Below are 51,388 nucleotides of genomic sequence, written 5' to 3'. Positions count from 1 at the left end.
TGTTGGTTGTGGCGCCTCAGGAGTCCGACGAGATTCCCGAGTACCAGAAGCTGTGGCCCTGGCTGGGCGAGATGCTGGCGGAGAAGAAGCGCGCCACCACCAAGCAGTCGTGATGTCACGGTCGTGACATCCTGGGCGCCGGCCGCGCGACTCACCTCGCGGCCGGCGTTCGCGTGACTACGGGGCGGAAGGCACCTCGCCGGTGAGCACGCAGAGCAGGACGTCCGGGTCGCACTTCACGGGGAACAGCGGGTTGATGCCCGAGCCCCGCAGGCGCCCCACGTTGAAGTCCGCGTACGGGTCGCAGAGCGTGTCATCCGCCTTCCCCGTCTTGCTGTTGCGGCACGACACCACGGGCCAGATGCCCTTGGCGCTGTACTCCGCCGTGCAGCCGTTCTCCGTGTAGCGCAGCTCCGCGGTGAACTGCGTGCCGGGAATCTCCGGCGTGTTGTAGATGCGCAGGTTGGACCACGCATACTCGAAGCTCTGCGCGGGCAGCGCGGGAGGGCCGCCGTCCGGAAGCGTGCCGCCGTCCGCCAGCCCGGGGGCCGAGGAGGGCACCTGGAGCCGGGCCGTGCTCAGCGTGGGCACCTCGCAGAAGTGGTCCGCCCCGGGCTCCGCGGTGCTCAGCGGGCCCACCGAGTAGAGCGTGTGCGCCGCGTCGGGGTCCGGCCTGGAGGCGTAGTCCTCGGAGAGCTTGCCCATGCGCGCGCTGCGCACGCCCACGGTGTCCGGGGCGCTCGGGTCCTGGCTGAAGAACTTCTGCATGCCCACGGCTTCTGGCTTGAGGTGCGCGCAGGCGAGGTCCGGGTTCTGCCCCGGCTTGAGCGTGTACGAGGTGGTGAACGAGCCGGTGGCGCCGTCGATGACGGCGCGGGCCACCACGCACTGCGGCTCGGGCGCGTCCGTGTTGCAAGCCACCACCGCGATGGCCGCCGCCGCGACGCCCGCGCTCAGTCCCAACAATCGAAGTTTCATGTGGAGTCGTGTCCTTGCGGGAGCCGAGGCTAGAAGCTCAACTTCGCGCTCAGTCGGATGACGCGCGGCGCCTGGTACTCGTTGGGGCGCTTGAAGTTGGGGTTGATGTCGGACGTGCCGATGGGCGCGTTGGTGGACGTGGAGATGACCTTGCACGCGCCCTGGGTCTCCTCGTGCGCGCAGGCGGTGAGGTCCTCGGGCTTGCCGCCCTGCTCAATGGCATACACGCGCGTGAACGTGAAGGTCTGGTCCACGCTGGTGTACTGCTGGAAGTTGAAGAGGTTGAAGACCTCGAGCGAGGCGGACAGCACGTAGGGCCCGGAGAGTCGCCGGGCCACGCCCACCACCGCGTCGATGTCATGCACCCAGGGCAGCCGGCCCGCGCTGCCACGCGGGAGGATGAACGTCTCCGAGCCGCTGCGGCGCGGGTGCGCGCCCAGGTAGTTGAGCGGCGCGCCCGAGCGCGTCCGGTAGTAGGCGCCCAGGTTGAATTGGGTGTTGCGGTCCAACTCGAACTCGCGGCCCGCCATGACCTTGATGGAGTGTGTGCGGTCTCCGGGCAGCGGGCCCTCGCGGTTGTACGTGAGGGAGAGCAGGTCGAAGTCGCGCGTCAGGTTGGGAGACAGCTGGCCCGTGTCCGCGCGGAACAGGCCCGAGTAGTTCCCGCGCAGCGTGGACCACGTGTAGCTGGCCTGGGCCAGCCATCCGCCCGTGAAGGCCTTGTTGTAGTAGAGGCTCACCGCGTCGTAGTCGCGGCGCGCCACCGGGAAGTCCGAGGAGAAGCCCTTGCCCGGGTTGCCAATGAAGAACGTGTTGCCGTCGTCGCGGCTCATGTCCTCGATGACGTTGTTGAGCGAGCGGCGCGTATAGGACAGGCCCACGCGGCCGAGCAGCACCTCGTACTCCGCGCCGATGACGAACTCGTCCACCGACTGCGGCTTGATGTTCGGGTCGACGGGCACGCGGTCCCCGCCCTGCGCATCCCAGTACTGGTTGGGGCTCTCGCGGTTGCCCAAGGGCTGGCCGCTGCGGGTGGGCACGCACGTGGTGAGCCGGCCCGTGGCGTCGCTCGGGTTGCAGGGCGGCGCGTCGTAGGTTGCGGACAGGAGCTGCTGCTGCGGGAAGGACAGGTCCGCCATGTCCAGCGGGACGTTCTCGTAGAAGCGGGCGTAGTTGACGAAGACCTTGCTGCGCCCCTGCTGGGTGAAGTCGTAGATGAGGCCCACGCGCGGCGACCACTGGTTGGGCAGGTACAGGCCCACCTTGTCATCCAGGCCCCAGATGGTCTGCGCGTCGTAGCGAACGCCTGCGTTGACGGTGACCTTGTCGAGCACGGACCAGCTGTCTTGCACGAAGCCGCCCACCGTCACGGACGTGGAGGTGCCCTCCTTCTCCGCGAGGAACACCGGCTGGTCCGGCCCCTCCAGATAGCCGTACTGGTTGAGGCTGAAGAAGCACGAGCCATCCGTGCACTCCTGCCAGGGCGTGAGGCCGGTGCGCGCGCGCTTGTTGTAGAAGCTCAGCCGCTCCATGTCGAAGCCGGCCTTGATGACGTGGTGGCCCAGGCCCTCCACGAGCCCCGTGGCCAGCACCTTGCCCTGCACGCGGTCCAACCGCTGGGTGCTGATGGTGCCGGGGCCGCCCGTCGTGTAGCTCGTGACGGGGCAGCGCAGCCGGCGCTCCTCGGGCGTGGTGCCGCAGGCGTCCGCGTCGGGCAGCTCCTCGAACTCGTCGATGGTGTGGTAGCCGGGGTTCTTCGTGCGCCGCCAGGAGATGTTGGGCGTGGCGGACAGGCCCTGCCCGCTGGAGATGCCCGAGCCATCCGACGGGAGGATGGAGTCGCTCTGGTGGTGCCAGCCGAACGTCGCGTCCACCAGCAGCTTCTTGTCGAAGAACGAAGAGGCGTCCTTGGCCACCAGGTCCAGCGCGCCATTGTTGCGCTGCGTGGCGATGGAGCCATACGCGCCCTGCACGTACGCGGTGCAGGACAGGCCCAGGCACACCTCGGGCGCGCCGTCCGCGCTGAAGGAGTACTTGCCCTGTCCACCGGAGGCGCGCGGCGCGCCGAACACGGAGAGCGACACGTTGTGGTTGGGATTGAAGAGGTACGTCAGCTTGGCCACGTACTGGAGGCTGCGCTCGTCCGCGAAGCGCGACGTCTTGGTGCCCTCGATGGGCGTGGCCAGCGAGTAGCCCGTCTCCAGGTCCTTGCGCTTGGCGTCCTTCTTCGCGCAGCCCTGGTCATCCGGCCCCTCGCAGATGTCATACGCGTTGAGCTGCCGGTCCACGCGGATGCGATTGAAGGACGGCGAGGCGCCCACGTAGAACCAGAGCCGGTCCTTGATGATGGGACCGCCCAGGTCGAAGCCGAGGCTGCCCAGGTTCACGGGCGTGCCCTGCGCGGAGATGACGCTGCCTTCCTGGCGGATTTCCGCCGTGGACGCCTGGAGCGCGCCTGGGGCGAAGTAGGTGAAGACGGAGCCGTGGAACTCGTTGGAGCCGGACTTCGTGACGACGTTGAGCACGCCGCCCGTGGAGCGCCCGTACTCCGGCAGGTAGCCGCCGGTGATGACGTTGACCTCTTGCACGAAGTCCACCGACAGCGGCGTGCCCAGCGTGCCCACGCCCGGGTTGTTCACCGACAAGCCATCCACCACGTACTGGCTCTCCGGGGACGTGCTGCCGCTGACGCTGACGCCGTAGCGGTCCGACTGCGCCCCCGGGGCCAGCTCCGCCAGCGACTCGAAGGAGCGCGAGGCCGCGCCCTTGGTGCCGGGCCGGATGACGGCCACGTTGCGCAGGAACTGCTGGTCCACGCTCACGCCTGAGCTGCTGGAGCCCACGTCCACCGTCGGCGGTGCGCCCACCACCACGCGTTCCTCGGTGATGGAGGAGGGGAGCAGCTCCACGTTGAAGCGGATGGTGCGGTCCAGCCGCAGCACCAGCCCGTCGCGGGAGTAGGGCTGGAAGCCGTCTCGCTCCACGCGCACGGTGTACGTGCCGGGCGGAAGCTGCGGCACGCGGTACAGACCGCTGGCGTCGGTGACGACATCCCGCGCTCCCTGGAGTTGGGGCGACGTCACCGTCACCACCGCGTCCGCCAGCGGCGCGTGGCCACCGTCCGCGCTGACCACGGTTCCGATGATGACCGAGGCGCCCTGGGCCAACGCCCCGACACCCCATAGCAAGACCGCGAGACACAGCCCGCGGGCGAGACCTGCACGTTTGGACAAAGCCAACCCTCCCTCGAACCAGCGGGGTCAACTCTGTCTCAAGACGTGAAAAGTCGAAAAGAGGTAATCAGCGAGATTTCTCCGCGAAGGGTCAGAAGCCGCGGAGGGCGCCTCCGTCGCAGGCGATGGACTGGCCGTTGATGTACGCGGCGGGCTCGGAGGCGAGGAAGGCGACCAGGGCGCCGAACTCCTCGGGGCGACCCAGGCGGCGCGCAGGAATCTGAGGGGCGACCTTCTCGTCGGTGAGGCCCAGGTCCTTCATGCGGTCCGTGGCGTGGTAGCCCGGCAGCGCCGCGTTGACGGTGATGCCGTGCGGGCCCACCTCGTTGCTGACGGTCTTCACCAAACCGAGGAGGCCGGCGCGCAGGCCGTTGGAGATGGTGAGGTTGGGCAGCGCCTCGCGGGCGGCGGTGGAGGTGACGAGCACGATGCGCCCCCAGCCCTGGGCCTTCATGCCGGGCAGGGCCTCCTGGATGCTGTCCACCGCGGTCATCCACAGGCTCTGGAAGCCCGCCTGCCATTGGGTGTCGGTGATGGACTCGATGCCGCCGGGGGGCGGGCCACCCGAGTTGATGACGAGGATGTCCACGCCACCCAGCTTCGCCACCACTTCGCGCACCAGCGCGCGGGCGGCTCCGGGCTGGGACAGGTCGCACGGGACGGCGAGCGCGGCGCCCATCGCCTCGGCCGTGGCCTGGAGCCGGTCTCCTCCGCGCGCGCAGAGGGCCACGGTGGCGCCTTCCTTCACCAGCGCGGTGGCGCACGCGCGCCCCAGGCCGGCCGAGGCTCCCATCACCAGCGCCCGTCTACCCTTCAGTCCGAAATCCATCCGCGTTCTCCTTCATGAAGGGCACCATCCGGGCTCGGATGAGCTGGCCGGCGCGCGTGAGGTCCACGTCCTCGGGGCGATTCAGGTCTCGCGCCAGCTCGGACACGATGCCGCTGGCGAGCGCGCCCAGCTCATAGGCGAGCCGGTACGGCACGCGGCTGAAGCTCACCAGTGAGTAGCGACTGAGGAACTCTCCTGGGAAGGCGTTGAGCAGCACCTTCTCCACGCCCTTCTCCAGGAGGAAGCGCGGATCCGCCGTGCTGTCGCGCATCTCGATGAAGTTCTCCACCGCCATGTCCGCGATGGCGTCCGCGTTCGTCTTGCGCAGCCGCTCGAACTCCGCGAAGGCGCTGTCCCACGAGGCGTGCCGGTCCAGACACGCCTCCAGCACGGTGCAGTCCTCGAAGCCGCAGTTCATCCCCTGGCCGTAGAAGGGGACGATGGCGTGGGCCGCGTCACCCAAGAGGAGCGTGCTTCCACCCGCGCGCCACTGCGGCGACTTCACCGTCACCATGTACCCGGTGGGCCGGGCGAAGAACGCCTCCACCAGGTCGGGGATGAGCGCACGCGCGTCCGCGAACTGCTCCTGGAAGAACGCCTCCAGCCGCTCGGGCGTGTCGAGCGAGGCGAAGCTCACCGGCCCCTGCCATGGGAGGAACAGCGTGCACGTGAAGCTGCCGTCCTCGTTGGGCAGCGCGATGAGCATGTACGTGCCCCGCGGCCAGATGTGCAGCGCGTGCTTCTCCATCTGGAAGCGCCCGCCCGCGAGCGCGGGAATGGTCAGCTCCTTGTAGCCGTGGCCGAGCTGCTCCTGTGACACCTGCGCGTCGGTCCACGAAGCAAGGGCCTGACGCAGCACCGAGCCCGAGCCGTCCGTCCCGAAGAGGACGCCCGGGCGCACGTCGCGCGACGTGCCCGTGCCCTCGTCGAGCACGGTGATTTCGCCCGCCTTCAGGTTCACGCCGCTCACGCGCTGGCGGAAGCGGATGTTCACCCGGCCCGTCTCCTCGGCGCGCGTCATGAGGAACTGGTTGAGCCAGCCGCGCGACAGCGAGTTGATGTGCTGCGAGTCGTCCTTGCCGTAAGGCTGGAAGGTCAGCTCGCCCCGGGGCGAATGAATCATTCGCCCGCGCATGGGGATGGCGTGCTGGAGCGCTTCGTCCTCCAGACCCACCCGCCGCAGCGCGTACAGGCCGCGCGTGGAGATGGCGAGGTTGATGGAGCGGCCCGCCTCCACCGTCTCGCGGCGCATGTCCGCGCGGCGCTCCAGCACTTCCACAGGGTGGCCGCGCCGAGCGAGGTTGATGGCGAGCAGCGAGCCCACCAGCCCCGCGCCCGCGATGGTGACCGCTTCCTTGGGCTCAGCCACGGGCGTGGCCCTCCAGCGTCTTCACGAAGCGGTGGACGTCCAGGAACGAGTTGTAGAGCGCGGTGGGCGCGGCGCGGATGATGTCCGGCTCGCGGAAGTCGCAGATGACGCCCGCGTCGCCCAGCCGCTGGAGCAGCTGCTTCGGCTCGCCCCGGAAGCGCAGCGAGAGCTGGGCGCCGCGCTGTGCGGGGTCTCTCGGCGTGGTGATGCGCACGAAGCCCTCCGGCAGTTGGTCGAGGAGGAACTCCAGGTAGCCCGTGAGCTTCTGACTCCGAGCGTGCAGCGCGGCCATGGTGGCGCGGTCGAACAGCTCCACCGAGGCGCGCAGCGCGGCGAGCTGGAAGATGGGCGGATTGGAGAGCTGCCAGCCCTCCGCGCCGGGGAGCGGGTCGAACGTGGGACCCATCTGGAAGCGGGTGGCCTTGTTGTGGCCCCACCAGCCCTCGAAGCGCGGGAGCTGGGGCGAGCGCGCGTGGCGCTCGTGGACGAACACGCCTCCCAGGCTGCCCGGGCCGCCGTTGAGGTACTTGTAGGAACACCACACCGCGAAGTCCGGCCCGGTGTCATGCAGCGCGAGCTTCAGGTTGCCCGCGCCGTGCGCGAGGTCGAAGCCCACCTGACAGCCCTGCGCGTGCGCCGCGCGGGTGATGGCGGCCAAGTCGAAGGATTGTCCGGTGAGGTAGTTCACGCTGCCCAGCATCACCAGCGCGATCTCCTTCCCGTGTCGCGCCAGCGTCTCCAGGATGTCCTCGGTGCGCAGCGTGGCCTCGCCGTCGCGCGGCTGGAGGAGCATCACGGCCTGCGTGGGGTCCATGCCGTGGAAGCGCGCTTGAGACGCGACGGCGTACTGGTCCGACGGGAACGCGCCCGCCTCGATGAGAATCTTGTAGCGCTCGCGCGTGGGTCGGTAGAACGACACCATCATCAGGTGCAGGTTCACCGACAAGGTGTTCATCACCACGACTTCTTGCGGCTGCGCGCCCACGATGCGCGCGACCTGCTCGGTGAGAAGCTCATGGTAGGGCAGCCACGGATGGCGCCCGTGCACGTGGCCCTCCACGCCCAGCCGCGCCCAGTCCTCCAGCTCCTCCTGGATGTACTGGCGCGCGCGCTTCGGCTGGAGCCCGAGCGAGTTGCCCGCCAGATAGACGGACGGCTCGCCCGAGGGGCTGGGCGGGAAGAGGAACTCGTCGCGGAAGGAGGCGAGCGCGTCCTCGGCGTCCATGCGCCGGGCGAAGGACTCGGTGTTCTCGTAGCGATGCGAAGTCATGGTGCGAAGTCCTCGCGCGAGCGTCCCAGCCACGCCAGGGCGTTCTTCCAGAGCAGGCCCTCGCGCGCGGCGGGCGACAGCTCGGTCAGCGATTCAATCAGGGTCCCGGGCCGCTCTTCGCCCAAGGGGAAGGGATAGTCACTGCCCAGCGCCACCTTGTCGGGGCCGAACAGCTTCACGATGCCGCGCAGCGTGTCCGCGTCGTGCACCAGCGAGTCCACCCAGAAGCGGCCCAGGTACTCGCGCGGCGGCACGGGGTTGTCCACCGCGACGAGGTCCGGCCGCGCCTCGAAGCCGTGCTGGATGCGGCCCAGCGTCCCGGGGAACGAGCCGCCGCCGTGCGCGAACGCCAACCGCAGCTTGGGCAGTCGCTCCATCACGCCGCCGAAGATGAGCGAGCAGATGGCCAGCGACACCTCGGCGGGCATGCCCACCAGCCAGGGCAGCCAATACTTCTGCATCTTCGCCTCGCCCATCATGTCCCAGGGGTGAACGAAGATGGACGCGCCCAGCTCGCTCGCCGCTTGGAAGAACGGGAAGAGGGCCGGGTCGCTCAGGTTCATGTCGTTGACGTGGCTGCCAATCTGCACGCCCACGAAGCCCAGCTCGCGCACGCAGCGCTCCAGCTCGCGCACCGCGCGCTCGGGAGACTGGAGCGGCACGGTGCCCAAGCCCACGAAGCGCTTGGGGTGCGCGCGCACCACCGAGGCCAGGTGGTCATTGAGGAAGCGCGCCAGGTCCTCGCCGTGCTCGGGCTTGGTCCAGTAGCTGAACATCACCGGGATGGTGGAGAGCGCCTGCACGTGCACGCCGATGGCGTCGCACTCCTCGATGCGCTTCACCGGGTCCCAGCAGTTGCTCTCGATTTCGCGAAAGAACTTCCCGTCGTCGCGCAGCATCCGCGCGCGGCAGGGCTGGTGGTGCTCCAGCGTGATGAAGCCGCCATAGCCGTAGCGCTCGGCGAAGCGCGGCAGCTCCGCCGGGAGGATGTGCGTGTGGATGTCGATCTTCATTTCGCCGGCTTGTTCGCCTGGGTGACGCGCGTCCCGCACTGCTTGCAGGTGCAGTGCTCGGGGTTGCCGTAGAAGCGCTGAAAGACGGGCGGCAGCTGCGTCACCAGGTTGGTGACGTGGAGGTACTCTTCATAGAGCGTGGTGCCACACTGGGGGCAGCGCCACAGGAAGCCATCCAGCTCCTGCGGTTGCCGGCGCCGCTCCAGCACCAGCCCCACCGTGCCCGGCGGGCGCTGCGGCGAGTGCGGCACCTTGGGCGGCAACAGGAAGATGTCGCCCTCCTGGATGGGGATGTCTCGGACCTCGCCCTCGTCGATGACGCGCAGGGTGATGTCGCCCTCCAGTTGGTAGAAGAACTCCTCGCCCTCGTTGATGTGGAAGTCCGTGCGCGCGTTGGGGCCGCCCACCACGGTGACCATGAACTCGCGGTCCGCCCACACCTGCTGATTGCCCACGGGGGGCTTGAGCAGGTGGCGGTGCTCGTCGATCCACTTCTTGAAGTTGATGGGCGTCAGGCGTCCCATGTCATTCATCTCCGACGGTGGCGATGCACTTGAGCTCGATGGCGATGGGCGTGGGCAGCCGATTGATTTCGAGCGTGGTGCGGCAGGGCTGCGCGTCCTTGAAGTACTCGGCCCACAGGCGGTTGTAGGTGGGGAAGTCCTTCTTCATGTCGGTGAGGTACACCGTCACGTCCACCAGCCGGTCCCACGAGGAGCCCGCGTCCTCCAGGATGTAGCGCACGTTGCGGAACACCGAGTGGCACTGCGTCTCGATGTCATACGAGGTGATGTTGCCGTCCGCATCCAGCTCCACGCCGGGAATCTTCTTGCTGCCGCGCTCGCGCGGGCCCACGCCGGAGAGGAACAGCAGGTTGCCCACGCGTCGCGCATGGGGATAGAGGCCCACCGGCTCCGGGGCCTTGGACGAGTCGACTCGCTCGCGGGTGCTCACGCATGTCTCCAGGGGAACGAACTCACAGCTTGATGCAGACGTTCTTGGGCTCGGTGAAGAAGCGCAGCGCGTCCCAGCCGCCCTCGCGGCCCACGCCCGAGTCCTTCACGCCGCCGAACGGCGTGCGCAGGTCGCGCAGCATCCAGGTGTTCACCCAGACGATGCCGCTGTGCAGGCCCGCGGCGAAGCGGTGCGCGCGCGACAGGTCCTTCGTCCACACGCTGCCGGCGAGGCCATAGCGCGTGGAGTTGGCCCACGCGAGCACCTCGTCCTCCGAGTCGAAGGGCATGAGGGTGGCCACGGGCCCGAAAATCTCTTCCTGGTTGGTGCGACAGCCCGCGTCCAGGCCCTCCACCAGCGTGGGCTCCACGAACCAGCCCTCGCGGCAGCGGCCCTCCACCTTCGCGCGCTGGCCGCCCGTGAGGATGCGACCACCCTCCTGCTTCGCGAGCGCGACGTAGCCGAGCACCTTGTCGAAGTGCTGCTGCGACACCAGCGCGCCCTGGTCGGTGGTGGGCTCCAACGGGTCACCGACGCGCAGCGCGCGCGTGCGCTCCACGAGGGCGTCCTTGAAGCGCGCGTACAGCGGGCGCTCCACGAAGATGCGCGGGCCGCAGAGGCAAATCTGTCCCTGGTTGGCGAAGGACGAGCGCACGGTGGTGGCGAGCGCCTCGTCGAAGTCACAGTCCGCGAAGACGACGTTGGGGTTCTTCCCGCCCATCTCCAGCGACAGCTTCTTGAACGCGGGCGCGGCCACGCGAGCAATCTCGGCGCCGGTGCGCGTGCTGCCCGTGAACGAGATGGCGCGGATGTCCGGATGGACGCTCATGGCCGCGCCCACCTTGGGACCCAGGCCGTGCACGAGGTTGAGCACGCCGGGCGGCAGGCCCGCGTCACGGCACGCTTGCGCCAGGAGGAACGCCGTCATGGGTGTGACTTCGGACGGCTTGGCCACCACGCAGTTGCCCGCCGCGAGCGCGGGGGCAATCTTCCACGTGAGCAGGTACAGCGGCAGGTTCCACGGCGAGATGCAGCCCACCACGCCGAGCGGCGAGCGCAGCGTGTAGTTGAGCGCCACGCCGTCCATGGCGTGCGACTCGCTGGCGAACTGGGTGGCCGCGTCCGCGAAGAACTCGAAGTTGAGGATGCTGCGCGGGATGTCCACCGTGGACGCGACGGACAGCGGCTTGCCGGTGTCGATGGACTCGGCGCGGGAGAACACGTCCAGGCGGGAGCGAATCGTGTCCGCGAGTCGGCGCAGGTGCCGCGAGCGCTCGGCGGCGGGGAGGGCGGACCAGGAGGGGAAGGCCCGTGCGGCTGCCTCCACCGCGTGGTGCACGTCCGCCTCGTCCGAGTCCGGCACGAGCGCGTAGGTCCGCGCGGTGGCGGGCTCGGGCTTCTCCAGCCAGCCGCCGCCCGTGGCGGGCACCAGCTCCCCACCGATGTAGTTGAGCACCTTCTCCAAGGCCGAGCCCTCCGTCGTGACGCGCCGCGCGATGCGATGACGCGGGCCCGCTTCCCCGAAGTGTCCGGGGCGAGGCTCGCACCCAGCCGTGCGAAGCGCGGCGCAATGTACGCCGCTCATTCATCTGTCACCAGCGATACGACGGTCCGCCGAGGAGCTTCCGGTGTGCGCTGTCGCCTGCCCGCTACTCCGCGCTCCAGAGGAACGAAAGCTCCAGCGCCACCGCATCGAAAGGCTCCGCGCGCACGGTGTGCTTGCGCGAGGGTGGAGGCTGCCAGAAGCTCGCGCCCCGCTGTCCGGGAGGCGTGGACGGCGCGATGGATTCCGACGAGGAAGGGCAGGCGATGCACATGAGCGTGGACGCGGTGGCGATGGCGAAGGTCCTGGATGCGGCACGCCTGGAGCGGCGCGAGATTCCTCCGCTGACCCGCTCGCTGCTCCCGGAGCTGGCCCTGCCGCTCGCATACTCCGTGCAAGCCGAGGGCATCCGCATGCGGCTCGCGCGCGGCGAGCGCGTGGTGGGCCTCAAGATGGGCCTCACCTCGGAGGCCAAGCGCAAGCAGATGAACCTCGAGTCGCCCGTCTACGGCGTGCTCACCGATGTGATGCAGGTTCCCGCGCGCGGCGTCATCCGCGTGGGCGCCGGCATCCATCCGAAAATCGAGCCCGAGATTGCCTTCCGCATCGCGCGCCCCCTGCGCGGAACCATCACGCGCGAGGAGGCGCTGGATGCGTGCGGCTCGGTGTTCGCGGCGATGGAGGTGCTCGACTCCCGCTACATCGACTTCAAGTACTTCAGCCTGCCGGACGTGGTGGCGGACAACTCCTCGTCGTCGCTGTTCGTGCTCGGCGCGCTGGAGCGCCCGCCGCGCGAACTGGACGTGGCGCGCCTGGACATGCACATGTCGGTCAACGGGCAGGTGGTGCAGTCGGCCCGCTCGGACGCCATCTCGGGAGACCCGGTGCTGTCGGTGGTGCAGCTGTGCGCGCTGCTCGCGGAGCGCGGCGAGGGGCTGCCCGCCGGAAGCATCGTGCTGTCCGGTGCCGCCACCGTGGCCCACATGCTCAAGCCCGGAGACCACGTGCGCCTCACCGTGGAAGGGCTCGGCGACGTCGAGGTGTCCGCGACGGAGTAGCCCCGCCGCGTCAGGGCTGCGTGTCCGCCGTCACGTGCAGCGCGTACTCGGCCAGGCTGGTGCCGCACGGCTTGAGCACCAACTCGTTGGGGCCGACCGGCTCCATGATGAGCGAGGACATGCCGTTGGGAAGCTCGCGCGGCCACTGGCCCGTCTCGGCGCGCGTCGCGTCCACTTCGGCCAGCGCGATGAGCGCGTCATTGCGGAGCCGGCGCAGGTCCAGCCGGTCCGCGTACTGACCATACTGGCCCACCGAGGGGCGCCCCACCTGGAGCCATGCCGCGCTCTCGCGGGTCTCCAACACCGCGAAGGCCTTGCGCCGCGCGGTCGGCGGGAGGTCCGCGATGGCCTCCAACTTCCCGAAGCCCTCCACCTTGTGGTGCCACGCCACCTGCCGCCGCAGTGGCCACTGCCAGCCCTTGCTGAGGTCCTCATCCGCCAGGGGCTTCTCTGGATTGAGCAGGTCACGCGCCGAGGGCGCCAACTCCTCCACCCACTCATCGGGCATCAACTCGCGGAACTCGGAGAACTGGACGATGACCGACTCCTGCCGAAGCGAGAGGGACAACGGCGGGAAGCCCTCACCCAGGCGCACGAGCTGCGCGGCGGCCTGTCGCTTGCGCCGCGCGGGGGCCGCGTCAATCGCGTCCGCGCACGCGCGATACGCCACGCGATAGCCGTTCACGGAGAGCATCTGCCCAATGAGCCCGCCCAGGGCGATCTCCCGGCTGAGCGCGAGCGCGTCCAGGCACGTGTCCACGGCCGCCTCGACGTGGCCATCGGCGAGTTGGAAGCGCGCCTCCAGCGCCGCGTGCCGCACCATCTGGAACAGGATGACGGGCTCCTCGGTCGGGAGCCGGTCGTTCTGCACCGGCTGAAGCCAGAGCTCCTCGGGCAGTCCACCTTGGTCGGCGTGCGTCGCCTCCAGCACGCGCTGCATCAGCGGACGGTGTCGCTCCAAGGCCGCGCGGCACTCGGCCGGCAGCGCGGAGAGCGACGCCGTTCCATCCGCCACGGCCTCGCACCGCGACCGCTGCTCCTCGTCGAGCGCCTTCGCGTTCTCATAGACGCGGGCCAGCTCCGGCAGCAGCGGGGCCACGGCCATGGCGAAGCTCCCGGGCCGCGCGGGCGTGACGTGCGAGGGCCTCGGATGCTCCGCGCCCACCAGCGCGTTCGTGTCATGCACGAGCCGCTCCGCGAGCGGCGTGATGCGCAGCCTCCAGGACGCGAGCGCCCCAAGGCTCGCGATGGCGATGAGGAGCACACCTCCGGTCACGGCGCGGAGGGGGTGTTGCAGGGGCATGCGGGGAACTCCGGGAGGGAACCCGAGGTTCGCACGAAACTCCTCGCCCGAGGACTTCCCTTGCGTCGCGGCCACCGGTGGTGGTGGCCCGTTTCGCTCGTCGTGGAAAATACGGCTGTCAGCGCGACGGGCGAGCAGGCTCACCCGGGCTGCTCACCGCCCCGAGCCGCTGAATCAGTCGCTCGGCCAGCTCCCGGGCCTGCAGGCGGATCTCCGGGATGGCCGTCGTCTCCCACAGGTCTCCGCGCCGCGGCGGGCCCAGGGTGTAGAGGCGCTCGGAGGCGTCACCCCCGGGGTGGGGCAGCACACCGCCCGCCTCGGTGAGGAGGCCCAGACCCAGCGGGTCTTCACGCGCGAGCCCCGCGTCCACCACCCGGCGCAGCAGCGGATGGCTCCGCGCGCTGAGCGAGGCATTCGGGCCCGTGCAGTTCACCACGTGCCCCACGCGCAGCGTCGACTCCTCCCGCGTGCCCCGCCGGCGCAGCCGCACGTCCACCGCGTCGCCGTCCCACTGGAAGCCGCGCACCCGCGCCGCGTGGAGGTGAAGCCGCCCCTCGCGCCGCAGCCCGTCGATGGCGGCGCCCACGTCCGGCGCCATCCGATGGCGGTGCACCTCCCAGTACGAGCGCAGGTGCCGCAGGAAGCGGCGGCGCTCCGGTGCGCCCAGCCGCTGCCACAGTGGAATCGTCACGGGCCGCAGCGAGTCCACCACCGCGCGCCAGTCCATCCCGGCCGCCTCCACTTCGTGGCGCACCGTGCGCAGCACCTCGCGCACGCGCAGCGGCGGCGCCTCGGCGGTCGCGCGCGGCTCGGGCGTCACCTCGCGGCGCACCGCGCGCAAGAGCTCGCGCACGCGCAAGGACTCCGGCAGGGCAGGGGCCTGGGCGCCCACGGGGCGGTGCACGTGCGGCAGCAGGCCATGGCGAGACAGCGCGTGCAGAGGTCCCTGGTGGCCCTGGTCGCTCAGCGACAGGACCGCGTCCACCATGGTGAGGCCCGTGCCAATGAGCAGCACCGGCGCGTGCGCGTCGATGCGTTGCAGCGAGGACTCGGCCCAGGGCGAGCGGTGATACCGCTCGCTTCCGTACAGGCCGCCATCGGGCACGGGCAGGTCCGCCGGCAGCGCGTTGCCCGCTGCCAGCACGCCCGCGCGCGAGGTCCACTGGGCGCCATCCGCGAGCGTCCAGCGCAGCCCCTCCGGCTCGGCCGCCACGTCGGTGACTTCGCCTGGCAGGACCTCCAGCACCACGCCTGGCGCGGCCTGGACGCGCGTCTGGCTCAGGACCTCTTCCAGGTACTGGCCGAACAGGTGTCGCGCGACGAAGGCGCCCGGCACGGTGGTCGGCGTCTGCTGCCGCAGCCAGCGCAGGAAGTGCTCGGGGTCATCCGGCAACGCGCTCATCCGCGCGGCGGGGACGTTCAGCAGGTGACGGGGATTGTCCGTGCCGTAGGCGAGCCCCCGCCCCAGTCGAGGTCCTCGCTCCACCAGCGCCACGCGCAAGGGGGCGCGGGCGCTCTTGAGCAGGTGGAGGGCCAGCAGCGTCCCGCTGGCTCCGCCCCCCACGATGAATACATCCCAGGATGTCCGTGCTCGCACCGGACAATCCTATGTCCGCGCAGTCCCGGCGGCATCCGTCAACCGCGATACATGCACAGGTGTTTCAGGCGACGGCGTCGACCAGTGGGCGCGCGGGCTGAGCGAACGCGCCGGCCACCGGCAGCATCACCCGGAAGGTGCTGCCCCGGCCTGGCTCGCTCTCCACCGTCAAGGCTCCGCCCAGCGACGTGACGATGCCATGGCACACCGACAAGCCCAGGCCGGTGCCCACGCCCAGGGGCTTGGTGGTGAAGAACGGGTCGAAGATGCGCTCGCGGTGCTCGTGCGCGATGCCGCAGCCGGTGTCCTTCACCTCCACCAGCACCTGCCCGGGCAGGCCGTGGCGCGCCACGATGCGCACCTCGTTCTGTTCGGCATGTCCCGGGGGGATGGCCTGGGCCGCGTTGAGCAGCAGATTGAGGAACACCTGTCCCAGCCGCGAGCCGTTGCCCTGCACGGGCGGCATGCCGTCGCACTCGAGGACCAGCCGGGCGCGGTGCCGCAGCTCGTGCATGGCCATCTTCGCGGCCGTGCGCACCACCGCGCCCACGTCCGCCGGCCCGCTGCCCACGTCCTCGGCGCGAGACAACGTCTGGAGGTCCCGGACGATGAGCCGGATGCGCTCGGCGCCGTCGCGCGTCTCCGCCAGCGCCTCCAGGATCTCCTGCCGGTCCTGCTCGGTGAGGCGCTCCTTCTGTTGGAGCTCCTGGTGGATGTACTCGAGGTTGCTGAGGATGAAGGCCAGCGGGTTGTTGATTTCGTGCCCCACGCCCGCCGCGATGCGGCCCAGGGCAATCAGGCGATCCGCGAACAGGAGCTGCGCCTGGGTGGCGTGCAGTTGCTCCAGGTTGCGGGACAGCTTGGCGTTGGCGGCCTCCAGCGCGGCGGTGCGCTCGCGCACGCGCTCCTCGTTGAGGTGCAGCTCCTCCTCGGGGGGAGGGGTGCCTGGGCGTGGTTCGCACAGCGCCTGGAAGGCCCGCCGGAGCGAGCCCCGCCGCTGCGTCACCGCTGACAGATGCGTCACCCTCGCTCGTAACGTCATCTCGGCCCGCTCCGACGCCCGGGCCGCCTGCCGCTGTCGCGGCCCTTTCTCGCGGGGCGGTCCCGGCCGGCATCCAACACCGCCGCGAGCAGGCCGGCAAGGTGCGCTTGTGGATGCCGACGGAATCCTCGCGGACCTCCCGCGCGAGCCTGTCACGACAGGCTGCCCGGGAGGGTCCGACCGCTGTCGACTCGCGGACCCGAGGCTCGGCGCCTAGGGAGGGCAGGTGCCGCAATCGGCGCGGCAGGAGTCGTAGGTGGCGCCCGTGCCGCAGTGCTCGGTGAACTGGCAGACACCATCGCCGCACCGGAAGATTTCAGACGGACGGATGCGCGTGGTCAGCGGTTGATAGGTTTTTCCGGCGTAGGTGCATTGCGTGTAGTAGGGCCGCGTCCCATCCGAGCCCTTGGTGCAGAAGTCGCTGCACGCGCCCACGTGGACCACCGGCAGGCAGTCCGTGTTGTTGTCCCACGAGGACAGCCCGCAGGCCCGCGACGTGCTCTCACTGGAGTTCAGATAGGCCCGGTCGTTGGCCGCGAAGAGTCCGTCCCCGGTGAAGATGTTTCCGAAGAAGCACGCCTCGTGCTCGCTGTACGTGGCCAGCTCCTGGGACGTGTAGGAGACCGCCGCGCCCGCGGCGTCGCGGCCCAGCACGGAGATGGGAATCTGCACGCCGAACTTGTTGGCGTGCGCCGCCAGGCAGGCCGTCAGCACCTGCTGCTCGGTCTCCGTGGCGGGAAGTCCCGAGGACCACCCCGGCAGCAGGCCCAGGCCGCCATCCCACGCGTACGTCACGCCCGTCGTCGGGCTCGTGTAGCTGCGCGTCTGCCCGCTGGGCACCGCGCAGCGCACCACGTAGCGCATCACCATGTCGCGCTGCGAGGGGCTCGCGTCGAACCACGACGCGAAGCCATTGGTCGACAAGCCATTGGTGGAGAGGCCATTGGTCGACAAGCCATTGGTGGAGAGGCCATTGGTCGACAAGCCATTGGTGGAGAGGCCATTGGTCGACAAGCCATTGGTTCCTTCCAGCGGGCTTTCCCACGTCGCCTCGGGCCGGGCATTGGCGCCACGATCCGCTTCGAACTCAGGCCCGCAGCCCGCCGCGCATGCCACCAGGAACAAGCCCCATCCAAGGCTGGCTCCCAGGTTCGGGCGGCGGACGCCCCGGCTCAAACCCTCGCTGCTGCATCCACTTCCAGACGACTGGACTGGTGTGAGGCGCATGATGGTCTTCCCCCATGTTGTAGTGACAGGTGGGCCTGTCACCGACTCCACCCTAGGCACAGCAATTCGGTAAAAAAGTGCTGTAGCTGTCAGGCAGGGGAATCGTGACGGATTCTCCGAAGGAAAGAAATACACCTCCGCGACAAAATTGCGCTGTCAGTCCTCATTTGGACGACAGGAGGTGGGTGAATGGGCGCAGAAGGCCCACAAAACCCAGGGGTTGTCAGTGAATTGGGAGTCTTGGGCTGTCTACTCGGCGGCCTGGGCGTCCAAGGCGGCCTGAGCAGGTCGGGTGACGGCGAAACCGCCAGGCGCGCGCGTCTGCCACGCGCCCACGTCGGTGACGGGACCGCCCACGACTTCGGATTCGCCAGACTCGCCGCGCGTCTCCACCTCGCCCAGGTGCAGGCAGAGATGAACGCGGGCGCGCGCGGCATCCGCCAGGCGTTGGGCATCCGCGTGGAGCCCTCGCAAGGCGCGAAGGATTTCCTGCAGCCGGGCGGGGCTGTTGGCGGGCGGCGTGAAGCCTTCCATCGGGCGCACGCCGAGCAGGGTGGTGCCCGTCTGGAGCGCGAGGAGGAAGCCCGCGGCGCGCAGCCCTTGCTCGAGCGCATCCAGGGCGATGGCGAGCGAGGCGTAGACGGCGTCGTCGTCCTGCACGGACTCGTGCAGCACCACCTCCGCGTGCACGGCGAGCGCGGGGCGCGGCCGGCCGCTCGCGAGGCCCGGCTCGTCGGCGGCCTCGTGCAGCGCGGCCAGGAACGCGCTCACGCTGGGATAGCGCCGGGGCGCGTCCTTGTGCAGACAGCGCAGGACGACGGCATCCACGGCGGGGGACACGGGAGCGCTGGCGCTGGGGCGCGGCGGCGGGGCCTCCAGGTGCAGCCGCTCCAGCTCCATGCGGTCCTCGGACTGGAAGGGATAGCGACCGGTGAGCAGTTGATGCAGCAGCACGCCCAGCGCGTAGACGTCCGTGGGCGGGCCGATGGCGCCGCCGCGGAACTGCTCGGGGGCCATGGCGTGGGCGGTGCCCAGGCGTTGGCCCGCGATGGTGAGGCCTTCCTGTCCGGGCTCCTGCTCGATGAGCTTGGCGATGCCGAAGTCGAGCAGCTTCACCCGTGGGCGCTCGCCCTCCTCCACGACGAGGATGTTGCTGGCCTTCAGGTCGCGGTGGACGACGCCCGCCCGGTGCGCCGCATCCAGCGCCGCGCATACGGGCTCCAGGTACGCCAGCGCGCGGGAGGCCGGCAGGCGCCCGCGCTCCTGCACCACCTGGCTGAGCGTGCGGCCGGCGAGCAGCTCCATGACGAAGTAGGGGCTGCCGTCCGGCATGAGGCCGAAGTCGTAGACGTCCACGATGTTGGGGTGGCGAATCTGGTTCACCACCCGCGCCTCGCGCACGAAGCGCTGGAGCATCTCGCCCTGGTCGGCCAGGTGCGGGTGCATCACCTTCACCGCGGCGCGGCGTCCGAGGATGCGGTGCTCGGCCTCGTAGACGCTGCCGTGGCCCCCCGAGGCGAGCAGCACCTTGAGCACGTACTCGCCCGCGAGGGTCCCCGGGCCGTGTTGGGTCGGCGGGGCCGCCCCGCGCGTCCGGGCCGTGGCGTGCAGGTCCGCGCGCGCCTGGATGCGGAAGGTGCTCTCGGAATCCACCGCCATGAGGAAACCCACCCTAGCACCGCGAAAGCAAGACGCACTGCAGGGGCCGGGCCCCGTCCCGGGGCATCCCTCGACCCCACTGGGGCGTGCGTTCACCATTGGTCAGCCGGGTGCGCGCCTGCGAATGGGACGTCCACTGGAGTATGGTTGAGGGCTCTGCCTCCCGCGGCCATTGGACGCTACCGGACGGGGGCTGGTGGATTCTCCAGCACCCCGGGGGCTGGCTCTCATGACGATGATGCTGGACGAGTTGACGACGTGCGCAGGACTGGCGCTGGCACCCCCCACGTCGACGGGGGCCTGCCTCATCCTCATCAGCACGACGACTCCGGCGGCCATCGGCAAGGCCTTCCGACTGGAGCCTGGAGAGCACGTCATCGGCCGAGGCTCCGACGCGGCCGTGCGCATCGATGACCACGGCGTGTCCCGCAAGCACGCGCGCATCATCCGCACCTCCGAGGGCCTCTGCCACGTCACGGACCTGGACTCCACCAACGGCACGTTCCTCAACGGGATGCCCGTCACCACGGCGGAGCTGGCGGAGGGAGATCGGCTCCAGATTGGCACCGTGACGGTGTTCCGCTTCTCCAAGCGCGAGCTGTTGGAGCAGCGCGAGGAGCAGCTCCGCCAGGCCCTGTCCGCCGCGCGCGTGGGCATCTGGGATTGGAACGCGCACAGCGGGCTGGTGACGTGGAGCGAGCAGGTGGACCGGCTCCTGGGGTTGCCGGTGGGCAAGCTGTCCGCGCGAGCCATGGACCTGGAGGAAGTGGTGCACCCGGGGGACCTGTCCCGGGTGCGCGAGGCGCTGGCCACGGCGCTCCAGCTCAAGTCCCAGGTGGACGTGGAGTACCGCATCGTCCCCATGGGCAGCGGCTCGCGGTGGATCTCCTGCAAGGGAGACGTGCTGTGTGATGCCTCGGGACAGCCGGCGCGCGTGACGGGCACGGTGATGGACATCACCGCGCGCAAGCAGGCCGAGCAGGAGCTGCACCGCCAGGCGCTCATCTTCGAGAGCATCTACGACGGCGTCGTCATCACCGACCTGGGCGGCGGCATCATCGACTGGAACAGCAGCGCGGAGCGGATGTTCGGCCGGGGCAAGGCGGATGCGCTGGGCCAGACGCTCTTCAGCGTGCTGTACCCGCACGAGCCGGACCGGCGCACGGGCGCCATCCTGGCGGCGCTGGAGGTCCACGGGCGTTGGACCGGAGAGCTGGAGTTCCGGCGCAAGGATGGCAGCCCGTGCTACTGCGAATCCGTGGTGGTGCCGCTGCGTGACGCGGAGGGGCGCGTCATCGCGAACATCATGGTTCACCGCGACACGACGGAGCGCAAACAGCTCCAGGCGCAGCTCGTGGTGGCGGACCGCCTGGCCTCGGTGGGCACGCTGGGCGCGGGCGTGGCGCACGAAATCAACAACCCGCTGGCGTACATGCTGGTGAACCTGCACCTCATCCGTGAGGGGCTGGAGCGCATGGAGCCGCACGAGCCGCAGCCGGGGAGCGTGGCCTCGCTTCAGCAGCTCGTGCGCGAGACGGCGGAGGGGGCCGAGCGCATCGCCAGCATCGTGAGGGACCTGAAGGTCTTCGCGCGCGGCGAGCAGGAGTCGCGCACGCTGCCGGTGGATGTGCGGCGCGCGGTGGAGCTGGCGTGCAAGATGGCGGACAACGTCATCCGCCACCGCGCCCGACTGGTGACGGAGTTCGAGCCGGTGCCGTCGGTGGAGGCCAGCGAGTCTCGGCTGTGTCAGGTGTTCCTCAACCTGCTGCTCAACGCCGCGCAGGCCATCCCCGAGGACAGCCCGACCACGCAGGACCATGAGATTCGCGTCGTCATCCGCGCGGGCGAGGCGGGCCGCGTGGTGGTGGAGGTGCGGGACACGGGCATCGGCATGACGCCGGAGGTGCTGGGGCGCATCTTCGACCCGTTCTTCACCACCAAGGCGGTGGGCGTGGGCACGGGGCTGGGCCTGTCCATCTGCCACGGCATCATCGAGTCCATGGGCGGTGCCATCCACGCGGAGAGCGAGCCCGGACGCGGCAGCACCTTCCGCGTGGTGCTGCGCGCGGCCGCACGCGAGCCGGAGGTGGGCCTGCGCGGTGCCACGCCGGTGCACCCGGGGGCGCGGGCTCGCATCCTGGTGGTGGATGACGAGCCCAACGTGACGTTGGCGCTACAGCGCTCGTTGGCCTCCGAGCACGACGTGGCCACGGCCAACAGCGCCCAGGCCGCGCTGCGACTGGTGAGCGAGGGCGTGCGCTTCGACCTCATCCTCTGCGACGTGATGATGCCGGGGATGACGGGCATGGACCTGTACCATGAGCTGGGGCGCTGCGCGCCGGAGCAGGCCGGGCGCATGGTGTTCATGACCGGTGGGGCGTTCACCCCGCGCACCGTGTCCTTCCTGCGCGACGTGCCCAACCTGAAGTTGAGCAAACCGCTGGACCTGGGCCAGTTGCGCGAGCTGGTGGGGCGCTCGGCGGAGGGTGGGCGATGAGCGCTCCGGCCGGCGAGCGGCTCGGCGCGCCCGAGGTTCCGGCGCCCCCCGTCGCCGCGCCTCATGGACTCGATGCGCCGCGCGAGGCCCCTCGCGAGCTGACGGCGCGCGCGATGGGGGCGGGGCTGCTCATTGGCGCGCTCCTGGCGCTCATCAATGTCTACATGGGCCTGAAGACGGGCATGTGGGAGAGCGGCTCGTTGCTGGCGGCGGTGCTGGGCTTCAGTGGTCTGGCCTCGCTCGCGCGGCGACGGGGCTCGCCGTACACGCCGCTGGAGAACAACATCACGCAGACGGCGGCGGCGGCGGTGGGCGCGATGCCCGCGGCGGTGGGCCTGTTGGGCGCGGTCCCCGCGATGATGATGGTGGGCGTGACGGTGCCGGGTTGGGGTGTGGCCGCGTGGGGGGTGGCCCTGGGCGCGCTGGGCGTGCTCGCCGCGGCGTTGCTGCGCCGGCGCCTGGTGGTGGAAGAGGCGCTGCCGTTTCCCACGGGAACCGCGACGGCGGAGCTCATCTCCACGCTGCACGCGACGCGACCGCCCGGGGCCCAGCAGCGCTCGGGCCGAGGGCGCACGCTGGCGGGCGCGGGGGCGGTGGCCATGGTCATCACCTGGATGCGAGACGCGCGCGGGTGGCTGCCCTCGCAGTGGGTGCCGCCGGGGGTGCTCGGTGGAGTTCCCTTGAGCACGTTGGGCTGGGGCGTGGGCGTCAGTCCCATGTTGCTGGCGGTGGGGATGCTCACGGGGCTGCATCTGGGCTTGAGCATGTTGGCGGGCGCGAGCGTGGCCTGGGGCGTGCTCGCGCCGTGGCTGGTGAGCAGCGGGCGGGTGTCGACGGTGGGCTTCGAGGCGCTCGCCGCGTGGCTGGTGTGGCCCGGCGTGGGGCTGCTGGTGGGCGCGGCGGTGGCCTCGTTGGTGGCGCAGGCGCGCGACTTCCTGGGCGTGGTGAAGGACCTGCGGGCGCTGCGCGGTGCCGAGGTGGGAGCGCTGCCGCGTTGGGTCGGAGGCGTGGCGGTGGGCGCGGTGTTGCTGACGCTGGGGCTGGGCGCCGGATTGTTCAGCCTGGGCGCGCGGCATCTGCTGCTGTCGCTGGTGTTGCTGCTGCCGCTGTGCGCGGTGTGCGCGCGCGGCGCGGGGCAGACCGACGTGTCGCCCGTGGGGCAGATGGGACAGTTGTCGCAGGCGCTCGCGGGCGCGCTGGTGCCGAGCGCGGTGGGCTCGGGAGGGCTCGGCGCCGCGGGGGCTCTCGCGGCGACTTCGGGGCTTCAAGGCGCGATGGGGCCCAATGTGGCGGTGGGCTCGGTGGTGGCGGGCGCGGCGGCGCAGACGGGCGTCAGCATGTGGTCGCTCAAGGCGGGGCACGTGCTGGGGGCTTCACCTCGGAGTCAGCTCATCGCGCAGCTTTTGGGCGTGCTCGCGGGCGCGGCGGTGGGGGTGCCGGCGTGGCTCCTGTTGGTGGGGGCGTACGGGCTGGGCTCGGCCGCGTTGCCGGCGCCCTCGGCGCAGCAGTTCCGCGCGGTCGCGGAGGTGGCCGTGCGAGGGCTGGCGGGTCTGCCGCCCCAAGCGGGGCTGGCGGCGGGCATCGGCTTCGCGGTGGGCGTGGCGCTGTCCCTGGCGGCGCGTGGGCGCGCGGCCCGGTGGCTGCCGTCCCCGGTGGCCATGGGCATCGGGTTCATCACCCCAGCCTCCTTCGCGGTGACGCTGTGCCTGGGCGCGGGACTGGTCGTGGCGGCGCGGCGACTGGCGCCCGAGGCCACCGTGCATCACGTGCCTGCCGTGGGGGCGGGCGCCATCGCGGGCGAGTCCCTCATGGGATTGCTCATCGCCGCGCTGCTCGCGCTCGGCGTCATTCATCAGGGCTGATGTTCCGTACCCGCGCGCCCGCGTGGCGGCTGCGGCGGGGCTGGCGTCCCGCACGCGCTGATGTCATGCGGCCGGGCTGATGTCCCTCACCCGCGCCAGCGAGCGGCGGATGCGGCCCTCCATGAGCGTGGGGATGTGCGCCGCGCGCTCCAGCGCCTCTTCGAGCACGCGCACGGCCTCGGCTCGGTCGCCTCTGCGTTGCGCGGCGAGCCCCATCATCTCCAGCACCTCGAGCGGCTCCTGCTCCACGGACGCCTGGGCGGAGCGGTCGCGCAGGGCGCGCCAGTCTTCGGCGCTGGCCTCTCGCGTGCACAGCTCCACCATGACGAAGAGGACCTCCTCGGAGGGACTCAGCGACACGCCGTGGCGGCCATCGCCCAACACGGTGCGCACCTGGGTGAGCAGCTCCCGGGCTCGCGCGTGGCGGCCCGTCCACGCCATGGCGCGTGCTTGCAGCAGCAGGGCCCACGGGCGCGGTGCGACCTCGGGGTGACGGCGCTCCAGGGTGATGGCTCGCGCGATGTGTGGCGCCGCGGCCTCCACGTCTCCTGCCTGGTAGAGCAGCTCGCCCAGGTTGTGCTCGGCGAAGTACTCCCAGCCCACCACGCCCAGCTCGCGCCCCAACTGCATGAAGCGCTCCTGGTCCTTCAGCGCGTTGGAGAGGTCTCGGCGCGCCACCCAGAGGTTGCGGCGGTTGTTGATGGCCGAGCCCAGATGGAAGCGATCTCCGCGCTCGGTGCACGCGGCGATGACCTCGTCCATCACGCTGCCAGCGCCGTCGATGTCGTTGAGGTTGGGGAGGATGACGGCCATCAACAGCAAGGCCACCACCAGCGTCTCGTAGCCCGCGTCCCCCAGGCGCCGAGCCCGGTCCGCCGCGGCCTCCAGCGGCATGAGCGCGTCCTGCCAGTCTCCCTTGCGGAACTGCGCGCGGCCGAGCGCGAGGAGCAACCGCGCCTGCACATAGGGCGACTGCACCGTGGCGGACAGCTCCTGCGCCTCCTGGGCCCGCGCCTCGCTGCGCGCGTAGTCGTTCACCCAGTCGAGGGCCATGGCCTCGTCCAACAGCAGCTCCACCTCCACGCGGGTGTCGCCCAGTCGCCGCGCCTTCTCCCGAGCCGCGGCGAAGTCCGCCAGCGAATCCTCGTACCGCCCGATGCGGTAGCGCATGAGCCCTCGTCCGCGCAGGGCGGTGAGGCCGCGCAGCTCGTCCTCGGGGGACAGCAGCTCCAGCGCGCGCGTGTACATCGCCTCCGCGTCGAGGAAGGCGTGGCGGCCCCGTGCGGACTCCGCGAGGTCGATGGCGAGCGCGGCGGCCTCCTCCCGCAGCCCCGCGGCGGCGGCGTGCTGGGTGAGGCGTGGCAGGCGCTGGCGCTCCGCGGCTCCGGCGGGGCTCAGGTAATAGCGATAGGCGGCGTGGTGGATGCGCTCGCGCTCGGCGGCGGGGAGTCCCGCGGCCACGGCCTCGCGCACCAGCTCGTTGCGGAAGCTCAGTCCCTCCAGTCGGTGGGACACGAGCAGGCCCGAGTCCAAGAGCCGCCGCGTGGCGTGGCCCACGTCCAATGGGAACTGGGCCGCGGCGCCGTCGCGCTCCAGCTCGCGCACCACGCCCTCCGCGGTGCCGGGCGAGAAGTCCGTGCCCAACAAGGCGCACAGGCGCGCGTGCGCGGCGAGCGCGGGCGGCAGGGCCCCCAGCTCGCGATCCGCCAGCCACTCCACCAGCCGCAGCTCCGGCACGCGGTCCAACTCGTCCGTGACCAGATACCAACTGCCGCCCGGCGCGCGCTGGCGCACCAACCCCTGGCGCTTGAGGCCGCGCACCAGCTCCACCAGGAACAGCGGCACGCGCTGCACGCGCTCGACGATGCGCTCCACGGCCTGCGCGGGCACGTTCTCCACGGGCTTGAGCAGCGTGCGGCACAGCGCTTGCGCGTGCTCGGGTGTCAGGGGGGGCAAGGGCCGCACGAGCTGCCGGGCCGCGCGCGTGCCCCACGTGGGGCGACTGTGCTCGAAGCCCGGCCGGGCCAGCACGCAGACCCAGAGCGGGACGCGCGCCTCGGCCAGCCCCGCGTACTCGAGCGCATCGAGCGCGGTCTCCTCCGCGAAGTGCGCGTCATCCACCAAGAGACACAGCGGACGCTCACGCGCGCTGGCGGCCAGCAACTCACCCGTGGCGCGCATGGCCAGCGAGCGCAGCGCGCCCGGCGCCGCCGCCCAGCTGTGGAGCTCCGGGCCGCCGGGCGCGTACCAGCCCAAGGTGGCCGCGACGCCGGGCCACAGCTCCGCGCCGAGCCGGGGCCCCAGCCGCTCGTAGATGGCGGCGCGGCCTTCTTCCTCCGTGTCCGTGTCGTCGCGCTCGAAGTCATTGAGCGCGCAGCGCAGCAGCGTGCGCAGCGTGCCCTCGGGATCGCCTTGCACGGGTTCGCGAGCCCGCGTGGCGTAGACGCGCGCGTGGGGCAGGGCGACGCGCAGGCGCAGGGCGAGCGTGGCGGACAGGTGGCTCTTGCCCAGCCCACGGTCCGCCAGCACGGTGACGATGGTGGGCGCCGAGTCCGTCACCGCGGCGCGGGCGCTCTCCAGGAGCACATCCAGCTCCGCGTCGCGGCCCAGCAGCACCTCGCTGCCCAACTGGAGGACCGTGACATCCGGACGCGGCGCGGCGCCGGGCGGTGCGGGGCGCAGCAGCGTGGGCCGGCCGGGCACTGGCAGGCAGGGCACTTCCGGTACGGCCTCGGCGGCGGCGGGGGACAGCAGGAGTCCCCTCGCGTCGGGGCCCGTGGGGTAGCGGTCCTCTCGCGAGAAGATGGTGCCCAGGTAGCGCGGCGAGCCCGTGGGGCGGCGCTGCACGGTGACCGCGGCCACATCCACCAAGGCGGCGGGGGCGAGCCCGCGCTCGGCCAGCCCCTCGGCGGCGCGCATGGCTCGGCGCACGGGGTTCTCGCCCACGTCGGGGTCGAACACGCCCGCGATGTGGGGCCCGTCCGAGTAGGCCATGTGGCCGCCGTAGGAGACGAGCACCTTCTGGAGCGCCACGGGGTTGGCCCGCGACGTCAGGAAGAGGATGGCCACGGAGCGTCGCGCCTGCGCGGGCCGCGGGTCGCCGGAGGCCGATGGCCGAAGCGCGGACGGCTCCGAGGGACGGCCGGTGCGGTGGAACGCCTCGTTGAGCGCGTCGGCGATGGCGGCCGCGTCGGCGGGGCGACGGGAGCGCTCCTTGGCCAGACAGCGCAGCACGACCTCCTCCACCGCGGGCGCCACCGGCGCGAACTCGGAGGGCGGCGGAGGGCGCAGGGACAGGTGCGCCTGGAGCACCTCGGACGCGGGGCCGAAGAAGGGCGGCCGGCCCGTGAGCAGTTCGTAGAGGATGACGCCGAGCGCGTAGACGTCCGTGCGCGCGTCCAGCTCCGTGTAGCCCGCGCACTGCTCGGGGGCCATGTACTCGGCGGTGCCCGCGAACGTGCTCGTGTCGCCCACCGAGCCCTCTTCCTCCGCGGCGGTCGCCACCGCGCGCCGCACGAGGCCGAAGTCGAACAGGCGCACGCGCTGGTGCGGGTCATCCAGGAAGACGTGCTCGGGTTTGAGGTCGCAGTGGACGAGCCCGTGCGCGTGCACCGTGTCCACCGCCGACAGCAGCGACAGGGCGCGGCGGACGAACTCGTGCGGCGCCACCGGCCCGGAGACGAGCGCCAGCCGGTCCGCGAGGGTGGGCAGGGGCACGTACTCCAACGCGAGCACGCGCGAGCCGTCCACCAGGGTGCGGGCCTCATACAGCCGCGGCACGGTGGGCGGCCCGAGCACCCGCAGCGCCTTCTCCTCGTGTTCGAGCTGCGCCTCGGCCAGCGCGTTGCCGGGGCGGGCCAGCTTGAGGGCCACGCGGCGAGGCTGGGCGTCGGTCAGGTCCGGGTTCCGGCGCGCCGCGAGCAGCACGCCAAAGCCACCGCGCGCGATGACGTGCTCCAGCTCGTACCCAGGGACCTCGGGAAGGTGGAGCAGCGCGTCGGAACGCGTGACCCCGGGAGGGGATGCACTCGGCGGGCAGGGCGCGTGGGAGCCTTCCCAGCGCCGCCCGCATGTGAGGCAGCGCGGCACGGGGGGCACTCTACGCCAGGAGTGGTGCGGAAGCCGAACCCCCCACGTGCGGACAAGCGTCCCTGGGGGCCCCGAGGGTCAGGCGCGCTTCCCGGCACGGGCCGCGAGGCGGGTGCGCCGGGCCACTCTGTTGGCGTCCGGACGATTCGCCCGCGCGCCCGCTTCCGCTGTTCCGGGAGCCGGCGGTGGGGGCTACCGCTCCGGCACTTCGATGGCGCGCAGGAGGACGCCGTCCGAGCCCGGCATGCGCACGCGCAAGAGGAGCGCGGTGCCCTGCTTGGCGCGGGTCAGCACCTCGGCCGCGTCGCGAGCGCTGGAAATCTTCCGGTCGCCCACCTGCACCAGCAACATCCCGGGGGCCAGCCCCCCGCGCTCCGCGGCGCTGCCGGGCTCCACGGCCATGACCTGCGCGCCCTCGCCCTCGGTGGACTCGCCAATCTGGAGGCCCAGCCGCTTGGAGAGGTGCGGCGGCGCGTCGCGCGGCGTCACTTCCTCCTCGCCGCGCTGAGCGGGGCGGGTGCCCAGGGCCACCTGGACCTCCACCGGCTTGCCTCCGCGCAGCACGTGCACCGTCACCTCGCTGTCCGGCTTGAGCAGCGCCACGGCCCGCGTCAGCGCGCCCGCCGAGTCCACCGCGTGCTCGCCCACCGAGGTGATGACGTCCTCCTCGCGAAGGCCCGCGCGCGCGCCAGGGCCGCCCGCGTTGAGCCCGGCCACCACGGCGCCCTTCTGCGCCTCCAGGCCCAGCGCGCGAGAGAGCTCCGGCGTGAGGTCCTGCACCGCCAGCCCCAGCCAGCCCCGGCGCACGATGCCGGTGTCCTTGAGCTGCGGAAGCTCGGCGCGGATGAGGTTGGCGGGCACCGCGAACCCGATGCCCGTGGCGCCGCCGATGATGGCCGTGTTCATGCCCACGACTTCGCCCTTCATGTTGAACAGCGGGCCGCCCGAGTTGCCGGGGTTGATGGCCGCGTCCGTCTGAAGGAAGTCGTCATACGGGCCCGCGTGGATGTCGCGCGCCCGAGCGGAGAGGATGCCCGCGCTCACGCTCGATGCGAGGCCGAACGGGTTGCCGATGGCCATCACCGGATCGCCCACGCGCAGCACATCCGAGTCGCCCAGCGACACCGCGGGCAGGTCATTGGGCGCGCCCTTCAGCCGCAGCAGGGCCACGTCCGTGAGCGCGTCGCGGCCGAGCACCTCGGCGTCGAAGGCTCTCCCGTCCTCCAGCTTCACGCGCACCGTGTCCGCGCCCTCCACCACGTGGTTGTTGGTGAGGACCGTGCCGGACGGCTCGATGATGAAGCCCGAGCCCAGGCCCTGGCGCGCGGGCGTGCCGCCCATCTCACCAAAGGGGCTCTGCATGCCGAAGCGCTCGGCCAGGCCGGGGGGCAAGCCCATGCGTCCCCCCATCGCGGGGTGGGCTCGGGACTGCACCTCGACGTTGACGACCGCGCCCTTCACGGACTCCACCAGCGGAGCGAGCGAGACCATGGCGCCGGGCGTGCCGGGCACGGCCGCGTACACGGCGGGCTCCACGCGTGCGCCCGCGGGCGTCACGGCGCCTTGGAGGGCGGGGGAGGACTCAGGGGGGGGAGGCGGGGGCGCGGGCTTGGAGGGCGACGAGAAGCCGCAGGCTCCGAGCGCGAACGCGGGCACCAGCGCCAGGGTACGGGCCGCGCGGCGACGAGACGGAGAAGAGGTAGCCATGGTGCGTTCTCCTGGGCATGCGAGCGGGGAAGGTCCCTTGCTCGGAAGGGGAAAACGTCGGTCCGGATGCGGGCGATTGGCGCCCTGGGAAGAGGCAGCGGTCCCGTTTCCGCCAGCGACACCGGGAGTCACCGGCGGCCCAGCTGCCTTGGGATGGGCGCGCTCAAATGCCCCGCATCCGGTCCGACGTGGGGACCTGATTGCAGCCCTCGGGCCAACACGCTTCCCCAGGGAGAGGTGCCCCGGAGGGCGGTGCGGGGCGGGGCAAAGTGCCCCAAGCGGGGCATTTCGCCCAGGGGCATCCCGCCCCATGCCCTCGGGGGCAGGTGGCACGGCGGATGCTCATCCCCGCACTCCAACCCGCACCTCGCCCGGAGGGCATCGGCATGAATCAGGAGTGGATGGAGCTGCTCGCGCGGGAGCGGGGCCCGCGCGATGACGGGGAGCGCGCGCCGCCGCGCATCCTCGTGGCGGAGGACCAGTCGGAGATGCGCGCGCTCATCCGAAGGATGTTGGAGCGCGAGGGATATGAGGTGGTGGAGGCGGCGGATGGGCCGGACCTGGTGCGCGCCATCATCGAGGGCCTGCTGGCGGACGTGACGCGCGCCCCGGACCTCATCATCACGGACGTCCGCATGCCGGGCTACTCGGGCATGGAGGTGCTCGCCCGGTTGCGCCGCGAGGCGTGGACCACGCCCGTCATCCTCATCACCGCCTTCGGGGATGCGGGCCTCCATCAAGAGGCCCAGCGGCTGGGCGCCACGTGCGTGTTGGACAAGCCCTTCGAAATGGAAGCCCTTCGGGCGGTGGTGGAGGCCGCGCTGCCTGTCCCCGGCTGACAGGTCCTCCTCCATGCACCGGGTGAAGCGAGTCCTCACTGCCTTACTGCCCATCGTGCTCCTGTGCGTGGCGGGCTTCGTGCTGCGCCGCGAGCTGTCGCACTACCACCGGGGCGACGTGGTGGCGGGACTGGAGGCCATCCCTGGCTGGCGCATCGGGTTGGCGCTGGCGGTGACGGTCCTCAACTACCTCGCCCTCACGCTGTACGACGTGCTCGCGCTGGGACACGTGGGGCGCAAGCTCCCGTATCCGCGCGTGGGCTTCACGTCCTTCGTGGGCTACGCCTTCGGCCACAACATCGGCGTGTCGCTGCTGAGCGGCGGCTCGGTGCGCTTCCGGCTGTACTCGGCCTGGGGGCTGAGCGCGCTGGACGTGGCGCAGGTGGCGGCCTTCAACGCGCTCACCTTCTGGGTGGGGCTGTCCGCGGTGCTGGGCACGTCGCTCCTGTTGGAGGGCGGCGGCGGCGTGGTGGCGCTCTCGCCGGGGTTGGCGCGGGGGCTGGGCGTGGCCTTGTGGGCGCTGCTCGTGGGCTACGTCGTGACGTGCGCGCGCGTGCGCGCGCCGCTGCGCATTCGCGGCCTCGAGCTGTCGCTGCCCACGCCCACGCGGGCCCTGGCGCAGTTGGCGGTGTCCTGCGGTGACTGGGTGCTGGCAGCGGCGGTGCTGTGGGTGCTGCTGCCGGGGGATGCCGGCATGTCGCTGCCCGCGCTCACGGCGCTGTTCGCGTTGGCGCAGTTGGCGGGCATCGCCAGCCAGGTGCCCGCGGGCCTGGGCGTGTTCGAGAGCGTGATGTTGACGGCGCTGTCGCCGCGCGTGCCGACGCCGCTCCTGGTGGGCACGCTGCTCATCTACCGCGTCGTCTACTACCTGCTGCCCTTCATGCTGGCGGCGCTGATGTTGGCGGGCAATGAGCTGGCTCGGCGCGGGCATCACCTGAAGCGGTTGGCGAAGCTGGTGCACACCTCGTTCGCGCCGGTGGTCCCCTGGGTGGCGTCCGCGGGGGCGTTCATCGCGGGCGCGGTGCTGTTGTTCTCCGGCGCCACGCCCACCGAGTCAGACCGTCTGTCGGTGCTGCGCCACCTGGTGCCGCTGCCGCTCTTGGAGGTCTCGCACCTCCTGGGCAGCGTGGTGGGCATCGGGTTGTTGCTGCTCGCGCGAGGGCTCCAGCGCCGACTGGACGGCGCCTACGTGATGACCGAGGTGCTGCTCGTGGCCGGCGCGGTGTTCTCGGTGGTGAAGGGCGTGGACTACGAAGAGGCGACGCTGCTGTTGCTGCTCGCCGGAGCGCTGGCGCCGTTTCATCGGCAGTTCTACCGACACACGTCGTTGCTGAGCGAGGCGTTCAGCCCGGGGTGGTTGCTGGCGACGGTGGCGGTGGTGGGGGCCTCGGTGTGGCTGGGGTTCTTCTCGTACCGGCACGTCGACTACCGCAATGACCTGTGGTGGCGCTTCACGTTCAGCGGGGACGCGCCGCGCTTCCTGCGCGCCACGGTGGGCGTGGTGAGCGTGGCGCTGGTGTTCGGCGTGGCCATGTTGCTCCAGCCCGCGGGAGGGCGCGCGCACCCGCCGACGTCCGAGGAGCTGAACCGGGTGCGCCCGCTGGTGATGGGCGCCTCCGAGGCCATGGCCTATCTGGCGTTGCTGGGGGACAAGTCGCTCTTGCTCAACGACGCGAACACGGCCTTCCTCATGTACGGCGTGTCGGGGCGCAGCTGGGTCTCCATGGGCGACCCGGTGGGGCCGGAGGCCGATGCCACGGAGCTGGCGTGGCGCTTCCGCGAGCTCGCGGACCGACACCACGGCTGGACGTGCTTCTATCAAGTCAGCTCGACGACGCTGCCTCGCTACCTGGACCTGGGCCTGTCGTTGCTGAAGCTGGGCGAGGAGGCCACGGTGCCGCTCTCCGACTTCAGCCTGGAGGGACCGGAGCGCCGGGGCCTGCGCCATGGCCACCGGCGCATGGAGCGGGAGGGCTATTCCTTCGAGGTGCTTCCGCGGGAGCAGGTGCCAGAGTTGATGCCGCGGCTCCGCGCCATCTCGGATGCGTGGCTGGCGGAGAAGAGCACGCGCGAGAAGGGCTTCAGCCTGGGCTACTTCTCACCGGGGTACTTGGAGGAAGGGCCGCTGGCGGTGGTGCGGCGCGACGGGAACATGGTGGGCTTCGCCAACATGTGGGCGCCCTCGGCGAAGGAGGAGCTGAGCGTGGACTTGATGCGCTACGAGCCGGGGATCTCCCACGGGGTGATGGATTTCCTCTTCACCTCGTTGATGCTCTGGGGGCGAACGGCGGGCTACCACCGCTTCAACCTGGGCATGGCGCCCTTCAGCGGCTTCGAGGACCGCAGCCTCGCGCCGATGTGGCACCGGCTGGGCTCGCTCATCTTCCGGCACGGTGAGCACTTCTACAATTTCCAGGGGCTGCGTCAGTACAAGGAGAAGTTCCGTCCCGAGTGGGCCCCGCGCTATCTGGCGTCGCCGGGGGGGCTCGCGCTGCCGCGAGTGCTCACGGGCGTCGCCTCGCTCGTCTCGCGAGGCCTGGGGGGGGTGGTGGCGAGATGAGGAACCGAGCGCTGGGGTTCATCGTGGGGCTGGTGCTGGCCATGGTCGCCAGCGCGCAATCCCTGTCGGACCGCGCGCCTGTGTCCGCGAGCGACGGGGCCGCGGATGCGGGCGGGGCGAGCGAGGCCAGGTCGGGCACAGCGAGTGCAGGAGCTGAGGCGCAGGCTCCGTCGATGCGGAGCGCGGGCGTCGACGCGGAAAGGACACGCCTTGCGAGCACGAACGCTGATGCGGCGAAGCCCCCTGCGGAGCGCGCGGGCGCTGGCGCGGGGAAGCGGTCCGAGGCGGGGGTGTCCGTTGACGCGGGCGTGGCTCTCCGCGCGGATGGAGGTGCCGACGCCGGGAAACTGGCTGTGGGGCGGAAGTCCAACGACGGAGGCGTGGCTCCAGGCGTGGACGGCGGCGGCGATGCGGGCGCGCAGGGGTTGGACGGAGGGACTCCGGATGGAGGTGCGCGCGGCCTGGGCGAGACGCTCCAGGTGGGGGGGCGCTTCGGGCGCGTGACGGTCGTGCGTCCTGCGGATGGAGCGGCTCCGCGCACGGTCGCGCTGGTGCTCGTGGACGGTCCGCCCGAGCAGGGACGTGGCGCGGAGCTCGCGAGCACGCTGGCCGCGAGGGGCGCGCTCGTGCTCGGCGTGGACGTGAACGCGTACCTGCGCACGGTGGAGAAGAGCAAACGCTGTGCATACCCCGCGGGAGACCTGGAGGTGCTGAGTCAGGGCTATCAACAGCACGCGGCCCTGCCCGAGTACCTCCACCCCATCGTCGTGGGTGAAGGGCCCGGCGCGGCCGTCGCCTACGCGGCGCTGGCACAGGCTCCTCCGGGGACCTTCCGTGGGGCGGTGAGCATCGACTTCGCTTCGGACCTGGAGACGTCGGCGGCGTTCTGCTCGGGCTCGGGGTTGGTGCACACGCGCCCGGGGGGCGGTTCGCGTGAGCACTTCGAGCCCGCGCGCGGTCTGCTCGAGCCATGGGTGGTCCTGGTTTCCGAGAAGGACCCCGCGCACCCCGTCCAGGCGCTCCAGGACTCCCTCCGCGGAATGAAGAGCGCTCAGGTGATGACGGTGCCGGGCTCGACGAGCCTGCGCCGCGCGCCCGTCGAGTCGTGGAAGGCCGCGCTGGGGGCCGCCTATGACGCCGTCGCCACGCCGCTGGAGTCCGAGCGCCTGCCGCCGCCCGCGACTCCCCTGAGCGGCGCGGACGCGGGCCTCGCGCCCGATGCCTCCACCGTGGCGGCGAGCACGCCCTCGCCGGAGTCCGTGAGCGACCTGCCGTTGATTGAAGTCCCCGCGGTGAAGCAGGGCGGCGACACGCTGGCGTTGCTCGTCACGGGGGACGGTGGCTGGGCGAACCTGGACAAGGAGGTGGCGCGCGCGCTGTCCGAGCAGGGCATCCCCGTGGTGGGGTGGAACTCGCTGCGCTACTTCTGGAAGCGCCGCACGCCCGGGGAGACCGCGACCGATGTCGCGCGGGCGTCGCGCTATTACCTGTCCGCGTGGGGCAAGCAGCGCGTGCTCCTCTTGGGGTACTCGCGCGGCGCGGACGTGGTGCCGGCCATCGCCGCGGGCTTCCCTCCGGACCTGCGCGCCCGGGTGCGGATGCTCGCGCTCATCGCGCCCGCGCGCGAAGCCGAGTTCGAGGTGCACGTCACGGACATCTTCGGCGGGAAGGGCAATCCCTCTCACGCGGTGCTGCCGGATCTCCAGTCGCTGGGGAGCCTTCCGGTGCTGTGCCTCTACAGCGCCGAGGAGGCGGACGAGAGCGTGTGTCCCCAGCTGCTCGGCAGGACGAACGTGCACATCGAGGCGCTCAAGGGGGGGCATCACTTCGACGGTGACTACGCGAACCTGGCGCGCATCATCACCGAGGCGCTGGCCGCCTGGGCACGCTAAGGTCCGACTGTCCTGGAGCACCGAGGAGCCGCATGCGCGCTGTCGTCCGGTCCGTGGTCCTGTTCGTCGGGTGGCTCGGGGTGGGCTGCACGCCCGCGCATCACAACACGCCCGATGCCGGGGCTCCGGACCCCGCGCCGCAGATGCTCGTGGCCCGCATCGTCAAGGCGTGGCCTCACGACACGGGGGCCTTCACCGAGGGACTCCAGTTCCACCAGGGGCAGCTGTTCGAGAGCACGGGCGAGGAAGGCGACCTGCGCCGCATCTCGTTGGACCAGGCCGCGCCGCTGTGGAGTGAGCGGCTCGAAGGCGTCTTCCCCGAGGGGCTGGCCAGTGATGGACAGCGCCTGTACCAGCTCACGTGGCGCGACGAGAAGATGTACGTCTGGAGCGGCCCGCAGCCCACGCGCGAGCGCTCGCTCAGCTACAGCGGCGAGGGCTGGGGCCTGTGCTACTGGCAGGGCAAGCTGGTGCGCAGCGATGGCAGCGCGACGATTCGCTTCCACGACCCGAGCGACTTCCACGAGCTGTCCTCGGTCCGCGTGACGATGTACGGCGTGGCGCAGGATCAACTCAACGAGCTGGAGTGCGCGGACGACGCGGTCTACGCCAACGTCTGGCACAGCACGTACATCCTGAAGATCGACTACGCGACGGGCAACGTGCTGGCGGTCATTGATGCCTCGGCCCTGGCGCGAGCGGTGAAGGGGCAGGTGAGCAGCTACGAGGCGGTGCTCAACGGCATCGCGCTGGAGCCCGGAACGGGGCGCATGTTCCTGACGGGCAAGCTGTGGCCGAGCATCTTCGAGGTGAAGCTGGAGCCCGCGGCCACGCCGTGACGGCCCTCAGCGGGGCGGAGGCAGCTCCCCCAGCAGGCGTCGCCTCACGGCGCGCGTCACCTCCGCGTCCCAGCGCGCAGACAGCAGCTCCACCGCCGTGCGGCGCAGCGGCACCGCGCACACCAGACACGCCACCGTCGCGACCGCTCCGATGAGCGTGTTCTGCCACGACGCGAGGTCCCACTGGCCAGTCCAGAACCACTCCACGTGGCTCGTGGGCCAGGCGTAGAGGATGGGCCATCCCGGCCCGCTCCCCGCCAGGTCGCACAACAGATGCAGATGGAAGGCCGCGAGTGCGAGCCATGCCACGCGTCCCCGTTGGCGCGCGAGGGCCACGCAGACGGCCGTGGTGAGCAACGCGCCCGCGTACCCATGGAAGAGCACATGGTGATAGCGCGTGTAGGCCTCGCCCCCGCCGAGCAGTGACAACCCATCCAGGTCCGGGGCCAGCCCCGCGCAGGTGACGAGGACGCGGTCTCGGCGCTCACGGAGGCCCTGCCCTGCGAGCCAGGACAACTCGGCATGGACGATGGGGTTCATTCCCGCGAGCGTAGAGTCCTCGAGCCCCGTCCGTCATGACGCGCCCGCGCTCGACACGGGCGAGCGCCGAGGCGTGCCGAGCAACTCCAAGGTGCGCACCGCGACATCCGCGAGCGTGGCCGCGCACGGAAGGCAGCCCTCGCCGCAGCAGGGAGGCCACTCGCCCTCCGGGTCGCGCAGCAGCGGATGGACACAGCCCCGGTAGGCCGCCGGGAGTCCGGCCTCCTCACAGGCGCGCAGCAGCGCCGCTTGCACGGTGGGGTCCTTCACGTCGAGCACCCTGACGATGTAACCGGCCCGCGCGCGGGGCGCGACCGGCCGCGTCGGGACGCTGGCCCCGCGTCGCGCGGTGGGGCAGGGTGCCGCCATGCCCGTGTCCTCGCGTCGACGCCTGCCCCGCACGCCGTTGCTCACGTCCGTGGTCGCGCTGTCCCTCGCCACCGCGTGCGCGCGGGGCCGGCCCGCCCCTGCCGAGCGCGCGCCCGAGCCGAAGCTGGTGGGGCGAGCGGTCCTGGAGGCCGCCACGTGGGCGCCCGGCCCGACGTCCGGGCGGTACATCGGGCCCTCGCCCCAGAACGGCATCCCCGTGCCCTTCATGGAGCGGCAGCCGGTGCAGGGCTTCTCCGCGGTGCTCGACAACGGCGACGGCTCGTTCCTGGCCATGCCGGACAACGGCTACGGCAGCCTGGAGAACTCGGCGGACTTCAACCTGCGCGTCTACACGCTGCGCCCCGACTTCCAGACGCAGGAGGGGGGGACCGGCAAGCTCGCGGTGGAAGGCTTCATCGAGCTGAGCGACCCGAACCACCACGCGGGCTTCGCGCTCACGAACTTCTTCACGCCCGAGCGCGTGCTGACGGGCGCGGACTTCGACATTGAATCCATGCAGCGCGCCCCGGACGGCACGCTCTGGTTCGGTGATGAGTTCGGTCCCTTCCTGTTGCACACGGACGCGCAGGGCCACCTGCTGGAGGCGCCCATCCCGCTGCCTGACTTCCAGAACGGCGGCGAGTTGCGCACGCCCCAGAATCCTCGCGTCGAGGAGGCGTCCGCCGTGCGCGTGATGAACGCGGTCCGCGCGCACGCGTTCGCTCACGGCGCGCGCCGCGCTCCCGTCTTCTCTCCGGACTGGCACTTGTTGGATGACGGAGACCGCGCGACGGGCACGCCGGACCGCATGGCGCCGCCCGCGGGCTCCGGGCTCTCCGCGGCGTCCAGTGACCTCTTCGACGTGAAGAAGCTCCAGCAGGCGGGCTACGCCGTGGTGCCCTGGACGGTGAACACGCCCGAGGCGATGACGGCGCTGCTGAGGCGCGGCGTGGATGGCCTCATCAGCGACCGGCCGGATCTGCTGTGGCAGGCGGTGCGCGAGTACGACGCGAACCAGGACGGCGTCCCGGGAGATCTCCTCACGCCGGAGGGACTGCTGGACGCGAGCCGCTTCGATGCCCAGGGGCACCGGGGCGCGCGGGGCCTTCGTCCGGAGAACACGCTGCCCGCGATGGAGGCGGCGCTCGACCACTTGATGACGACGCTGGAGCTGGACACCGGCATCACGTCGGACGGCGTCCCCGTGCTGGAGCACGACCCGTTCCTCTCCGCGGAGAAGTGCCGCCGCGCGAGCGGTCCGCCGTACACGCCCGGAACGCAGGTCCTCATCCGCTCGCTCACCGTCGCGAAGCTCCAGGCCACCTTCATCTGCGACAAGCTCCTGCCGAGCCAGCCTTCCCAGACGAACGAGCGGAAGCTGTCCCCCGTGGCGGTGGCCTTCGCGAAGCGCCACGGACTGCGTGACGCCTATGTGCCGCCCACGCTGCGGCAGGTGTTCGCGCTCGTGGACTTCTACGCGGACTACTACCGAGCGGGGGCCGGGGCCGCGCACCCGGACGCGATGAAGCGTGCGCGCAACGCGGAGCGCGTGCGCTTCAACATCGAGACGAAGCTCAACCCGCGCCAGGAGTTCGCCGCGCGCACGGTGGGGCCCGAGCCCTTCGCGGATGCGGTGGCGGGCGCCATCCTCGACGCGGGACTGGCCGCGCGCGCGGACGTGCAGAGCTTCGACTTCCGCACGCTGCTGCGCGTGCACGAGCGCTTCCCCTCGGTGCGCACGGTGTGCCTCGTGGGAGACTTCCCCGTCTACGCGTCGCCCACCGTCGCCGGCTCGGATGAGGGCGACAACCTCCAGCCCGAGGGCTCGGGGACGACGCCGTGGCTGGGGGGACTGCCGTGGCCCTATCGCGTCACCGCGAAGGACCACCCCTTCCGCGTGCGGGCCAGCGGTGGCTTCGAGGCCATGGCCCTGAGCCGGGATGGCGCCACGCTCCTGCCGCTCCTGGAGAAGCCGCTGGCGGACGACACGACCGGCACGCTCCTCATCCATGAGTTCGACCTGGCCCATCGGCGTTACACGGGCGTCACGCATCGCTACGCGCTGGCGACGCGCGGCACGTCCGCCACGGACTTCGTCCTCTTCGACCGGGACCGCGGCGTCGTGCTGGAACGGGACAACACCCAGGGCGACCTCGCGGGCTACAAGGCGCTCTACGAAGTCCGCCTCACCGGGGACGGACAGCCCGTGAAGAAGCGGCTCGCGGTGGACCTGCTGAACATCGCGAACCCCTTCCACCTCACGCACCCGGAAGTGGGCGACCTGGGACTGGGAGACCGCTTCGCCTTCCCCTTCATCACCACCGAGGCCGTGCTCGTCTTCGACCCGCGCCACGTGGGGCTCCTCAACGACAACAACTTCCCTTTCAGTGTGGGTCGCCACCTGGGCAGCGGCCGGCCGGACGACAGCGAGTTCGTCCGCCTGGAGCTGGGTGAGCCGCTGGGAGGCCTGTAGCGCCGCGTCCTCGAGGCGCACACCGTGCGACAGAGTCGTCTCCCCGCCCTCACGCGAGCCCGTTCGGCCGGGTCGCAAATCATCTTGCGCAAAATCGTTAGGGCCCTTACTAGATGCCGCGCTTTGTTACCGAAATCGCGAGTCCTGATGAGTCTTCCGACGGTGCCGCGCTACGAGCGGCTCCACCGGCTCGCCAAGCGCTTCCCTCAGTTGGACCCGAGTGCCATCGAGACGTGCTTGACGATGCTGCGCCTGGCCCACGACATGTCGGATGCGTACGACAGTCACTTCACGCGGCATGGGTTGTCCCAGGGCCGCTTCGTCGTCCTCATCCAGCTCTTCCTGGCGGAAGAGAGCGACGAGACGCGCGGGCTGTCCCCCGCGGAGCTGGCGGACCTGTCTGGCTGCAGCCGCGCGACGATGACGGGCCTGCTCGACACGCTGGAGAAGGACGCGCTGGTGTCCCGGCAGGACCACCCCGATGACCGCCGGATGTACACGGTCCACCTGACGTCCAAGGGGCGTGACGTCATCCAGGGCATGTTGCCCGACCATTACAGCCGCATCGCCGCGCTCATGGCTCCGCTGAGCCTGGACGAGCGCACCACCCTTCAACACCTGTTGGCGAAAGTGTCCTCGGGCATCCCCGCGCTCCGAGACCCCTGACGCCCCTCTCCCCACCTGCTTCTTCACCGCAACACCGAGCAACGCCTTATGACGACCCGGATCGCAGCAGTCGAGAACGCTCCCAATGACACTGGCTCCAAGCCCGCTCCGCGCTCGCGCGCGAAGATGGTGCTCCCCGCCCTGCTGGGCGTGGCGGTGGTGGGCGGCGGCGCCCACTTCCTCATGACCCATGGCCGCGAGTCCACGGATGACGCCCAGGTCGAGGGCCGCATCGCGAACGTGTCCCCGCGCGTGGCGGGGCAGGTGGCGAAGGTGCTCGTGAAGGACAACCAGCTCGTCCAGGCCGGAGACGTGCTGGTGGAGTTGGATCGCGCGGACCTGGACGCCAAGGTCGAGGTCGCGCACGCGGACGTGCTGAGCGCCGAGGCCGGGCTGGCCAACGCGCAGGCCCAGCTCGCCATCACCGAGGCCAACGCGGGCGCGAACCTGCGGCAGGCGCAGGCCGGCGTCACCCAGGCCTCCAGCGGCATCAGCTCGTCCAAGGCGGCGCTGGAGCAGGCGCGCGCGGACGTGGCCTCGTCCGAGGCGCGCTTCCGTCTGGCGGAGACGGACCTGAACCGCGTGAAGTCGCTGCACGAGCAGGGGGCGCTGTCGCAGGCGGACCTGGACTCGAAGCAGGCGGGCTATGACACGTCCAAGGCGGCGCTGGACCAGTCGCGCGCTCGGCTGACGTCCACCGAGGCGGGCATCACCAGCTCGTCCGGTGGCCTGGAGGTGGCGCAGGGCAAGCTGGTCGCCGCGCAGACGGGCCCCGTGCAGGTGCAGTCCGCGCAGGCGGCGCTGAAGCTGGCCGAGGCGCGGCTGAAGCAGACGCGCGCGGCGCTGACGCTGGCGGAGCTGGCGGCGTCGTACTCGCAGGTGCGCGCGCCGGTGACGGGCGTCATCAGCCGCCGCACGGTGGAGGTCGGTCAGATGGTGGGCCCGGAGCGCCCGCTGATGGCCGTGGTCCCGCAGAACGACATCTGGGTGGTGGCGAACTTCAAGGAGGACCAGGTCGGCGAGATGCGCCCGGGTCAGTCGGTGTCCGTGAAGGTGGATGCCTTTGGTGGGCATGTCTTCCACGGCCACGTGGACAGCCTGGCCGGCGCCAGCGGCGCTCGCTTCGCGCTGCTGCCTCCGGACAACGCGTCCGGCAACTTCGTGAAGGTGGTGCAGCGCATCCCCGTGCTCATCCGCTTCGATGAGGACTTCAAGGACCTGCCCGTCAAGCCGGGCATGAGCACCGTCGTGACGGTGGACACGCGCGAGACGCCCGCTCAGGGCACGCATGCCGAGCGTGCCTCCGCGGGCGCGTCGAAGAAGGTGGATTGACCGTGGACCAGCGCGACGTCATCACCGGCTCAAAGGCCGGCATCACCATTGCCGCCATGGCCGCGGCGCTGATGTCCGTGCTGGACATCTCCATCGTCAACGTGGCCCTGAGCGACATCCGCGCGAGCTTCGGCACGCCGTTGGATCAGATTGCCTGGGTGTCCACGGGCTACATGATGGCCAACGTGGTGGTCATCCCGATGACGGGATGGCTCCAGCGCCGCTTCGGTTACCGGCGGTACTTCACCTTCTCCATCCTGATGTTCACCGCGGCCAGCGTGCTGTGCGGCCTGGCGTGGAACCTCCCGTCCCTGGTGGTCTTCCGCATCCTTCAGGGCATGGGCGGCGGCGCCATCATCCCCACGTCGCAGGCCATCCTCTTCGCGCGCTATCCGCGCAATGAGCACTCGATGGCGGGCGCGCTATTCGCGCTCGGCGCGGTGACGGGTCCGCTGCTCGGGCCCACGGTGGGCGGCATGCTCATCGAGGCGGCGAGCTGGCACTGGATCTTCCTCATCAACCTGCCGGTGGGCCTGTTCGCCGCGTACATGGCGTGGCGGAACATCGAGCAGCCGCACTTCGAGGTCTCGCAGGAGAAGGTGGACCGCAACGGCATCGCGCTGCTCGCGGTGGGCATGGCCGCGCTCCAGTACGTGCTGGAGGAAGGCAACCGCGAGGACTGGTTCGAGAGCCGCACCATCACCATCCTGGCGGTCATCGCTGGCGTGGCGCTCATCACCTTCATCGTCCACGAATTGGAGACACCTCAGCCCGTGGTGGACCTGAGTGTGTTCCTCAACCGCTCCTACGCCGCGGCCACGGGGGTGAACTTCCTCATCGGGACGGCGCTGTTCTCGGGGTCGTTCCTGTTCAGCCTCTTCTGCGGCACGGTGATGCGGTACTCGGCGCTCGACATCGGGCTCGTGTTCCTCAAGGGCAGTGCCATCCAGATTCTGCTGATGCCCATCATCGGGAAGTTCGGCAGCAAGGTGGACGGGCGCATGCTGATTGCGTTCGGCATCTGCGGCATGAGTCTGTCGCTGTGGACGAACGGGCACATGACGTCCTCGGTGGATGAGGCGGCGTTGATTGCGCCGGTGTTCATCCGAGCCTGCTCGCTGGGCTTCGTGTTCGTGCCGTTGTCGGTGCTGGCGCTCAGCAACCTGAAGCCGGAGCAGCGCGGCAACGCGGCGGGGCTCTTCAACCTGACGCGCGAGCTGGGCGGCTCCATCGGGACGGCGTGGATGAGCAGCGCGCTCAGCCGCAGCACGCAGGCGAACGTGACGGCGCTGACCTCGCATGTGGACGTGTACGGGCAGACGACGCAGGAGCAGCTCGGGATGGCGAAATCAATGATGGCGGGGCGAGGCATCTTGGACCCCGGTGGAGCGGCCTACGGCCTGCTCAACATGCGCATCAACGTGCAGGCGTTGGTGCGGGCCTTCAACGCCAACTTCGTGATTCTCACGGTCATCTTCGCGGCCTCCCTGCTGCTGGTCTTCATGCTCCAGAAGCCGGATCCGACGGTGAAGGTCGAAGGCGCGCACTAGGCACGGTCTCACAACGACTGGCCGAGTGAACGAGGCCCGGTGTGCCCCAAGGCACGCCGGGCCTTCGCATGTCCGGAGTCCAGCCGCTGGGCGCGCGCGCTGCGTCGGAGCTGGCACGGGGGCTCGGCGTGGCGTGGGGGATGAGCGTCATGCCGTTGGTTGCTCGTCGACGCCGATGGCCCCGCGGTGACGTGCCTGGTCCATGAGTGGGCATGTCGCGATGCGCGGATGGGGACAAAGGCGCCACGTGCCATGTTGAAGCGGAGTGTCACCGTGCGCCGTCGATGTATCAGCGCTCAGGTCCGCCCGAGCTTGCGAGAGATGTGAAGCCCTGTCGCTCGCTGGTGGCTCAGGTGCCTGTCGCTGCGCTGACTCGGCTGCTGTGCCGCGCCGTCGTCGCGCACGCCCATGGGCGCTTGGTGCGTGGGGCGCCCAGGTCTTGAGGACAAATAGAAAGGCCCGGCGCGCCATGGGGCGCACCGGGCCTTGTGATGCTTCATGGATGCGTCGCGGGGTCAGCGACGCGTGACGTTCTTCGCGAGCGCCGGACGACGGCGCCGGAACAGCGCGGTGGTGAAGAGCCCCGCCGCGGCGAGCGCCGGCATCCCCGCCGCTCCGCCCGTGGCGCTGCAACCCTGCCCCTGCGCGCCGCCATTCATCACGTCACTGTTCGTGCTGCCGGGCACGAGCGTGCTGACAGGCGTCGGCGTCCCCTGACCCGGTTGGGTCAGCGTGGACGGAGGCGTCGTGCCAGCGTCCGGCGCGGGCGTCTGTGCCGACCCGGCATCCGCCGCGGGCGTCTGCTGCGTCCCCGCGGGCATCACGTCTTCCAGCGACGTGCCCATGACGAAACCATCATGGTAGACGCTCGCCTCGGGCCCGATGGACGCGTCGCGATACAGGCCTTGCTTCAGGTAGTTCTTGTCGCTGCCGAACTGGTTGGCGCCGAAGGTCTTCGGAACCACGAGCGTCCCGTTGTGGTACAGCTCGACGAAGCCTTCCTTCGGATTGGGCGACCACTTCACGTGCAGCACGAAGTCGTGCCAGTTGCCGCGATCAATGGGCGCCTTCCACAGGATGGGACCATTCACGCCGCCCACGCGCATGTTCATCTGCTCGCCGCGCACGAAGAACTCGAGCGGAGGAGAGCCACAGCACCCTTCCTGGTGCCACTGCGTGAACACCTGCCACGAGTCCGCGCTCGGATATCCATTCGGGAAGAGCGTGCTCCACTTGTAGAAGTACTCGTCTCCCTGGGTCTCCTGGCTCAGGTACAGCAACTCGTTGCGGTTGCCGCTGCCGTTGATGGGGTCATCGCCCTGGTGGACGGTGGCCTTCAGCGCATAGCGGCCCTCGCGAACGACGTCCGTCACCACCTGGAGGCGGCTGGCGGAGACGCTCTGCTCGCGGGTCCATTGCGACGTGTTGCCCGTCTCGAAGTCGCCCTTCCACAGAGGGTTGGCGGAGGCGAGCAGCGGCAAAAAGGGCACCACGGCGACGAGTCGTAGGAGTTGCTTCAAACGAAGTCCTTTCGTTTCCGGGTTGAGAGAAGGAGACATTTCGCGGCGCTGAGTCCTTCCCGCCTCCGGCCTGTCGCCAAGGGGCGCGCACGCAGGCCCCAGCTCGCATGCCCGCCGCGTTGTCACTCAGGGACGCCAGTTCGTCGCTTGCTCTGCATGCGAGTGTGAGAGACCAATGATTCCCGTTGGATGCGGGCCTTCTGTGCCTCGCCACGCGGTGCGCAAGCCGCGGTGGAGGGTGTCCGCTCGTGGCACGAGCCCTCGGCGGAGGGCTCACGAAAGGGCTCAGGGAGGAGACGGCCATGACGAGCGCCCTCAAGAACGGCGGCCCTGGGCGTTGTAGGGATCGGGCGCGTGGGGTGCTCGGGGGCTGAAGCCGAGCCACGGGGTTTCGGACGGCGTGGGTAGGCCCGGAGGTCGGCGGTGAGTGGATGTTGGTGTAGAAGGGCGCGGATGGGCAGCGCTCTGGGGTCCGTGCCCGAGGGGGCAGCATGTTGAAGCCGGCGTACGACAAGCTCTGGGCCCTGGCGCTGGCCGCGCCCGTGATTGCCGTCGCGGTCGCGGTGGTGCGCATGCCATCGCGAGGGGTCCCCGAGGAGTTCTGGGCCGAGCGCCGCGCCGCGGCACGCATCGAGGCCCGACTGAGTCATCCCGAGGCGGACCGCTACCGAACCCGAGCGACCGCGGGAGGCTGCCCCGTTCCTCCCGAGCCCATTCCACTGCGCGACCTGGCGAAGATGGAGGAGCAGGGAGACTGGTCGGGCATCGCGGCGGCGTACGCGCTCCAAGGGGAATGGAACCAGGCGGCGTCGTTCCTGGAGCGCCTGCCCGCGTCACCGGATCGCGACAGCGACCTGGGCGCCGTCTACCTGTCGCGCGGCAACTACGAGCAGGCGTTGCGTCTGTTGGATGGCGCGCTCGCGCAGAAGCCCCAGCACCCGCAGGCCCTGTGGAACCGGGCCCTGGTGCTGCGCGAGATGGGCCTCACGCTGCGCGCCTCCGAGACGTTCGAGCAGGTGGCGGCGCTGAACGAGCAGGGATGGGGCCGCGAGGCTCACGCGCAGGGCATCGGGCTGCGTGAGAGCACGCTGGAGCGCGCAAGGGAGTGGAAGGCCGCGACCGCGAGCATGCGCGCGTGGATGGAGAACGACCAGGCGCCCCTGCCGATCGCCGAGGCGCGCAGCCTCCCCAGCACCGTCCGTCAGGGCTTGTATGAAGCGCTCCGCGCGGCGCCCTCCAAGCAGCGCGCCCTCGCGTTGATGCCCCTGGCGCAGGAGTTGGATCGCCTGCAGGGCGGCACCTCGCTCGTGGATTACGTGAAGCGTGTGTCCACCCTGGACTTCAACCGTCGCGCGCCGCTCGCGAACGCCTATGCGGAGATGGTGCGCGCGGGCACGCCGCCGGACGCGGTGCTGGACAAGTTCAAGGCCACGGCGGACGACGACCTCTTCATGGGCACGGTGTTGATGCGCCCCAACTTCGCGCAGCGACACTTCCCAGAGTTCCTGGCTCGGGCGAAGAAGCAGTCCGACCCGTGGTTCAGCCTCATCGTGGAGAGCGAGCTGGCGCGCAAGGAGTACGCCGACGGCGAGTGGTGGAAGGCGGAGCAGCGGCTCTTCAGCGCCCTGAAGGTCTGTCGCGAGGGGGCGCTGTCCGCGCGCTGCGTGGACCTGGAGGTGAAGCTGGGGCGGCTGTACGTGGACCTCCAGCGCGTCACCGAAGCGGAGCGCCATGCACGCATCGCTTGGGCCTGGGCGCGTCAGCTTCGCGAGTGGAACCTCGAATCGCAGTCGCTGGAGATGCTCGTCCACCTGACGCGCTCGCGGAGCGACTTCGCCAGCGCGCGCGCCTATCTCGAGGAGTGGATCGCGCGCACGGGGAGAGACACCTTCTGCTACTGGCCCCACGTCAACCTCGCGCACATCCACTACATGGATCAGCATCCCGAGGATGCGCGGCGGGAGCTGGACATCGCGGCGAAGTGCCCCGACGTCAACGCGGACCTGATGTTCGGCGCCACCATGGTGGAGTTGGCGCGGCTGGGGACTCGGCCGGGGGACGCGGAGTGGGTCCGCAAAGCGGTGGACTCCGCTTCCTCGGGGCCCAATGTCTTTCCTGGGGACGTCGTCTACGGCCACTACCTCGAGGGCCGCTTCGTCCTGGACAGTGACCGTGTCCAGGGGCAGGCGATGCTGACGCGGGTGATTGACGAGGCCGAGAAGCTGCCCCATGGCGACATGTTGGGGCGCGAGGCCTGGGCCTACAGCTACTCCTCGCTCGCGGTGGACGCGGGCCGCGCCCAGGAGTTCGGTCGCGCCCTGGAGTTGCTGGCTCGCCAGTTGGGCGCTCCTGTTCCGAAGCGCTGCGCGCTGGCCGCGGCGGTGCACTACGAGCGCACCGTGGTCGTCGCCGTGGATGCGCAGGGGACCGTTCGTGGGTTCTACGAGCCATCACGCGCGGAGGCCTTCGCGCGCACGGACTCCTCGAAGCTCATCCCGACCGCGCTGCTGCAGTCCGTCCGGAGTTGTGCGCAGGTGGAGGTGCTGGCCTGGCCTCCGGTGTTTGGCCGCACGGAGCTGCTCCCCCCGGACATGGCGTGGAGCTTCCGCGTGGGACGAGGGGGCGGCCGGATGGCGTCACCCACCAATCCCAGACGCCTCGTGGTCTCCAGCGTGGAGACGCCCTCGCTGCTCCAGCTTCCCCGGCTGCCGGCGTGGATGCCCGCCGCCGATTCCGAGGCGGGCGCGATGGAGCTGCTGACCGGCTCGGACGCCACGCCCACCCGCGTGCTGGCCGGGATGACAGACGCCACGGAGATTGAAATCCACGCGCACGGCATCGTGGACCCGACGTTGTCGGATGCCTCGCTGGTGGTGTTGTCCCCCGAGGACAACGGCCGCTATGCCCTGACCGCGGATGTGGTCCGCAAGCAGAAGCTGAATGGCTCGCCCACGGTGTTCCTGGCCGCGTGCAGCGCGGGACGGCTCACCACCAACGCGACGCACGAGCCCTTCAGCCTGCCCGCCGCGTTCATCGACGCGGGCGCGCGCGCGGTGCTCGCGTCGACCGTGGACATCCCCGATGCGGCGGGGCGCTTCTTCGATGGCGTGCGTCAGCGGATCCGCGCGGGGTCGCCACCCGCCGTCGCCTTGCGCGATGAGCGCCAGAAGTGGCTCGCGCGGGATGCCCGCTCGGACTGGACGCGCTTCGTGTTGCTGGTGGAGACAGGAGACTGACAGGCTGAGGAGTGGCGGTCCCGCGAGGGGATGCTGTTCAAGGGGGGGGAGACAGATGCGTATTGCCGCCGGGGACCTGGAACTGGTGGAACGTCACGGACGCGCTCACCTCCATGGCGCGCACCCAGTGCCACCAGCCCACGGGAATGAAGACCATCTCACCAGGCTCCAGCACGGTCTCCAGGACCGTGGCCTCGGAGTACAGCGCATGGCGCTCCAGGTCGGGACGGGCCGCGTCCACGTGACTGAAGGTCCCCTTGCGAGGGTAGACCCGGTGCCGCTCGAAGGAGGGCACCAGCTTCACGTGCTTGCGCCCCATCACCTGGCACAGCAAGACATTCAGGTTGTCATGGTGCAGCGGGGTGACGGTCCCCGCCGGCCCCAACAGCAACGTCAGCATGTCTGGGTTCAGCGCCGGGTCGATGATGCCGCGCGGTGCGCGCACGTCCGCGGTCAACGCCTGCAACCCCTCACGCCGCCAGTTGTCATTGCGAGGGACCATGTAATGGTCATTCGTTTCGCCCCCAGCCTCCACGCGGCGCACGTACTCCGCGAAGGTCATCTGGGTGCGGTGCCGCTCGTATTGCGAGGCATGATCCGGGTTCGCGTCACGCCCCGTCATCACCTCGATGACCACCTGCCCGAACCGCTCCCCCAGGCTTTTCAGCGTCCACTGCGTGCGCGCCGGCCAGTCCTCCATCATTCCTTGCAACACCACGGGGCGATGTCCGAAGTAGTAGCGGACGAAGAACTCCTCGGCGCTCAAGTCCTTGCGCCGCTCCAGCGTCCAGCCGCCATCTCCGCGTCGCAGGTCGCTGTAGAGGTCCAGCAGCGCCTCCAGCCCCCCGTAGTGGCGGGCCAGCCGCTGGCATGCCTGGAAGGCCGGGTGCGCGCCCATCGACTCCAGCTCCCGTCGCGCCAGCCCCGGCTCCACGCCCGCTCCCGCCAGGACCTGGAGCACGTCCTCCTCCGGCACTCCCAACGCCAGGTTCTCCGCCAGCCACACCTGCCACTCCGCCTGGAGGCGAGACTCATCCATGCCCATTAGGAACTCCATGAATTCCATGAATCGATGCCAGAGACCCGATGCATGCAGTGGCAGTCCGGCATGCTATGGAATGCCACGGCTGTCGTTTTCCACCCGTTCGAGTTTCACCCCAGCCCGAGGAGTGAGCGCCTATGACGCCCGGTGATGCCTATTCCGCCCGACCCGGCGCCTTCGAGCCCGACTACAGCGAGCCCCACGTGAAGAGCAACTATCCCACGTGCGAGCAGTCCCAGCGCCGGCGGCGGCCTTCTCCGCCCCCCACCATCCCGCCTCTGGGAGAGACCGCTCCGCCCTGGACCGGCGGCTCCGAGTCGCGCTGAACCCGTCCTGCCCGGTAGGCAACTGGCCCCGCCGGGCATTTTTTTGCTCAAGATTTGGGACGCTGGGCGTCTTTGTCTGGGAAACCACTCGTACTGTGAGCGTGGGCCTCATGGCCAATCTCTTCAACCGGGAGCGGCGCCACTTCGAAGCGTTCATCCGGCGACACCGGCCCAGCCTCCTGGCCGTGGCTCGCCGGCTGTGCGCTCGGGGGGGGCTGGACCCGGAAGACCTCGTTCAAGAGGCCTTCGAGCGCGCGCTCCCCGAGTACGAGCACTTGAAGGACCGGACAGACCCGGCCGCCGCGGCCTGGCTCTGCACCACCATGACCAACCGCTTCCTGGACTACTGCCGGCGTCAGCGCACCGAGAATCGGGGCCTGCCACACCTGGCGCTCGTCCAGGACTCGATGGTCTCACTGGACGCACCCCAGGAGAGCTGGGAGCTGGTGAGCAACGACGCCTTCCATGCGGCCATCGAGCGGCTGAAGCCGCACCTGCGAGACGCCTACCGGCTGCACGCCGAGGGGCGCCGCTACCAGGCCATTGCCGAGCATTTCAACGTTCCCGTGGGCACCGTGGGCAGCTGGCTCACCCTGGCGCGCAGGGACCTCAAGGAGCTGCTGCAGCCGAGCGTGGCGGTGGCCCAAGAGCGGGGAGTCCTTTCATGAACGCGAACTGCACCAAGCTGCACCTCTTCATCGACGGAGAGCTGGGTGACGCGGAGGCCGAGGCGTTTCGCAGCCACCTGCCGCGCTGCCCCGCCTGCGAGGAAGGGCTGAAGGACCTGCTCCAGCTCGAGATGCTCGCGGCCCGCGCGCTCGGAGGCGCGGCCCTGGAGGCGGAGGCCGCCGCGCCCGCCCCCGCGCCTGCGCCAGAGAAGCCAGACACGAAGGTCGTGCCGCTGCGCCCCTGGGCCAGGCGCGCCTACCAGGCCGTCATCCCGCTGGCCATGGCAGCGTGCCTCTCCGCCATCTTCGTCTACCGGCAGGCGCCGGCGGACGTGCCCGGCGTGGTGTTCCTGGAGGACATGGGCACGCGCGGCCTGGAGGAGCGCCTGAGCCATCCGCGCGCGGACCACTGGCGTCCCTATGGCCCCATGCGCGGCTCGGAGTCCTCCGTCGAGGCGCTGCCGCTGCGTCCCCTGGCGGACCTGGAGGAGCGCGAGGATCTGCGCGGCGTGGCCGCGGCCTACCTGCTGCGCGGAGACCTGCGGCAGGCCGAGGCCTTCCTCGAGCGCGAGAAGCCCTCGGCGGATCGGGACAACGACCTGGCGGTCGTGGCGCTGAAGCAGCGCTCGCTCACCCAGGCGCTGGAGCTGCTCAACCGCGCGCTGCGTGCCGAGCCGCGTCATCCGCAGGCGCTGTGGAACCGTGGCCTCGTCCTGCGCGAGTTGGACCTGTTGGACCGCGCGGCGGATTCGTTCGAGCAGGTGGCCCAGCTGGGAGAGCAGGGCTGGAGCCAGGAGGCCCGCCAGGAGGCCGAGCGGCTTCGCGGGCTGTACGGCAAGGCGTCGAAGTAGCCGCGAGGGCGTGGCAGGCTCCAAGGGCACTCGCGCCCCAGGAGCCAGGACATGCCCCGTTCCGCCTCGCGCAACATGGCTGACTACGCGGCCACCCACCGGGACTTCCGGTGGGAACGGCCCGAGTTCTTCAACTTCGCCACGGATGTGATGGATCGCCACGCGAGGGAGCGGCCCGATGCGGTCGCCCTCCAGTGGTCCGATGACGCCGGGCACTCCCGCCGCTTCGCGTTCGCGCAGCTGAGGGCGCATTCGCTGCATGCCGCGCGCTTCCTCACCGACCTGGGCCTCGGCCGGGGTGATCGCGTCTTCGTGATGATGCCGCGCGTGCCGGAGTGGTGGTTCCTGGTGCTCGGCTGCATCCGGGCCGGCATCGTGTTCATGCCAGGCACGCCCATGCTGACGGCGAAGGACATCCGCTATCGGCTGGAGGTCTCGGGCGCGGTCGCCGTCCTCTCCGAGACGAGCTGCCTGGAGCGGTTCGAGGGCGTCGTGGGCACCGGCGGCGTGAAGGCCTGGGTCGCGGTGGGAGACGCCCCCGCGCCCTGGCAGCGCTATGTGCCAGCCGAGGCCGCTTCGGGCGCGGACGCGTTCGCGCCGACGCGCGCGGAGGAGCCGCTGCTCATCTACTTCACGTCCGGCACCACGGGCATGCCGAAGATGGTGCTGCACACGCACGCCAGCTACGGCATGGGCCACGCGGTGACGGGGCGCTACTGGTTGGACCTGGGCCCGGAGGACCGGCACTTGACGCTCAGCGACACGGGCTGGGCCAAGTGCGCGTGGGGCAAGCTCTTCGGGCCGTGGAGTCAGGGCGCCTGCAACGTGGTGCATGACTTCCGCGGACGCTTCGATGCCGCGGCGCTCTTGAAGGTGATGGAGCGCGAGCGGCTGACCACGTTCTGCGCGCCCCCCACGGCGTGGCGTGCATTGGTGCTCCAAGACCTGAAGGCCTACGCGCTGTCGTCCCTGCGCCACGTGGTGAGCGCGGGCGAGCCGCTCAACCCCGAGGTCATCCAGACGTGGCACGAGGCCACGGGCCTGCACATCCGCGAGGGCTACGGCCAGACGGAGACGGTGGTGCTGGTGGGCATGTTCCCCGCGCTGCCGCCGCGCCCGGGCTCCATGGGCAAGCCGACTCCGGGCTTCACGGTGTCCGTCATCGACGAGCAGGGCCGCGAGGTGTCAGACGGGCAGGAGGGCGACATCGCCGTGCGCGTGTCACCCGAGAGACCGGTGGGCCTGTTCCACGGGTACCTTCAGGACGACGCGGCCAACCGCGCGTGCCGACGCGGCGATTGGTACGTCACGGGAGACCGCGCGGTGCGCGACGCGGAGGGCTACTTCTGGTTCGTGGGCCGCGCGGACGACGTCATCAAGACCTCGGGCTACCGCGTGGGGCCCTTCGAGGTGGAGTCCGCGCTGCTCGAGCACCCCGCGGTGGCGGAGTCCGCG

Annotated in this window: 36 protein-coding genes (1 of these 36 only partly in view); 16 read left to right on the top strand and 20 right to left on the bottom strand. The window is 70.6% G+C overall.

Features of this window, described 5'->3' with window-relative positions:
• Positions 1 to 177: 177 nt before the first annotated feature.
• The 9 genes from KRR26_RS12595 to KRR26_RS12555 form a co-directional block, all read right to left on the bottom strand.
• The gene (locus tag KRR26_RS12595) at positions 178 to 978 is read right to left on the bottom strand and encodes a hypothetical protein (RefSeq protein WP_217079913.1); all 801 of its coding nucleotides are present in this window, start codon (positions 976 to 978) and stop codon (positions 178 to 180) included.
• A gap of 29 nt (positions 979 to 1,007) precedes the next feature.
• Positions 1,008 to 4,145 (bottom strand): TonB-dependent receptor, encoded by a 3,138-nt coding sequence (locus KRR26_RS12590; protein WP_236068526.1) that lies wholly within the window; start codon positions 4,143 to 4,145, stop codon positions 1,008 to 1,010.
• A 157-nt stretch (positions 4,146 to 4,302) separates the two neighbouring features.
• Positions 4,303 to 5,040: an SDR family oxidoreductase gene (locus tag KRR26_RS12585; RefSeq protein WP_217079911.1), complete on the bottom strand. Its 738-nt coding sequence runs from the start codon at positions 5,038 to 5,040 to the stop codon at positions 4,303 to 4,305.
• Positions 5,018 to 6,409 carry an FAD-dependent oxidoreductase gene (locus KRR26_RS12580; RefSeq protein WP_120204810.1) on the bottom strand — a complete coding sequence of 464 codons (1,392 nt, stop codon included), beginning with the start codon at positions 6,407 to 6,409 and terminating at the stop codon, positions 5,018 to 5,020. Before KRR26_RS12580 ends, KRR26_RS12585 begins: the two co-directional genes overlap by 23 nt.
• The gene (gene kynU, locus KRR26_RS12575; protein ID WP_217079910.1) at positions 6,402 to 7,679 is read right to left on the bottom strand and encodes a kynureninase; all 1,278 of its coding nucleotides are present in this window, start codon (positions 7,677 to 7,679) and stop codon (positions 6,402 to 6,404) included. The genes KRR26_RS12580 and kynU overlap by 8 nt, the downstream gene beginning before the upstream one ends.
• A complete protein-coding gene (locus tag KRR26_RS12570) occupies positions 7,676 to 8,692 on the bottom strand; it encodes an amidohydrolase family protein (RefSeq protein ID WP_120204813.1) in 1,017 nt (338 codons plus the stop codon). The genes kynU and KRR26_RS12570 overlap by 4 nt, the downstream gene beginning before the upstream one ends.
• Entirely contained in the window at positions 8,689 to 9,216 is a 528-nt protein-coding gene (gene nbaC / locus KRR26_RS12565) for a 3-hydroxyanthranilate 3,4-dioxygenase (protein ID WP_217079909.1), read from the bottom strand. The genes KRR26_RS12570 and nbaC overlap by 4 nt, the downstream gene beginning before the upstream one ends.
• Position 9,217: 1 nt before the next feature.
• A complete protein-coding gene (locus tag KRR26_RS12560; RefSeq protein WP_120204816.1) occupies positions 9,218 to 9,646 on the bottom strand; it encodes a RidA family protein in 429 nt (142 codons plus the stop codon).
• 22 nt (positions 9,647 to 9,668) lie between these two features.
• Entirely contained in the window at positions 9,669 to 11,231 is a 1,563-nt protein-coding gene (locus KRR26_RS12555) for an aldehyde dehydrogenase (RefSeq protein WP_233576799.1), read from the bottom strand.
• 224 nt (positions 11,232 to 11,455) lie between these two features.
• Here KRR26_RS12555 and KRR26_RS12550 point away from each other — a divergent pair, with 224 nt between their 5' ends.
• Positions 11,456 to 12,247 carry a 2-keto-4-pentenoate hydratase gene (locus KRR26_RS12550; protein ID WP_217079920.1) on the top strand — a complete coding sequence of 264 codons (792 nt, stop codon included), beginning with the start codon at positions 11,456 to 11,458 and terminating at the stop codon, positions 12,245 to 12,247.
• A gap of 10 nt (positions 12,248 to 12,257) precedes the next feature.
• Here the strand turns inward: KRR26_RS12550 and KRR26_RS12545 are convergent, their stop codons facing one another.
• The 5 genes from KRR26_RS12545 to KRR26_RS12525 all read right to left on the bottom strand — a co-directional run bounded on the left by KRR26_RS12545 (position 12,258) and on the right by KRR26_RS12525 (position 19,075).
• A complete protein-coding gene (locus KRR26_RS12545) occupies positions 12,258 to 13,550 on the bottom strand; it encodes a hypothetical protein (protein ID WP_217079908.1) in 1,293 nt (430 codons plus the stop codon).
• 118 nt (positions 13,551 to 13,668) lie between these two features.
• Positions 13,669 to 15,147, bottom strand: coding sequence for an FAD/NAD(P)-binding protein (locus KRR26_RS12540; protein ID WP_217079907.1), 1,479 nt, complete (start codon positions 15,145 to 15,147; stop codon positions 13,669 to 13,671).
• Between the two features lie 64 nt (positions 15,148 to 15,211).
• Complete coding sequence (locus KRR26_RS12535; RefSeq protein WP_120204823.1) at positions 15,212 to 16,189, bottom strand: sensor histidine kinase; 978 nt, start codon at positions 16,187 to 16,189, stop codon at positions 15,212 to 15,214.
• A gap of 213 nt (positions 16,190 to 16,402) precedes the next feature.
• A complete protein-coding gene (locus KRR26_RS12530; protein WP_407931714.1) occupies positions 16,403 to 17,203 on the bottom strand; it encodes a hypothetical protein in 801 nt (266 codons plus the stop codon).
• Between the two features lie 462 nt (positions 17,204 to 17,665).
• Positions 17,666 to 19,075 (bottom strand): serine/threonine-protein kinase, encoded by a 1,410-nt coding sequence (locus KRR26_RS12525; RefSeq protein WP_120204973.1) that lies wholly within the window; start codon positions 19,073 to 19,075, stop codon positions 17,666 to 17,668.
• A gap of 229 nt (positions 19,076 to 19,304) precedes the next feature.
• On the opposite strand from KRR26_RS12525, the gene KRR26_RS12520 reads away from it, so the two are divergent.
• Positions 19,305 to 21,572: a PAS domain S-box protein gene (locus KRR26_RS12520; RefSeq protein WP_120204825.1), complete on the top strand. Its 2,268-nt coding sequence runs from the start codon at positions 19,305 to 19,307 to the stop codon at positions 21,570 to 21,572.
• Positions 21,569 to 23,434 (top strand): OPT/YSL family transporter, encoded by a 1,866-nt coding sequence (locus tag KRR26_RS12515; RefSeq protein ID WP_120204826.1) that lies wholly within the window; start codon positions 21,569 to 21,571, stop codon positions 23,432 to 23,434. Before KRR26_RS12520 ends, KRR26_RS12515 begins: the two co-directional genes overlap by 4 nt.
• A gap of 63 nt (positions 23,435 to 23,497) precedes the next feature.
• Here KRR26_RS12515 and KRR26_RS12510 read toward each other — a convergent pair whose 3' ends face one another.
• Together KRR26_RS12510 and KRR26_RS12505 are read right to left on the bottom strand one after the other, a co-directional pair.
• On the bottom strand, positions 23,498 to 27,523 hold the full coding sequence (locus tag KRR26_RS12510) for a serine/threonine-protein kinase (protein ID WP_120204828.1): 4,026 nt from the start codon (positions 27,521 to 27,523) through the stop codon (positions 23,498 to 23,500).
• 192 nt (positions 27,524 to 27,715) lie between these two features.
• Complete coding sequence (locus KRR26_RS12505) at positions 27,716 to 29,230, bottom strand: trypsin-like peptidase domain-containing protein (protein ID WP_120204830.1); 1,515 nt, start codon at positions 29,228 to 29,230, stop codon at positions 27,716 to 27,718.
• Between the two features lie 338 nt (positions 29,231 to 29,568).
• On the opposite strand from KRR26_RS12505, the gene KRR26_RS12500 reads away from it, so the two are divergent.
• From KRR26_RS12500 to KRR26_RS12485, 4 genes are all read left to right on the top strand, one after another.
• The gene (locus tag KRR26_RS12500) at positions 29,569 to 30,069 is read left to right on the top strand and encodes a response regulator transcription factor (protein WP_233576801.1); all 501 of its coding nucleotides are present in this window, start codon (positions 29,569 to 29,571) and stop codon (positions 30,067 to 30,069) included.
• A gap of 13 nt (positions 30,070 to 30,082) precedes the next feature.
• The gene (mprF, locus tag KRR26_RS12495; RefSeq protein WP_120204833.1) at positions 30,083 to 32,629 is read left to right on the top strand and encodes a bifunctional lysylphosphatidylglycerol flippase/synthetase MprF; all 2,547 of its coding nucleotides are present in this window, start codon (positions 30,083 to 30,085) and stop codon (positions 32,627 to 32,629) included.
• Between the two features lie 353 nt (positions 32,630 to 32,982).
• Positions 32,983 to 34,521 (top strand): AcvB/VirJ family lysyl-phosphatidylglycerol hydrolase, encoded by a 1,539-nt coding sequence (locus KRR26_RS12490; protein WP_233576802.1) that lies wholly within the window; start codon positions 32,983 to 32,985, stop codon positions 34,519 to 34,521.
• A gap of 32 nt (positions 34,522 to 34,553) precedes the next feature.
• Positions 34,554 to 35,360 carry a glutaminyl-peptide cyclotransferase gene (locus KRR26_RS12485; RefSeq protein WP_217079905.1) on the top strand — a complete coding sequence of 269 codons (807 nt, stop codon included), beginning with the start codon at positions 34,554 to 34,556 and terminating at the stop codon, positions 35,358 to 35,360.
• Positions 35,361 to 35,366: 6 nt separating this feature from the next.
• Here the strand turns inward: KRR26_RS12485 and KRR26_RS12480 are convergent, their stop codons facing one another.
• A complete protein-coding gene (locus KRR26_RS12480) occupies positions 35,367 to 35,900 on the bottom strand; it encodes a metal-dependent hydrolase (RefSeq protein ID WP_120204836.1) in 534 nt (177 codons plus the stop codon).
• Between the two features lie 33 nt (positions 35,901 to 35,933).
• Positions 35,934 to 36,269 (bottom strand): hypothetical protein, encoded by a 336-nt coding sequence (locus tag KRR26_RS12475; protein WP_407931713.1) that lies wholly within the window; start codon positions 36,267 to 36,269, stop codon positions 35,934 to 35,936.
• Here KRR26_RS12475 and KRR26_RS12470 point away from each other — a divergent pair.
• The 4 genes from KRR26_RS12470 to KRR26_RS12455 all read left to right on the top strand — a co-directional run bounded on the left by KRR26_RS12470 (position 36,268) and on the right by KRR26_RS12455 (position 42,290).
• A complete protein-coding gene (locus KRR26_RS12470) occupies positions 36,268 to 38,742 on the top strand; it encodes an esterase-like activity of phytase family protein (RefSeq protein WP_217079904.1) in 2,475 nt (824 codons plus the stop codon). The genes KRR26_RS12475 and KRR26_RS12470 overlap by 2 nt on opposite strands.
• A gap of 147 nt (positions 38,743 to 38,889) precedes the next feature.
• A complete protein-coding gene (locus KRR26_RS12465; RefSeq protein ID WP_120204838.1) occupies positions 38,890 to 39,408 on the top strand; it encodes a MarR family winged helix-turn-helix transcriptional regulator in 519 nt (172 codons plus the stop codon).
• Between the two features lie 48 nt (positions 39,409 to 39,456).
• Complete coding sequence (locus tag KRR26_RS12460; protein ID WP_120204840.1) at positions 39,457 to 40,740, top strand: HlyD family secretion protein; 1,284 nt, start codon at positions 39,457 to 39,459, stop codon at positions 40,738 to 40,740.
• Positions 40,741 to 40,742: 2 nt separating this feature from the next.
• Positions 40,743 to 42,290, top strand: coding sequence for a DHA2 family efflux MFS transporter permease subunit (locus tag KRR26_RS12455; protein WP_233576803.1), 1,548 nt, complete (start codon positions 40,743 to 40,745; stop codon positions 42,288 to 42,290).
• 515 nt (positions 42,291 to 42,805) lie between these two features.
• Here the strand turns inward: KRR26_RS12455 and KRR26_RS12450 are convergent.
• Entirely contained in the window at positions 42,806 to 43,810 is a 1,005-nt protein-coding gene (locus KRR26_RS12450; protein WP_120204841.1) for a polysaccharide lyase, read from the bottom strand.
• A 491-nt stretch (positions 43,811 to 44,301) separates the two neighbouring features.
• Between KRR26_RS12450 and KRR26_RS12445 the strand changes: the two genes are divergently transcribed.
• Positions 44,302 to 47,046, top strand: a complete 2,745-nt coding sequence (locus KRR26_RS12445; protein ID WP_217079903.1) for a CHAT domain-containing protein — start codon at positions 44,302 to 44,304, stop codon at positions 47,044 to 47,046.
• A 37-nt stretch (positions 47,047 to 47,083) separates the two neighbouring features.
• Here the strand turns inward: KRR26_RS12445 and KRR26_RS12440 are convergent, their stop codons facing one another.
• On the bottom strand, positions 47,084 to 48,085 hold the full coding sequence (locus KRR26_RS12440; RefSeq protein WP_268905826.1) for a cupin-like domain-containing protein: 1,002 nt from the start codon (positions 48,083 to 48,085) through the stop codon (positions 47,084 to 47,086).
• 140 nt (positions 48,086 to 48,225) lie between these two features.
• On the opposite strand from KRR26_RS12440, the gene KRR26_RS12435 reads away from it, so the two are divergent.
• From KRR26_RS12435 to KRR26_RS12420, 4 genes are all read left to right on the top strand, one after another.
• Complete coding sequence (locus tag KRR26_RS12435; RefSeq protein ID WP_217079902.1) at positions 48,226 to 48,414, top strand: hypothetical protein; 189 nt, start codon at positions 48,226 to 48,228, stop codon at positions 48,412 to 48,414.
• Between the two features lie 110 nt (positions 48,415 to 48,524).
• Positions 48,525 to 49,082, top strand: coding sequence for an RNA polymerase sigma factor (locus tag KRR26_RS12430; protein ID WP_120204982.1), 558 nt, complete (start codon positions 48,525 to 48,527; stop codon positions 49,080 to 49,082).
• Positions 49,079 to 49,933 (top strand): zf-HC2 domain-containing protein, encoded by an 855-nt coding sequence (locus KRR26_RS12425; RefSeq protein WP_217079901.1) that lies wholly within the window; start codon positions 49,079 to 49,081, stop codon positions 49,931 to 49,933. Before KRR26_RS12430 ends, KRR26_RS12425 begins: the two co-directional genes overlap by 4 nt.
• A 51-nt stretch (positions 49,934 to 49,984) precedes the next feature.
• Positions 49,985 to 51,388, top strand: partial view of an acyl-CoA synthetase gene (locus tag KRR26_RS12420; RefSeq protein WP_217079900.1) — the 5' portion only. Its footprint extends 228 nt past the window's final position; only the first 1,404 of its 1,632 coding nucleotides appear in the window; it begins with the start codon at positions 49,985 to 49,987; its stop codon lies off the right edge, out of view.

The sequence above is a fragment of the Citreicoccus inhibens genome (assembly GCF_019039035.1).
GTDB lineage: Bacteria > Myxococcota > Myxococcia > Myxococcales > Myxococcaceae > Citreicoccus > Citreicoccus inhibens.
Note: the sequence above shows the minus strand (reverse complement) of the source record. Positions and strands in the feature narration are given on the sequence as shown.

What these genes read in the sequence shown, in the direction of transcription:
- KRR26_RS12545 (WP_217079908.1), bottom strand. Translation starts at nt 13,550, where the DNA reads ATGCCCCTGCAACACCCCCTCCGCGCCGTGACCGGAGGTGTGCTCCTC.
- KRR26_RS12460 (WP_120204840.1), top strand. Translation starts at nt 39,457, where the DNA reads ATGACGACCCGGATCGCAGCAGTCGAGAACGCTCCCAATGACACTGGC.
- KRR26_RS12440 (WP_268905826.1), bottom strand. Translation starts at nt 48,085, where the DNA reads ATGGATGAGTCTCGCCTCCAGGCGGAGTGGCAGGTGTGGCTGGCGGAG.
- mprF (WP_120204833.1), top strand. Translation starts at nt 30,083, where the DNA reads ATGCACCGGGTGAAGCGAGTCCTCACTGCCTTACTGCCCATCGTGCTC.
- KRR26_RS12525 (WP_120204973.1), bottom strand. Translation starts at nt 19,075, where the DNA reads ATGGCGGTGGATTCCGAGAGCACCTTCCGCATCCAGGCGCGCGCGGAC.
- KRR26_RS12550 (WP_217079920.1), top strand. Translation starts at nt 11,456, where the DNA reads ATGCACATGAGCGTGGACGCGGTGGCGATGGCGAAGGTCCTGGATGCG.
- KRR26_RS12585 (WP_217079911.1), bottom strand. Translation starts at nt 5,040, where the DNA reads ATGGATTTCGGACTGAAGGGTAGACGGGCGCTGGTGATGGGAGCCTCG.
- KRR26_RS12430 (WP_120204982.1), top strand. Translation starts at nt 48,525, where the DNA reads ATGGCCAATCTCTTCAACCGGGAGCGGCGCCACTTCGAAGCGTTCATC.
- KRR26_RS12445 (WP_217079903.1), top strand. Translation starts at nt 44,302, where the DNA reads ATGTTGAAGCCGGCGTACGACAAGCTCTGGGCCCTGGCGCTGGCCGCG.
- KRR26_RS12515 (WP_120204826.1), top strand. Translation starts at nt 21,569, where the DNA reads ATGAGCGCTCCGGCCGGCGAGCGGCTCGGCGCGCCCGAGGTTCCGGCG.
- KRR26_RS12485 (WP_217079905.1), top strand. Translation starts at nt 34,554, where the DNA reads ATGCGCGCTGTCGTCCGGTCCGTGGTCCTGTTCGTCGGGTGGCTCGGG.
- KRR26_RS12480 (WP_120204836.1), bottom strand. Translation starts at nt 35,900, where the DNA reads ATGAACCCCATCGTCCATGCCGAGTTGTCCTGGCTCGCAGGGCAGGGC.
- KRR26_RS12570 (WP_120204813.1), bottom strand. Translation starts at nt 8,692, where the DNA reads ATGAAGATCGACATCCACACGCACATCCTCCCGGCGGAGCTGCCGCGC.
- kynU (WP_217079910.1), bottom strand. Translation starts at nt 7,679, where the DNA reads ATGACTTCGCATCGCTACGAGAACACCGAGTCCTTCGCCCGGCGCATG.
- KRR26_RS12520 (WP_120204825.1), top strand. Translation starts at nt 19,305, where the DNA reads ATGACGATGATGCTGGACGAGTTGACGACGTGCGCAGGACTGGCGCTG.
- KRR26_RS12535 (WP_120204823.1), bottom strand. Translation starts at nt 16,189, where the DNA reads ATGACGTTACGAGCGAGGGTGACGCATCTGTCAGCGGTGACGCAGCGG.
- KRR26_RS12465 (WP_120204838.1), top strand. Translation starts at nt 38,890, where the DNA reads ATGAGTCTTCCGACGGTGCCGCGCTACGAGCGGCTCCACCGGCTCGCC.
- KRR26_RS12470 (WP_217079904.1), top strand. Translation starts at nt 36,268, where the DNA reads ATGCCCGTGTCCTCGCGTCGACGCCTGCCCCGCACGCCGTTGCTCACG.
- KRR26_RS12555 (WP_233576799.1), bottom strand. Translation starts at nt 11,231, where the DNA reads ATGAGCGGCGTACATTGCGCCGCGCTTCGCACGGCTGGGTGCGAGCCT.
- nbaC (WP_217079909.1), bottom strand. Translation starts at nt 9,216, where the DNA reads ATGGGACGCCTGACGCCCATCAACTTCAAGAAGTGGATCGACGAGCAC.
- KRR26_RS12595 (WP_217079913.1), bottom strand. Translation starts at nt 978, where the DNA reads ATGAAACTTCGATTGTTGGGACTGAGCGCGGGCGTCGCGGCGGCGGCC.
- KRR26_RS12425 (WP_217079901.1), top strand. Translation starts at nt 49,079, where the DNA reads ATGAACGCGAACTGCACCAAGCTGCACCTCTTCATCGACGGAGAGCTG.
- KRR26_RS12475 (WP_407931713.1), bottom strand. Translation starts at nt 36,269, where the DNA reads ATGGCGGCACCCTGCCCCACCGCGCGACGCGGGGCCAGCGTCCCGACG.
- KRR26_RS12505 (WP_120204830.1), bottom strand. Translation starts at nt 29,230, where the DNA reads ATGGCTACCTCTTCTCCGTCTCGTCGCCGCGCGGCCCGTACCCTGGCG.
- KRR26_RS12435 (WP_217079902.1), top strand. Translation starts at nt 48,226, where the DNA reads ATGACGCCCGGTGATGCCTATTCCGCCCGACCCGGCGCCTTCGAGCCC.
- KRR26_RS12500 (WP_233576801.1), top strand. Translation starts at nt 29,569, where the DNA reads ATGCTCATCCCCGCACTCCAACCCGCACCTCGCCCGGAGGGCATCGGC.